The organism is Aestuariivirga sp. (assembly GCF_020252405.1).
In the GTDB taxonomy this organism is placed as follows: domain Bacteria; phylum Pseudomonadota; class Alphaproteobacteria; order Rhizobiales; family Aestuariivirgaceae; genus Aestuariivirga.
The window spans coordinates 1-54,751 of record NZ_JADCDA010000008.1; the positions used below are offsets into that span (position 1 = coordinate 1).

Consider the following 54,751-nt stretch of genomic DNA (forward strand, 5'->3'; position numbering starts at 1 on the left):
CCAGGCGGCACAAAGTCATGAACCGAAGCCGGCAAAAGCCACGCCTGATCTACTTCCCACGATCGAAATGTCTTGCTCATAACCCGAGTGAATCAAATTCTATCCCCGCCGTCTAGGCTGTTTTCCAGACAGGCTCCTAGGCGCCCTCGCCTGCGCCAGCGTGGTGAGCCCGATCCCCAGCGCCACAACGGCGATTCCCGCCCACACAAGCGGCGGATAGCGCTCACCCAGAAACCACACCCCAACGGCGACGCCGACGGCTGCGGCCACATAGCCGATCTGGGAGAGGTAGGTGGGCCCGCCCACCGCCTGCAGCCGGAAGAAGGTGAGATACATGATGGTGGAGGCCGCAAGCTGGGCCGCCACGAGGCCCGGAATGGAGCTCAGCGGGGCGAGGTTCAGCCCGCCCCCGAGGCCGGCCAGCACGAGGAGCGGCAGCACGGCGGAAAGGTTTATGGCAGCGCCCAGCCGCATCGGCCCTGCTCCCTTCGGCCAGGCAACCGTGCGGTAGACGTTGCCCGCTCCCAGAAACACCGGTATCAGCGCCGCCAGCAGCAGCCAACGCGACTCCGTGGCGCCGAACCCTGCATTGCGGGCGATGATGATGGTCACCGCTCCGGCGAGACCCACCGCAATACCGGCAAGGCCCAGCGGACCCGGCGGCCGCACCCGGAAGGCCATGGAGAGAATGGCGGTCGTCGCCGGCGAGGTCGCCACCAGGATCGCCGCCAGCCCGCTGCCGATATGGGGGATGGCCGCGAAAGTGAGGGCCAGCGGGATGACGTTGGAGATGACGGAGGAGATGGCCGCATAGCGGTAGAGACCGGGCGCCGCGCCGCCGGTCGCCTCGAACAGCCACGCCGCAACCCCCACCGCGCAGCCCGCGCCGAGGCAAATCACCGCCGCCCACAGCGCCGGGTTCACCCCCGCCGCCACGGCGAGCTTGCCCAGCGGAAAATTGCAGCCAAAGGCCAGCCCGGTGATGAGCAGCAGGACGAGCGGACGGTTCATAGGAAACCGATCAGGGTCTCGGCGGTGAGCCCGCGCGGTCCGTGGCGCCCCGCTGCCTCTCCATGCAGCCACACCGCCGCGCAGGCCGCCTCGAAGCCCGGCAGGTCCTGCGCCAGCATGGCCGTCACGACCCCCGCCAGCACGTCGCCGGAACCCGCCGTGGCGAGCCAGGGCGGCGCGTTGACATTCACCCGGGCGCGGCCATCGGGTGCGGCGATCACCGTGTCCGCCCCCTTCAGCACCACCACCGCGCCGGACCGCTCCGCCGCTGTCCGGGCCAGTTTGAGCTTCGACTCACCTGTTGCGTCGAGTCCCGCAAAAACACGCCCGAATTCTCCGGCATGCGGCGTCATCACGACGGGCCGCCCAGGGACGATCTCGATGAGGCGGAACAGCCGCCCGGTCTCCTCCGCGAAGGAGGTCAGCGCGTCGGCATCGAGCACCGCCGCCGCCCCGCTGAGCAGCACTGTTTCAACCAGGTCACGGGTGCCGGCCCCCACCCCCGCCGCCGGGCCGATGCACACGGCATTCTTGCGCCTGTCGGCCAGCAGTGCCGACAGATCCATGTCGGACAACATGACAGCCGTGACGTGTGATGCCTGAACCAGCAGCGCCTCGCGCCGGCCGCAGAGGGTCACCAGCCCCGCCCCCGACTTCAGCGCCGCCTCCGCCGCCAGCCGCGAGGCCCCGGTGTTGAGCGGCCCGCCGGACACCACCACGGCATGGCCGCACCCATATTTGTGGCCGCCCAGCGCCGGTTCCGGATGGTGGATTTCGCAATTGATGGCGTTCCCTGGGCGGATGTCCCGCAGAACAGAATCCGGAATGCCGATGTCCGCCAGCACCACCTCGCCGCAGAATTCGCGGCCCGGCAGCAGCACATGGCCGGGCTTCTTGCGGAAGAAGGTGACGGTAACTTCCGCCCTCACGCTGGCGCCGCGCGGCTGGCCCGTCAGCCCGTCGAGGCCCGACGGCACGTCCACCGCTGCCACCGGGCAGCCCGCCCGGTTGATCGCGCCTGCCAGCGCCTCCGGAAAATCCCTGGACAGCCCGGCCCCGAACAGCGCATCGACGATGAGCCCCGCCCCGGCCATCGCGCCCACCGCCTCCACCGGTCCGCCCCAGCGCGCCGCCATCGCCGCGGCGTCGCCCTTCAGCGCCGCCCGATCACCCAGCAGGGCGAGCCGCACCGGCCAGCCCCAGGCCTTGAGGTGGCGCGCCACCACGAAGCCATCGCCCCCATTATTGCCCGGTCCGCACAACACCAGCGTGGCCCGCGCCCCATAGCGCCGCACGATCTCGTCCGCCACCGCCCGCCCGGCGGTCTCCATCAGCGTGAGAGAGGGCACGCCGGCCTGAACGGCCAGCGCATCGGCCCGGTACATCTCTTCCGGGGTCAGCAAATCGTGGGTCATGAGGTGAGGCTATCGCATGTTCCGTTCAGGCGGAATCGCGTGAACAAAAAGAACGTGCGCCAGATCACAAGCTTGAGCATGATCTTGTCGCAAAACCGGTTCCACTTTTGCGGATCATGCTCTCCAAGGGCTTTATCGTCCAGTGTGAGTTGAAATGGCCCCCCGTGAACAATTCCCCAGCCATTGAGTTCAGACCCTGACCGCGTCGTTTGAAGTCTTCGCTTTTGCTGGAAAGCGGGGCGGTGGCTGAGGTTTCCCTGCAATCCCAACTTGCGGTCCACGACGGTCGCGAAGCGCTGCTCACTCTGGAGGGCGAACGGCGGAGGGATTCGGGGATGAAACCGGTTGAGCGGCGCGGGTCGGGCGAGTTGGACCTGTTCCGGTCACGCCCCGGGACCAGATCATCAATATGAACCCTGAGTTCCTGCGGCTGTCGAAGACGGTGTCGCGGGAAGCGGCGGCCACACGCCCGCATTCCCGCCGATGCCGCATATCGCCGCCGCAACGCCCCGCTCTCTTGCAGGATCAGGGTCTCCACCTCCGACCGGAAACGCCGCATGACGCCCGCCACCAACCGCGACATGCGCCGCCATCGAGCCAGTTATCTGCTGCAACGCCCGCCTTCCCCTCACCTGGCGGAGGCTTCTTTGAGCCTGATTGCCAGCGTCATCGTGACGCCATCATCTCGCCCGCACCGGTTCCAGATCGCATGAAAGATGATTGTTCACGGGAGACGGCTTGCAGGCTGGTGGGCGATGAGAGACTCGAACTCCCGACATCTTCGGTGTAAACGAAGCGCTCTACCAACTGAGCTAATCGCCCGCCTTTGGGCTGGCTTAGCGCCGGGGCTCCACACAATCAAGCCAAACGAAATGCCCCGTGCGGGTTCTGAGGGCGCACGGGGCTGATGTGATTTGAGTGGTTCCAGAAACTAGCTCTTGGCTGGTCTGTCTCCTCGCTGCCGTTGCCACACCCGAAACGCTTTACACCCTCCATCTGTGGCTGATTCGTTGCGAATTTCAAGCTTTTGCGGGGCAACGCCACGGCCCCGAATCCGGGTTGAGGGGTGTTTGCGATGATCCGCGCCATGTAGGCTGGGTTTCGCGCGACGATTGTGACCCAGGGCGTGGAGTGAATTCTGGAGGCGAAGCCGTTCACGATGAGCGCCCGGGAAGCGCTGAGGCGAGCGAACGGCTTTCGGTCTTCACCGGAGTTTCCGGCTGGGTCTGGTTGCGACCTCAACCCCAGACCGGAGAACCACCGGTGACCGGCGGCATGATGAACCAGCAAAGCCTTCTGGAAAAGATGGCAGGAGCAGGTTTCGGTTCAGTGGAATCGAAACCTGCTCCATCTCTTTGCTTGGTCGCATTTTCGACGGTCAACCGGTGTCCACTTGAGCTGAAAATGCTGTATCGCATGATCCGCAAAAGTGGAACCGCTTTTGCGATAAGATCATGCTCAAGCTTTTGATCTGGCGCATGTTCTTTTCGTTCAGGCGATTCCGCCTGAACGGAACATGGGCTAGGCAACGAGACTTTCGAGAGCACTGTTGGTCTTTTCGATCTGCAGTTTCAGTTCGTCCTGACGGTTCTTGAGCAGATCGAGGTGCTGCTTGAGGTGGCGAATGGCCTTCTCGCTCGCCAGCACGTCTTCCTCCGGCGTGAGCATGTCCAGGATCTCGCGGATCTGGGCGATCGGCACACCCAGGCGGCGGAGCGTGAGGATATTCTTCAGGCGGCGCACATCGCTTGCCAGATAGGTGCGGAAGCGGCCATGGCGGGGCGGTGAGATGAGTTCGACCCGCTCATAGAAGCGGATCGTCTTGGGATCCGTGCCGGTCAGCTTGGCCAATTCCCCAATGAACAGAAAGCCGTCCTGCGGGAGAACACTGCCTCCTGACGACATAACCGTGCCGTCGTCGATCTGATTGTCCATGGCCTTGCATCTCCTCACAGTTGAGCAATTCACCGGAGTGCAACTTTAAACATTGCGGGAATCTGCCGTCAAGAGTGTATGACAATTCATTTACATCTTTGTCGTGTTCAAACAAGATTGAACGCTTTCCATTTCTTTGCTTCAGTTTGGCAAATACACCTGGTAACATCTTTTACACTTACTGTTATAAAAACAAATACCGTGATGAATAAGCTTGGAAGACTATCTTATTTCCAGTATCAATTTATAATACTACTATATTTTAACTAAATATTAACGGGCTGTTCTTGAAACTGGCGCTGTCAACCGCGTGAGTCCTTTCGCCGGGCTCGCCAACAGGGAAAGCATATTGCCACCATGATCATTCTCGTGGACGACCGCATCGAGGTGACAGACGCCTATCGCAACAGCTTCGGCCGGGAGGGTATTTCCGCCGCGAGCTTCACCCCCACGGATTTCGCCAACTGGTTTCACTCCACCAGCGGCCCCGACCTCGCCGCCGTCGAGGCTTTCATCCTCGGCGATTTCCTGCAGCGCGAGACGGTGACCCGGGCGATCAAGACACGCTCCGAGGCGCCGGCCATTGCGCTCAACGATTCGACGGGCCTCGAATCGACGCTCAAGCTCTTCGCGGCCGGCGCGGACGATGTGGTGCGCAAGCCCGTGCATGCCCGCGAGATCATTGCCCGCATCAGCGCCATCCGCCGCCGCACCACGCCCGCAAGCAAGGCCACCGACCTCGGTGACCTGCGCGTGTTCAACGACGGTCGCGACCCTGAGGTGGCGGGGCGCACCCTGGTGCTGCCGCGGCGCGAGCGGCGCATCCTCGAGTATCTCGCCGCCAACCGGAACCGGCGCGTGAGCCGCAACCAGATTTTCAATGCGGTCTACGGCCTGTTCGACGACGAGGTGGAGGAGAGCGTGGTGGAAAGCCACATCAGCAAGCTGCGCAAGAAACTGCGCAACATGCTGGGCTACGACCCGATCGATACCAAGCGCTACCTTGGCTATCAGCTGCTGAACCGCGAGCAGGCCGCCTCAGAGGCTGCCTGACAGGGCCGCCGCAATCTCGCGGAACGGATCGGCCGACGGCGGGTCCGCGGCCTGCTGGCCCAGCACCCTGTAAAGCTTCGGGATGAGGTCAACAGCACGGTCGAGTTCCGCATCCGCTCCCGGCACATGGCCACCCATGGCGCGCAGGTCGCGTGTATCCTCGAAGCGGGCGGCGAGGCGCTTCAGTTCCTGCACCACCCTGGCCTGGTCGGCGGTCCACACCCGCTGCGCCAGCCGCGACAGCGATGAGAGCAGATTGACCGCCGGATAGCGGCCCTGCTCGGCAATGGCCCGATCCAGCACGATATGGCCGTCGAGCGTGCCGCGCACCGTGTCGGCCACGGGGTCATTGTGATCGTCGCCATCGACGAGCACGGCATAGATGCCGGTGATGGCGCCCTGACCCCCGATGCCGGGGCCGGCGCGCTCCAGAAGCTGCGGGAGGTCGCTGAAGACGGATGGCGGATATCCCCTGGCCACCGGGGGCTCTCCCGCCGCCAGCGCCACCTCGCGGCAGGCATGGGCATAGCGCGTGACAGAGTCCATGATCAGCAGCACATTCTGCCCGAGGTCGCGAAAGTGTTCGGCAAGCGCGGTCGCCAGCTGCGGGGCAAGGCGGCGCATCATGGCGCTCTCGTCACCTGTGGCGAGGATCGTAACCGCCGTCTGCGCCGCAGCACCCAGCGTGTGCTCGACGAATTCTCTCACCTCGCGGCCGCGCTCGCCCACCAGCGACACGATGACGCTGTCGAAGGCGGAGGCCCGCGCGATCATCGACAGCAGGGTGGACTTGCCGACACCCGATCCCGCGAAGACGCCGAGCCGCTGGCCGAGGCAGAGGGGCGTGAAGGCATCGAGCACCCGCACCCCGGTGCTGAATCCCTTCGACACGATCTGGCGCGACATGGCCGCGGGAGGTGCGGACGCCAGCCGCACGGCGCGCCCGCCCCGCACCAGGGCTTCGCCGCCGTCGGCGGGCCGCGCCAGCGCATCGATAATGCGGCCGCGCCAGCTCTGATGCGGATAATAGAGAAGTTCGCCGCGCGGATGCACGGGATCGCCGAGCGCCACGGAGGCGCGCTGGTCATAGGGTTTGCACTGCGCCACGTCATGGTCCAGGCGGATCACCTCCGCCAGCACCGCGCCACGCGCCGTGCCGATCTCGACGAGCGAGGCGAGCTGCAGGCTGCGTGACAGCCCGCCGACTTCGACGACCGAAGGTCCCAGGCTGCGCACCTCTCCCACCGGTCGCGCGAAGGGCAAGTCCTGCGCGGCGGCGCGGATACGCCGGGCAAGCGCCTGCAGGGGAAGCCGGGAGCCTGTGGCCGTCATGCTCACCCGCCGCGGGCGCCGAGGCCCTGGATGGTTTCGCGCAGCGCCTGGTCGCGCTGCTCGAGGCTGGCGCTCATCGCCTCGAAGGCGCGCTGCACGGCGATCAGCCGCGTCATCTCCAGCACCGGATTGACGTTCGACTCTTCCACGAAGCCCTGCACAATGCCGTCGCGGGCAAAATCATCGACGGGCACGGCGGCCGCTGCCGGGATAAAGGCGGAATTCTCATAGCGGCTGTAGCCCCTTGCGAAATCGAGGGTGAACAGCCCAAGCGCGCCAATGGTGCGCCCGTTCTGCCGCATGGTTCCGTCATTGCCGATGTCCAGCGCGCCGCCATCGGGATCGGCGGTGAGCGGCGCGCCGCCGGCGTCGAGCACGGCGTGACCTTCGAGGGTTACGATATCGCCCGTGGGCAGCATCTGCATGCGCCCGTCGCGGGTGTAGGCGGCGCCTTGCGGCGTGGCGATGGCGAGGAAGCCCTGGCCGCGCACCGCCACATCAAGGGGATTGCCGGTCTGCTTGAAACCTCCCCCGGACAGATCCACGTGCGGGCCGCCGCCGAAGGCGAAGCTGGTTTGGAATGGCTGGGTCTTCGACACCACCGTGGCGAAGGTGACCGCCTCGGACTTATAGCCGGCGGTGCCGGCATTGGCGACATTGCTGGCGATGGTCTCAAGCCGCCGGGCAAGGGCGATCTGACCGGAGAGGCCGACGGGCGCGTTGATGTCCATCAGCGGCCATAGCCCCGGAGCGTCTGCATGCTGAGCAGCAGGGAATTGTCGAAGCTGGCCAGCGTGGGGCGGGCAAGCCCCACTTGCGGCACCGTGGCTCCAGGAACCCCGTTGGCCGCCTGCCAGCGCGCGGCAAAGCGCGTGAGGAAATTGTCGAGCTTCACCGGATCCTTGAAATCCTCGACGTTGATCTTGGCGCTTATGAAGGCCGCCTGCTTGTCGATGTCCGTGTTGGAGTAGGCCGCGGGAAGGCCCAGCGCCGTCTGCACCACCTTGTACAGAGCGGGATCGCCCATCAAACCATAGACGCTCTTCGCATCCGGAGCCTTGCGCTGGAAATAGAGAGCCAGCTTCACGCCCTCGTCGCTCCGGCCGGCATCGGCCTCGAGCTGGATGCGCAGAAAGCGATCGACCGTACCCTGCTGGGCGCGCTCGAAGGCCGTGGCTGTGCCGCCATAGCGCGCGAAGTTGAAGGTCTCGGCGAAATCGCGGAAGCGCGGATCGGCAAGCTGCAGGGCGAAGCTTTTCTGGTCATCCACGCCCTCGGTGAGCACCTTGCGCATGAAGGCCTTGCCGTAGATCATGTCCTTCAACCCGAAGGCCGTCATCGCGAAATTGTAGAGACGGTCGTTGCGCAGAAACTCGTCCGCCGACTTCACCCTGCGGATATTGGCGAGGTAGTAATCCGCCTCGCGCTTGACGTCCGGCCGCTGCGAAAGGGCGCCGAGCGTCTTGTCGATATTGCGCGCGATCTGCTGAAATCTGGCGACAGTGCCGAACATGGGCTTTCCTCCACCCGCAGAATGACCGGCGGGCCTTGCCCCGGCCTGAAGAGCGCCGCCGACAGGCCCGCGCAAGCCGCGCACCCTAGCCAAAGGCATGAACACCAGGCGTGAAGGATACCGCGCTCATGAGCTTCGCCATCGGCATGGTCATCGTTTTCGGCTGCCTTCTCGGCGGCTTTGCGGCGATGGGGGGCCACATCAGCGTGCTCTGGCAACCCTTCGAATATGTGATCATCCTGGGTTCCGCCATCGGGACCTTCTTCGTCGCCAATCCGATGAAAGTGGTCAAGGACACCTTCAAGGGCGTCATGGAGGCCATCAAGGAGGCAACGCCGAAACCGCGCGACTATCTCGACACGCTGGCCATCCTCTATGCGCTGATGCGGGAGCTGCGAACCAAGACGCGAACCGAGATGGAGGTGCATGTCGACAACCCAAGCGAATCCGAAATCTTCAAGGCGTTTCCAAAGATTCTGGCCGAGAAGGACCTGACCAACTTCATCTGCGACTACTGCCGGCTCATCATCATCGGCAATGCCCGCACCCATGAAATCGAGGCGCTGATGGACGAGGAGATCCAGACCATCCAGCGCGACAAACTGAAGGTTTACCTTGCCCTGTCGGCGGTTGCCGACGCTCTCCCCGCGCTGGGCATCGTGGCCGCGGTGCTGGGCGTGATCAAGGCCATGGGCGCCCTCGACCAACCGCCCGAAGTGCTGGGCCACCTCATTGGCGCGGCGCTGGTGGGCACATTTGCAGGCATCCTTTTCTCCTATGGAATCTTCGGTCCGCTCGCCTCCAAGGTGAAGACGGTGCGCGAGAAGAAGGTGCGGCTCTATGTCATCATCAAGCAGACGCTGCTCGCCTTCATGAACGGGGCCATGCCTCAGGTGGCGCTGGAGCATGGCCGCAAGACCATCTCCGCCTATGAGCGCCCCTCGATTTCGGAAGTTGAGCAGGAGACGATGAACTCCGGCTCGGCGGATGCCAAGGCCGCCTGAGATGAAGTCCCTCGACGCAAGCCTGTTCAGGAACGCGCCGCGCGCCGCGCTGGCGGAGCTGCCGGGACTGGCGAAACTTACCGCGGGCATCGCCCTCGGCCTGAACAGCGGGCTGACGGCGTGGCGGCCTGCGCCATGGCGCGTTGCGCCGGATGGCGTGAAGGAGGATGCGGCCACGGGCGCCGGCGCCGAAGGCCGCCTGGTGCGCTTCGAATCCGAGCGCGGCTCGCTGACGGCACTGCTGCTGCTGGACCGGCCGGCGACATCCGCAGTTATCGAAGTGGCCATGGGCGGGACGGGTGCGGAGCCGGCCTTCGAGATGTCCGGCCGGCCACTCTCCAAGATCGAGCACGGCGTTCTGCGGCTGGCGCAGGCCACCCTCGCGCGTCAGCTGACGGAGTCGCTGGGCGATGCGCTGATGCGCCCCTTCAGCCTGTTTGACGGCGAGCCGCCGGGAATCGAGGTGGGCACGGGTGTTGCGCAGTTGCGCTTTATGCTGAATGTCTTCGGCTACAGCGGCGAGATATCCCTTTTCTTCAGCCGCGCCGAACTGGAGCGCGAACTCGACATGGCCGGCGCCGGTGCGGCGGCGGCGGGCGCCATGCAGCAAAGGATGCTGCAGCAGGAAGTGGGACGCTCGATGGTGAGCCTGGAGGTGACGCTGGGCCCCGAGATGCTGACGCTCGATGCCATTGCCGGACTGAGGCCCGGAAAACTGATCGCACTCACCGCCACCGCCGGCAGCCCGGTGACGTTGTGGAGCGGCGGTGTCGCGGCCTATGAGGCCACGCTCGGCCGCACGGGCGACAGATATGCCGTCACCATCACCACGGCGCTCGCGTGACCACCTTCCCGCAAGCCGGATTTGCCACACTGCACGGCAGGAAGATGCCTTCCAGGACGACAAAATGATGACCAGCTTCGGCGAGCAATTGCCAGACCTTGCAACTCCGGACCCGCAAACGCCGGATACCGGATCCGCGGTATCCTCGCTGCCGGGCGCGGTGCTGCGCATTCCGGTGTCCGTGCAGGTCGTGATCGGGTCGGCGCGGCTGCCGCTGTCGCAGGTGGCGAAGCTCGCCCCCGGCACGACGCTGACGCTGGACGAAAAACTGGGCGCCCCGGCGCGCATGCTGGTGAACGGGCGCGAGGTGGCGCGCGGCGCCCTCTTCGTCGTCGACGAAACCGAAGGCAGGCTGGGCCTCACCATTACCGAGGTCGCCGGACCCGCCGCCGATCCCTGAGGAAAGCATGGAGATGCCACTGCGTCCGGGCCAGGTCCCGCTCTCCGGCCGTGGCGGCCGCGAGAAGGTGGCCATCCTGCTGCTTGCGCTGGGCGACAAGCTCGGAACCCAGCTGCTGCAGAGGTTCGACTCCTCCGAGGTCAAGGCGATCATGAGTTCGGCGGCCTCCATCAGCCGCGTGGAGAAACAGGACCTCGATCTGCTGGTGGACGATTTCGCCGCCAATTTCGCGCGCGCCCTGGGGCTTGGCACGGATTTTGACGCCGTGAAGGGCATGGTCGAGCGGGCATTTTCGCCCAGCGAGCTCTCCCGCATGCTGGGCGCACAGATCATGCAGGCGGGCGAGCCCGCCTGGCGCCGGTTCGAGAGCGGCATGGAGAACACCCTCGTGCCCTACCTCCTCGACGAGCATCCGCAGACCATTGCCTTCATCCTCTCGAAGCTTGATGGCGACTTCGCCTCGCGCTGCCTGTCGGTGCTGCCGGGCGATTTCCGCATCACGGTGGCGCGCCGCCTGCTGAAGGTGCAGCCGGTCGAGGACGCCGTCACAAAGCTGGTGGAGCAGGTGCTGGAGGAGGACCTCTTGGCGCGCCAGGATGCCGGGCTTGAGGCGGAGGGACGCGGCCGTCTGGCCGCTATGCTGAACAAGCTGGACCGCGAGAAGTCCGGCGAGATTCTGGCGGGCGTGGCCGCCTGGAAGCCGGAAGAGGCCGCCAGACTCAAGCGTTTGATCTTCTCCTTCGAGGATCTGGGCAAGCTCTCCCAGCAGGCGCGGCTGGCGCTGTTCGACAAGCTGCAGACCGACCGGGTGGTGCTGGCCCTGAGGGGCATGGACGCCGCGCTCAAGGAAGTGGCTCTCTCCTCGCTCGGCGCCCGCGCCCGCCGCATGGTCGAGGCCGAACTCGCCAGCGACAAGGGCGTCCGCACCAAGGAAGGCGATGCGGCGCGTGCCGCCATCGTGGCACAGGTGCTGGAGATGGTGCAGCGCGGCGACATCGAACTGCCCAGCGACGAAGCGACTGCCGCCTGACCTCCCATGGCTGAGGAGGAAGACCGCGAGAGCAGGACAGAGGATGCGACCGAGAAACGCATCAGCGACGCGATCGAGAAGGGCAACGTGCCGATGGCGCGCGAAGCGATCCTGTTCGGTTCGATCGCCGCGAGCCTGGGAGCCCTGCTGCTGCTGGGCGGCTGGATGCTGGAGCATCTGACGGAGGCGCTGCAAACCGCCCTCGCGGCTGCCGGCACCATGCGCATCGGCGACCGGGAGGCAGCCGCCTCCTATCTCGTGTCGGTGCTGCGCGACGCAGGCCTTCCGTTGCTGCCGGTGCTCGCCTTCATCGCCGCCGGCAGCATTCTGGCCTCGCTGCTGCAGAACGTGCCCTCCGCCGCGGGCGAGCGGGTGAGACCCAAGCCTTCGCGCATTTCTCCCCTGGCCGGCTGGAACCGGCTGTTCGGCCGCGCCGGCCTTGTCGAATTCCTCAAGGCCGCGCTGAAGCTTGCCGCCGTGTCCGTGATCCTGTGGCTGCTGTTCAGGCGCGATCTGCCGCAGTTCGTCACTGCGCTCGCCATGGACCCGGCGCTGCTGCCGGACCTGCTGCGCGACCTCGCGGCGGGCGCGTTGCGGCCGCTGCTGGGGTTGGCGCTGCTGCTGGCCATCGCCGACGTGGCGTGGTCGCGCTACCGCTGGCGGCGCGACCTGCGCATGACCAAGCAGCAGGTGAAGGAGGAGATGAAGGAAGCCGACGGCGATCCCTTCATCAAGGCCCGCATCCGCGGACTTGCCCGGCAGCGCACATCGCGGCGCATGCTGGAGAAACTGCCGGAGGCGAGTGTGGTGATCACCAATCCCACCCACTATGCCGTGGCGCTTCGCTACCGGCGCGAGGAGGGAGGCGCGCCCGTGGTGGTGGCCAAGGGCGTCGACCACATGGCCCGCACCATCCGCGAGATCGCCACGGCGCACGAGGTTCCGCTCGTCGAAAACCGGCCTCTGGCACGAAGCCTCCATGACCAGGTGGAGGTTGACGCGCAGATCCCGCCCGAGTTCTACCGCGCAGTGGCCGAAATCATCCACTACCTCAACAGCACGGGCCGCCTGCCGCGGCATACGCTGGGCCGCTAGATATGCAACGGGCCTCAAGCACATCCGGATTTGAGGGCGGAAAACTGCGCCAGCTTTTGACTCTGGCGCATCACGCGCGCCGCGGGTTTTTCCGCATGCCCGCACGATGCTCCGGGCGGGCAAGGCCTGGACAAGCTTCTCCGCCTATCACGGAGAGGCTCTATTCACGGAGACACCGCGGTGTATCTCTTCGATCTCGCCTCGCGCCACATGACATGGCTTTCCGAACGGCAGGCCGTCACGGCGGCCAACATCGCCAATGCCGATACGCCGGGCTACCGCGCGCAGGGCGTCGGGTCCTTCTCGGCCTATCTCGACGGACCCCCGGTGCAGATGGCCGCCACGTCTCCGCTCCACATGATGCCGCCGCCGGATGAGGCGCGCCCGGTGGGCCGCGACGCGGGGGGCAGCTGGGCCTCCAGCCACTCCGGCAACAACGTGTCGGTCGAGCAGGAACTCATGACCGCCAGTTCGAACAACCGCATGATGGGCATCGACGCGGGGCTGGCGCGCAGCTTCCACCGCATGCTGCTGGCCAGCGTGAAGGCCTGACCATGCTCGATCCCCTGCTCTCCGTGATGCGCACGGCCTCCTCCGGGCTGCAGAGTCAGTCGATGCGTCTGAAGGTCGTTTCGGAAAATCTCGCGAACATGGATTCGACCGGCACCGCACCGGGAGCCGATCCCTATCGCCGCAAGATGGTGACGTTCACGCAAACCCTCGACGAGGCGACCGGCGCGCAGATGGTGGGCGTTGACCGCATCGTCCGCGACCAGAAGCCGTTCAGGACCGAGTACGACCCGGGCCACCCCGCCGCTGACGCATCAGGTTACGTCAAGCGGCCCAACGTCGAGATGATGGTTGAGATGGCCGACATGCGGGAGGCCTCGCGCTCCTACGAGGCAAACCTGCAGATGATCAAGCAAGCCCGCGAGATGACGGCGCTGATGGTCGATCTGCTGAAGGGACAATAAGCCGATGCTGAGCCTCAACATCGCGTCGGGTCTGCCCGAGATCGGCCTGCGTCCGGCAGGCGCCGGCCTCGCGTCGGCAACGGCACAACCCGCGGGAAGCGACTTTGCCAGCCTGCTCGGACGCCTCGCCAGCGATACCGCCGCGGGCGTCCAGCAGGGCGAAGCGGCGGCGCTTGCCGGCATCCAGGGAAGCCTGCCGCTGCAGACCGTTGTGGAAAGGGTGATGGCGGCCGAGCGCACGCTGCAGGCGGCGCTTGCGGTGCGCGACAAGGCGGTGAGCGCCTACCAAGAAATCAGCCGGATGCAGATCTAGGAGCAGCAAGATGCGCGCACTGTCAATCGCCGCCACGGGCATGTCCGCCCAGCAGCTCAATGTCGAGGTGATCGCCAACAACATCGCCAACATCAACACCACGGGCTATAAGCGGACGCGGGCGGAATTCACCGATCTCCTGTATCAGGTGGAACGCGTTCAGGGCATTCCCGCCCAGACCGGCGACAGCGTGGTGCCAGAAGGCGCGCAGCTGGGCCTTGGAACCAGGCTGTCCGCCATCCGGCTGCTCAACATCCAGGGACCCCTGTCCGAAACCGGCAACCAGCTTGACCTCGCCATCAACGGACCGGGCTGGTTCCAGGTGGCGAGTCCCAATGGCGAGACGCTCTATACCCGTGCCGGCGCCTTCAACATCAGCGCCACGGGCCAGATTGTGACCGGCGACGGCTACCCGCTCGAACCTGCGTTGACCCTTCCCGCCGGCACGACGGGCGTCGAGTTCAACCAGACGGGCGAGGTCTTCGCGCGCATCGAGGGCCAGGCCGACATGGTCCCGGTCGGACAGATCACGCTCGCCAACTTCACCAACCCTGCCGGCCTCAACGCGCTGGGCGGCAACCTCTTCCAGCCGACTGACGCCTCGGGCCCCGCCGTCACCGGTCTTCCGGGCAACCCGTCCTTCGGCAAGGTGCAGCAGGGCTACCTCGAGAACTCCAACGTCGACCCGGTGAAGGAAATCACCGAGCTCATCTCGGCCCAGCGCGCCTATGAGATGAACTCCAAGGTGATCCAGGCGGCCGATGACATGGCCGGCGTGGTGAGCAAGGGCATCCGCTGAGCCATGACGCTGTTGCGCCTTCTGGCCAAGGGGCTGGCCATCTGTGCCGTGGCAGGCAGCGCCTGCGCGGCGGGCGACGGCACGACGGTCCGCGCCCTTCCGGTGCCGCGGGAAACCATGTTTCCAGGCGACGTGATCACTGCCGACCGGCTCACCGATCGCCAGTTCCAGACCACCGAGCAGTCGGTGCGCGGAATCGCCACGAGCAGCAGCGAGGTGATCGGCAAGGAAACGCGGCGGCGCCTGGTGGCCGGAATGCCCATTGCCCTTGGCGGCCTCGGAACGCCGCTGGCGATCAGGCGGGGCGCCGCCGCCGTTGCCGTTTATCGCGACGAAGGATTTTCGATCTCGACGTCCGTCATCGCACTTTCCGACGGAGCGGAAGGGGACGTGATCGACGCCCGCGCCCTCGAGACGGGCGCTGTCATCAAGGTGCAGGTCCTGCCGGACGGCGCGCTGGCGGTGCTGGGCGAATGAGGCGCGCCCTGCTTGCCATTGCACTCCTTTTCTGCCTGGCAAGCGCGGCCGGCGCCATGTCGCGCATCAAGGACATCACGGATGTCGATGGCATCCGTGACAACCAGCTTGTCGGCTATGGGCTGGTGATGGGGCTTGCCGGCACGGGCGATACGATGCGCGGTTCACCCTTCACCGAACAGTCCGCCCGCTCCATGCTGCAGCGTCTCGGCGTGGCCGTTCCGCAGGGATCGATCAAGGCGCGCAACATGGCGGCGGTGATCGTCACCGCACGGTTGCCACCCTTCGTATCCGCCGGCGAACGCGTCGATGTCAGCGTCTCTTCCATGGGAGACGCCACGTCGCTGCGCGGCGGAACGCTGGTGATGACGCCGCTGTCCGCCGCCGACGGCAATGCCTATGCCGTGGCGCAGGGGGCGGTGTCAGTCACCGGCTTTCAGGCCAGCGGCGAAGCCGAGAAGCTTTCGGAGGGAACCCCCACCGGCGGCCGCATTCCCGGCGGCGCGCTGATCGAGCGCGAACTCTCGGCCGATTTCAATGCCGTCGATTCGCTGTCGCTCAAGATCAGGAATCCCGATTTCACCACGGCCTCACGCATAACCGAGGTGATCAACCGGTTCGCTGTGAAGACCTATGGCCAGCGCATTGCCCAGGCGATGGATTTCCGCACCGTGTCGATCGAACGGCCAAAACGGACGACGGCCTCGCGGTTGATGGCGGCGGTGGGCGATCTCATGGTCGAGGCCGATTCGCCGGCGCGCGTGGTGGTCGACGAGAAGACGGGAACCATCGTGATCGGCAGCAAGGTGCGGGTGTCGCCCGTCGCCATCGCCCATGGCGCCATTACCATCCGCGTGACCGAGTCTCCGCAAGTGGTGCAGCCCGCGCCCTTCTCGGACGGCCGCACCGAGATCCAGCAATCCACCAATATCGATGCCGAGCAGAAGGGCGCCAAGGTGGCCATCCTGTCAGGGCCCAGCCTCGAGAAGCTGGTGCATGGACTCAACCGCATCGGCCTCAAGCCCAGTGGCATCATCGCCATTCTCCAGGCCATCAAGACCGCGGGGGCGCTGCAGGCAGAGCTGGTGATCCAATGATGTCGATGCGCCTGGCCTGCACCTGCCTCGTTCTTGCGGAGCTGATCGCGCCGGCAGCGGCCCAGCAGCCAAGCGGCAGCCCGGATAAGACCGAGCTCCGGAAGGTGATCGAGGAGTATTGCACCGCCGTCACCGACCTTGCGGCGGAACGGCGGGCGGCCCGCCAGGCCGCGGCACTGCAGGAACTGCAGGCGAAGGTGGATGCGCGGCTGACACTTCTCGAGGACCGCGCGAGAGAACTGGCGGACCTCATCGCCAAACGCGATGCGCTGCGCAACCTCGCCCGCAAGGAACTCGTCGAAATCTATGCCGGCATGGACCCCGAAGCCGCGGCCGCTCAGATGGAGAAGCTCGACATGCGGCTGGCCTCTTCCGTGCTGCGCCAGCTGAAACCCCGTCAGGCAAGCGCCATCCTCGACGTGATGAAGCCCGAACTCGCGGCGCAGATGGTCCGCCTGATCGCCGTTCCAGCGGCAGACGGAACATCCCCGCCATGACCCTGCATGCCCGCTTCATTGCTTTGGCGCTGGCCCTGCCCATGCTTGGCTGTTCGCCCGATCTTGAGGATTTCAACCGGGCGCCTCCGCTCTCGCCCGTGGGGCAGGGACTTGGTGCGGCGGCGGGGGAGCGCTCGCTGGGCGAGGTGGAAACGCTCTCGGAAGCATCGCGCAGCTGGATCGGCGGCAGCGCCGACTATTTCCGCGACCCGCGCGCAATCCGCACCGGCGACCTGCTCACCGTGCACATCGGAATCGACGACCGGGCCACCCTCAACAGCACATCCAACCGCAGCCGCAAGTCCTCCGCCGACGGCAAGCTGGGCCTCAACCTGAACTGGATGGGCACAACCAAGGCTGAAGGGAGCGGCAAGGCCAATGTCGACTCGAACACCAGCAGTGCGGGACAGGGTACCACCGCACGCTCCGAACGGATCGAGCTGTCCGTGGCGGCCATGGTTACCCGGGTGATGCCCAACGGCTCGCTTCTGATCGAGGGAAGCCAGGAGGTGTCGGTGAATTTCGAGCAGCGCATACTCCATGTTTCCGGGCTTGTGCGGCCGGTCGATATTTCGCCGGACAACTCGATTTCATACGAGAAGATTGCGGAAGCGCGCATCTCCTATGGCGGCCGCGGGCGGATCAGCGAGGTGCAGCAGCCGGGCTGGGGCCAGCAGATCTGGGACCGCGTTTCCCCGTTCTGAGAGGCATGAACACCATGGCGGCAAGCGGGGGAAAGAGCGGGTTGATGACGACGGCCATCGTCGTCCTTCTGCTGAGCCTGATGGGCGCGGGCACGGGCTTTGCCGTCGGGGTCTTGCTGCAGCCTGGCAAGGACAGCGGCAAGGAGACGGCGAAACCGTCGGGCGCCACGCCTGCGGCGGAGACAGAAAAACAGGCCGATGCCGAAGGGACAGCGGAAGGAGAGCCGGAAGCTGCGGCGGAGGCCGAGGGCGCCGGGGACGCCGGGGCCGAGGAAGAAACCGAAGATGCCGATGTCAAGATCATCCCGATCCCGCCCGTGCTCACCACGCTTGCAGATCCGCCGGGAACATGGATTCGCCTCGAAGCTTCGATACTTGTGAAACCCGGTGGCCAGAAGACTCCTGAACTTCTGGCCGAGCAGGCGGGAGAGCAGGTTCTGGCCTATCTGCGCACCGTGCGGCTCAGCCAGCTCGAGGGACCATCCGGACTGCTGGCCTTGCGCGACGACCTGAACGAGACGGTGCGGAGCCTGTCGCAAGGCGATGTCCGCGCAATACTGATCCATGGGCTGCTGGTGGAATGAGACTGCTCATCGCCATCCTCGCACTGGCGCTTCTTGCCAGCCCCGCGGTGGCCCAGGTGCCGGAGCTGGGGAAGCTCATTCCCGCCGGCGATCCCAGCGTTTCCGGGCGCATTCTCCAGTATGTCGTGCTGCTGACGGTGCTGTCGCTCGCGCCGGGCCTGCTGATCATGGTCACCAGTTTTACACGCCTGGTTATCGCCTTTTCGTTCCTGCGCTCGGGGTTGGGGCTGCAGAGCACGCCGGCCAATCTCGTGATGGTGTCGCTGGCCTTGTTCCTGACCTTCTTCGTGATGGCGCCCGTTTTCGACAAGGCGAAGACCGAGGGCCTCGATCCCTATATGGCGGGTCAGATCGGCGAGACGGAAGCCTATCAGCGCATCACCGGCCCATTCCGCGATTTCATGACCAAGAATGTGCGCGACAAGGACCTGGCGCTGTTCGAGGCCATGGCCCGACAGCGCAACATCGCCATATCCCCGGATGGCGAGATCGATCTCCGCATCCTGGTTCCGGCCTTCATGATCTCGGAACTGCGGCGCGGTTTCGAGATCGGCTTCCTGATTGCCCTTCCATTTCTGGTGATCGACCTGATCGTTTCGATGCTCACCATGTCGATGGGCATGATGATGCTTCCTCCCACCGTCATCTCGCTGCCGTTCAAGGTGCTGTTCTTCGTGCTGATCGACGGCTGGCATCTGCTGGCGGGAAGCCTCGTCAATTCCTTCATCACTTCTTAACCGCTTCCCTTAGCCGCGCAGTAGCAAGTTCCCCGTAGGATTGGGTCCGACGGGGAGGGCTGCCCCCTCTGGCATGAAGCGATCCCGTCCCTCCGGTTCCGCCCCGGAATGTTCTCATGTTTGTGAACACGGGTAAGGGGACAATTTCACCTATGACCAGCATCATGACCAACCAGTCCGCCATGACTGCGTTGCAAAGCCTGACCACCACCAACAAGAACCTCAGCCAGACGCAGACCCGCATTTCCACCGGCTACCGCGTCAGCAGCGCCGAGGACAACGCCGCCTACTGGTCGATCGCCACCACCATGAGGTCGGACCGCGGGGCGCTCTCGACCGTGAAGGACGCGCTGGGCCTTGGCGCCGCCACCATCGATGTCGCCTATACAGGCATGAACAGCGCCATCGATGTGACCAAGGAGATCAAGAACAAGCTTGTGGCCGCCCGCCAGCCCGGCATCGACCGCGGCAAGGTTCAGTCGGAAATCAAGGAACTGCAGAATCAGCTCAAGAGTATCGGCGATTCCTCGGTGTTCTCCGGCGAAAACTGGATATCGGTCGATTCCAGCGCGGCCTCGTACAACGGCACCAAGACGATGATCGCATCCTTCTCCCGCAGCGGCGGCAACGTCGCTGTCGGAACCATCTCCATCGACATCAGCAGCGTCAAGCTCTATGACGCCAACGACCAGTCGGGCATCCTTGACAAGGAGGACACCACGGCCAACGGCAACGTGAACTACGCGGTGTCCGATCTCGATATCTCCGGAATCAAGGACACGGACAACGATCTGGAAGATCTTCAGCAGATGATCGGCTATGTCGACAGCGCCATCGGCTCTATGACCACGGCCGCCAGCAACCTCGGCGCGATCAAGCAGCGCACCAAGACGCAGTCGGACTTCGTGTCCGCGCTGATGACGGCGATCGACACGGGCGTCGGCGCCCTGGTCGATGCCGACATGAACGAGGAATCGACCAAGCTTCAGGCCCTGCAGGTGCAGCAGCAGCTCGGCATCCAGGCGCTCAGCATCGCCAACCAGAACAGCCAGACCGTGCTCTCTCTGTTCCGCTAAAGCTTTCACCGACCCGGCAACGCGGCCTGTGCTTCGGCACAGGCCGCGTTTTTTGTTTATGGCTTAAGGGAATGGAAACCGCGGGCGTTTACCTTAACGGGCTGTGACGGAAGCGGCTAAAATCCGCTCAGGCATCATGCCCTTTCCCGTCGTACCGGAACCCAGCTCCGGATGTCCCCAGTCAGTATTGTGTTCCAAGGGACAAGTGCTTCATGGCCAGCATCATGACCAACGCCTCCGCAATGACGGCGTTGCAAAGCCTCAACTCCACCAACAAGCAGCTCTCCGTCACCCAGGCCCGCATTTCCACGGGCTTCCGCGTGGCGGCAGCCGAAAACAACGCCGCCTACTGGTCGATCGCCACCACCATGCGGTCGGACAACGGCGCGCTCTCGACCGTGAAGGATGCGCTGGGCCTCGGCGCCGCGACGATCGACGTCGCCTATACGGGCATCAACAAGGCGATCGACGTGACCAAGGAGATCAAGAACAAGCTGGTTGCCGCGCGCCAGCCCGGCGTCGACCGCGCCAAGGTGCAGTCGGAAATCGCCGAGCTTCAGAACCAGCTCACGAGCATTGCCGAATCCTCGGTATTCTCCGGCGAGAACTGGCTCTCCGTCGACTCAAGTCAGGCGACCTACAATTCCACCAAGACCATCGTGGCATCATTCTCGCGATCGGGCGGCCAGGTCTCTATTGGCACAATTTCGGTGGACATCACGAAAACCGAGCTGATCGACGCCAACGACCAGTCCGGCATTCTTGACACACAGGACACAACGGCAAACGGCAATGTCAACTACTCGATCCTGTCGCTCGACATCTCCGCATTCACCGACACGACCAACGACCTCCAGGACCTCGAGCAGATGATTTCCTTCGTCGATGGCGGTATCGGCAAGATGACCACCGCGGCAAGCAGCCTCGGCGCGGTGAAGCAACGCACAAACATGCAGAAGGACTTCGTGAGCTCGCTTATGGACGCGATCACCAGCGGCATCGGCACGCTGGTCGATGCCGATATGAACGAGGAATCCACCAGACTGCAGGCCCTGCAGGTTCAGCAACAGCTGGGCGTTCAGTCGCTCACCATCGCCAACCAGAACAGCCAGCAGATCCTGTCTCTGTTCAGGGGATAGCGCATGTTCCGGTCAGGCGGAATCAGGTGACCGGTAGGAACATGCGCCAGATTAAAAGCTTAAGCAGGATCTGGTCGCAAAAGCGGTTCCACTTTTGCGGATCATGCTCTGGATCAGGTTTCGATTCCACTGAACCGAGACCTGCTCTGTCTCTTTGCTTGGTCGCATTTTCGACGGTCAACCGGGGTCCACTTGACCTGAAAATGCTTTAAGGGTGCGACGCCGCCCGGACGCCTGACCCGGGCGGCGCACCCCATTAACCAATCGCTAACCATAAGCGGATTATGAAGAGCATGGCGGGGCTGCAGTTCTGTGGCAGCTGGGCATGATGCCACCACCGTCGGCCGGCCTGGCTCCGGAATGTTCTCACTCATCGACTCCGCTTAGGGACATCCGCGATGGCCAGCATCCTGACCAACGGCTCTGCAATGACCGCATTGCAGAATCTGACGGCGACAATCCGCAAACTCGACGAGACGCAGACCCGCATCTCGACCGGCTTGCGCGTCGGCAAGGCGGAAGACAATGCGGCCTACTGGTCGATTGCCACCACCATGCGCTCCGACAATGGCGCGCTTTCGACCGTGAAGGATGCGCTGGGCCTCGGCTCCGCGACGATCGATGTCGCCTATACCGGTGTCAACAGCGCCATCGACGCGGTGAAGGACATCAAGAACAAGCTGGTCGCCGCGCGCCAGCCGGGTGTTGACCGGGCCAAGATCCAGTCGGAAATCACCGAGCTTCAGCGCCAGCTCACGTCAATCGGCAGCACCTCGGTGTTCAGCGGCGAAAACTGGATATCGGTTGACTCCTCATCCCCCGACTATACCGCCACGAAGACCATCGTGGCCTCCTTCTCGCGGGCCACGTCGGGGATCGCCATCGGGACCATTTCGATCGATGTGGCGAACATCAAGCTCTACGACGCCGCCGACCAGTCCGGCATTCTCGACTCCACGGATACGACGGCCAACGGCGGGGTGACTTTTTCCGTCGCAAACCTCGATATCTCCACCCTCTCCAACAGCGACACTGACGTGGAGGACCTTGAGCAGATGATCGCCTGGGTCGATTCCGCCATTACCAAGATGACCAGCTCGGCTGCAAATCTCGGCGCCGTGAAGCAGCGCGTGAACCTTCAGAAGGACTTCGTGGGCTCGCTGATGGATGCCATCACGCGCGGCGTCGGGGCTCTGGTTGACGCCGACATGAACGAGGAGTCGACGAAGCTTCAGGCACTCCAGGTTCAGCAGCAGCTGGGCGTGCAGTCGCTCAGCATCGCCAACCAGAACAGCCAGAACATCCTCTCGCTTTTCAAGGGCTGATCTTTCCCGAAGCGAAACCGGAATGGAGGATGGTGGGTGAGGCGGCGCCGGACGGGGGGCCGCGGCAGCGGAGGTTGGCTTGAACGGCATGTTGGACATTCTCAGGCGGCTGCGGGACAGCCTCGCGGCGCTCGGAGCCCGGCGCCTCGTGGCCCTTGGACTCACGGGACTGACGGTTTTCCTGCTGGTGGGCGTCAGCGGCTATCTCCTCAGCCGCCCGCAGCAGGAAGTGCTTTACTCCGGTCTCGACCCCCAGGACGTGACCCGCATGGGGGCGGCGCTTCAGGACGCGGGAGTTCCCTTCGATGTCAACAGCAATGGCGATTCGGTCCTCGTTGCCTACGGGCATGCAGCAAAGGCGCGCATGCTGCTGGCGGAGAAGGGCCTGCCGCGGAGCGACAGCTCGGGTTACGAGCTCTTCGACAAGCTGGGTTCGCTCGGCCTCACCACATTCATGCAGCAGGTCACCAAGGTGCGGGCGCTGGAGGGCGAACTGACGAAGACCATTCGCCTGACCGACGGCATCAAGGCCGCGCGCGTGCACCTCGCCCTGCGCAATGAGGGCAGTTTCCGGAGCAGCAACGATCAGGCCACGGCATCCGTCATCGTCAGGGCGGAGGGCGACGCCGGAGAAAGGGCTGCGGCGGCCATCCGCCACCTCGTCGCAGCGGCAATTCCCGGACTGTCGCCGAACGACGTCACCATCATGGGCGCCGACGGACGGTTGCTCGCATCCTCCGACGATTCCGTCTCCGCCGCCCCGGAGAAGCTGATCGGCCTGGAGCGCGGTATCTCCAGCGACATCGAGTCGAGGATCGCACGCACCCTCCTGCCCTATGTCGGCGCGGAGAACTTCCGCGTGAGCGTGAATGCAAAACTCAACGCCGACCGGCGGCAGACCAGCGAGACGACATTCGATCCCAATTCCCGCGTCGAACGCTCGGTGCGCACCATCAAGGAAAGCGGCGAGGCGCAAAACGCCCAGGGAGCCGCGGGCGTGACGGTGGAGCAGAACATTCCCGTCGAGCAGGCCACGAACCCGGCCGGCGACAAATCGAGCGAGAAGAAAGACCGCAAGGAAGAGCTCACCAATTACGAGATCAACTCGCGGTCCGTCTCGACCACATCGGACGGATACGGGGTCGACCGGCTTTCGGTTGCAGTCGTCCTGAATCGCGCGATGCTGGTCAAGGACCTCGGCGCCTCGCCGGCACCAGAGGCTGTCACCGCGAGGATAGCCGAGCTTCAGAAGCTCGTCATCTCTGCCGCGGGCATCGTCGAGTCGCGGGGCGACACGGTCACCATTACCGCCACCGACTTCCTGCCTGAAGAGGCCGCAGCGCAGGAACCGCCGGAGGGCGTGCTGTCCTGGCTCGCGAACCACTCCGGCAGTCTCATCAATGCCGGGGTCCTCGTGCTGATCACCCTTCTCGTTCTTTTGCTCGGGTTGAGGCCAGCACTGCGCATCATTGTGGCGGAGCGCCCGGCGCTTGCCGGGATGAACGCCGCCGCGCTTCCCGGCATGGCAGACCCTGCGGGAATGCCGCTGGCCGACATGTCAGCCGGAAGCGCGGCGCTCGACAGTTTCGCCCTGCCGCAACTTGGCGGGTCTGAGACGGATCCGCTGCTCGACAGCCTGGCGCGCGAGGTGGCGAGCAGCCCCAAGGACAGGCTCGCCAAGATCGTCGAGCTTGATCCCGAGCGCGCCGTCGAAGTCCTGAAACAGTGGCTGAACGAGCCCGAGGGACGCGCCGCATGATTCCTCTGGAACGGTGGCTCCGGAACCCGGGCGGCGCCTCGGCTCCCGCGATGGCGGAGGAGGGGGCCTCCAGCAACGGCTCGGACGACGCGATGGCTGAAGGCCTCGCCTGGGTCGAAGCGGCGGACGGCGGCGCCCGGCGCGTGCAGGAACTGGAGGAGGCGCTCGCCGAAGCTCGTGATAAGCTGACAGCGCAGCAGGCCGAGGCCGCGCTGCGGGAAGCGGAACTCGCGGCCCGCCTCGGCGCGGAGCTTGCGGCAGGGATTGGCCACGAAGTCGCGGCCGGCCTGCGGTCGTTGCAGGAGGACATCGAAAGCGCCGTAACCGGCATCCTGCAGCCGTTCCTCGGACGGCACGCCGCCTTGCGGGCAAGCGCCGAACTTGCCGGTCTCGTCGGCAAGTCGCTTGGCGCCTCGCACGAACCGCTACTCGATGTACGGGCGCCCATCGACCTGCATGAGGCGCTGCATGCCGAGCTGCGCGGCCGCGGCCTGGAGGTGCAGATGACCGAGGCGGCGGCGGTGGAGCTTGTCTTCACCCGGAGGCGGGAGCGCTTCGAGCTTCTCGCCGCGCACTGGATCGGCATCATAACGGAGCATGAGGGATGAGCGGCGGTGCGGACGCAGACAAGCCGGAAATCGTCATCGTGCGCCGCCGTGTCGTGGATGATGGCGCCGCAACAAAGGCGGGCGCCTGGAAGATTGCCTATGCCGACTTCGTGACCGCGATGATGGCCTTCTTCCTCGTGATGTGGCTGATCAACGCCTCCAACGAAGAGACGCGCGCGCAGGTGGCCAGCTATTTCAACCCGATCAAGCTGACTGACACCTCGACGGGTTCGCGCAGCCTGAAGGACGTTAAGGACACACGTAATCCGCAAAACCGGAAGTCGGGCGAAACAGGCGAGGGCTCGCCGCCTGCAAAAAAGGATACGCTGGAAGAAGCCGAGATGATGGCCAATCCGCCCAAATCGCTCGACCGCGTTGCGAAGACGGTGTCGAGCTCGGAGTTCCGGAATGCCGGGCTGGAAAGCGACGTTGAGATCGCGCCGTCACTCAAGCCCGACAAGAGCAACCCCGGCGTGGGCGATCCTTTCGATCCGCGGAGCTGGGAGAAGGCAGGGGCAGCCGGCATCACGAAGGGCGATCCGGCAACGCAAGGTGCTGCATCAGATCAGCAACCCGGACAGCCCGGAAAGCAGACAACCGAAGAGGCCGGGAAGGACAAGACGGTTTCCCGAGAGGCTGCCGGGCTGCTGAAGGAGGTCGCAAGCCGCCTCGGACAAGCGCCGCAGCAGCTGTCGAGACAGGTCGAGATCAAGGCCATCAATGGCGGCGTGCTGGTGAGCCTTACCGAGAGCGCCGATTTCGAAATGTTCAAGATGGGTTCCGCCGAGCCAGAACCCCGGATGCTGAAGCTGGTGGAGGCCCTCGCCAGCGCCCTCCAGTCACGCCCGGGCAAAATCATCGTCCGCGGCCATACGGACTCGCGGCCCTATCGCAACAAGTATTACGACAATTGGCAGCTCTCGACAGCGCGCGCCAACCAGGCGCGCTACATGCTGGTGCGCGGCGGCCTTGACGGGAAACGCATCCGTCGCATCGAAGGCGTTGCGGATCTCGAGCCGCGGAACGCGGCGGATCCCCAGGCGCCGGAAAACCGCCGGATCGAAATCTTCATGGGGCAGGAGACCCCATGATGCGCAATGCCTTCGCCTGCCTCGTCTGCTTGGCGGCGTGGCTCGCAGGCGCCCCCGTCATGGCCGGAGAAGAGGCGGGTGGAACGGCCGCCGCCGCTCCGCCGCAAGCATCATCCCAGGCCGAAGATGACATCAAGCGCCTGCTGTCCCTCCAGGACGCTGCCGCTATGGGCAGCATTGCCGCCATCGACGAGCAGAAGCGCCTGCTGCGCAGCATTGACAAGGCTCTCTTAGCCGAAACCGGCCATGCCGCTTCGCCGCCGGCCACAGCAGTCGCCGCCTATGTCCTCAGCGGCGGGGATCCGCAGGTGGCGGAGCGGTTGGCGAAAGCACCGGACACCACCGCGCATGACCGCAGGCTGCTCGAAGCCGCTGCAGTCTTCATGCGCGGAGATCGGGCTGCCGCGGCGGGCCTCATGGCGAAGCTCAATCCGCTGCAGCTGCCGGCGCAGATCGCCGGACGCATGGCCCTGGCCCAGGCCCTGCTGGCGCGGGAGGATGCAAGCCAGGACCATTATGCCTTGGCGCTTTCGGTCATGCCGGGCACCGCCATCGAGGAATCAGCCTTGCGACGATCGGCGCTGGCCTATGCCGATGCACGTAACGAAGCAGCCTTCTGGCGGCGGCTGGAGCGTTATATCCGGCGCTTTCCGGCATCGGTCTACAAAGAAGGCTTCTGGGATGAGGTCACGGCCCAAATCGTCACATGGACAGAGAAGGGGCCAGGACCAGACCTCAAGACCCTCGACCGCGTGCTCGGCATGTTGTCGGCGGAGGAACAGCGCCGGATCTATGTGGCTCTCGTCCGACTGTCCGCCGCAAGGGCAAATGCCCCGCTCACCGGTTTTGCCGCCGCGAGGCTGGAGCGCCTGGCGGAGGACGGGAGCGCGGAGGATCAAATGGCCTCCTTCTACCTGTACCTTTTCAAAATCGTGTCTCCCGAGGGCGATGAGGCATTGCACAAGCTGCGGTCGATCCGCGCCGATCTTCCAGGCCCCCAGGAACGGACGCTGCTGGAAGCGGCTCTCGTGGTGGGAGAACAGATCGACCGGCCGGACACCCCGGCGGGTTCGAGCGTCGCAGCGGACAAAACCGAGCCGGATGCACGCGAGCAACGCGGCTCCAGCCTGCTCGCAGCAACTTCCAAGCTGATCGGGGAACTGGACTGATGCCGCGCATCCTTTGCCATATCATGGACGCACGTTACCTGGCGATGCCCAATCATAGGCACACTCCGGCGCAACAGGGCGGCGTGGTCGACTTCGCGGCGCTTCTCGCGGAGCCGGGCCTGCTGCAGCCCGAAGCCCAGGGTGAAGCGCATGACAGGGAGGCGGTGGAAAGAGAAGACGGTTCGTCACGCGATGGAGACCAGCTCGCTCCGCAGGAACAACCGGCCAACCCGGCGCCTGGCCCGGCATGGAACCCGGTGAATTTTTCCACCGCTCTGCCGCCGGTGACTGTGTGCTCTGTTGCAGCGGGAAGGATCACGCCGGGAAGCGATCAATCCCCTGCCGCTTCGCCGGCCCCGGAGCCGGAAGCCCGGCTCGACGCGGAGGTGAAGAAGCAAGAGAACCCTCAGGCGGTAAACGAACTCGCTCCGAAGCCTGCGCAGGCACATGGCGCTTCAACGCTGAAACTGGACGATCGCCATGCTGACGAGGACTCCCGCTCCGCCGGCGGCGGCGATCGTGACAAGCATTCCCGTCTGCCTGCCGTGGCACAGGACCAGCACGGTGAGCCAACGTCAAAGGCAATTTCGGATGCACGGGCCGAAGAGCCGATGGCCGTGTCCGATACGGCTGCACCACCCATCACGCCTACAGCGCAGAAGGCGGCTGCCCAAACGCCAGCCTCCCCATCGGCGGTTCATGCTCCGCCCGTGCCGGAGACGCCGGTGACCCAGGCGCCTGTCAGGCAGATACTCGCTCTTTTGGACACCCCGGGCGCGGTGCTTCCCATGGTGACGAACACGCTTCTCAACGCCTCGGGTCCCACTGGCGAAATCCGCGTGTTGCGGATGAAGCTCCGTCCGGAAGCGCTGGGCGAGGTGGACATAACACTTCGGCGGCGCGGCGCTGACATGCGCATCGACATCACCGTCACGACCCAGGCCGCCGCAGACGCATTGCGAACCGATCTTGGTCTTCTCAAGGAGCGTGTTGGCAACCTGTTGCGGCCGGAGGGTGCCCAGTCCGTCGTGGTGGTGGTTCAGTCCGCCGACAGTCTGCCCACCCCGCAGGGCGGTGCAACTGGCGATGCGGGCAGTGCCATGGGCGGAAGCTTCGCGGCAGGTGGCGGGGAGAGATCACCTTCACGCAAGCGGGAGACGCCATCTCCTGCGAGGGAAGGTGAGAGCCATGAAGAAATTCGTCTGCAGCCTGCTTCTGCTGATCTCGTTGTGTGAGGCCAGCGCTGCTGCGCCCGCCGGAGCGGGGGGTGTCTGCGAGCGCGAGATGTCCGGAGCGGCGGCGGAGGCAGGGGTGCCGCTCGGCGTGCTCTATGCGGTCGCCATGACGGAGACCGGCCGCAAGGGTTCGCTTCACCCCTATGCCCTCAACATCGAGGGGCTCACAGTCATCACCACCACGAAGCAGGATGCATTGGCCGAATACGACCGCGCCCGGCGCTCCGGCAAGAAGCTCATCGATCTTGGCTGCATGCAGGTGAACCATCACTATCACGGGCGCGCCTTTGCCTCCGTCTCGGCGATGCTCGATCCGGCTCTCAATGTCAGATATGCGGCCCGTTTCCTGAAAGACCTGCGGCAGAAGGAAGGAAGCTGGGCCATGGCCGTGGCCCGCTACCACGCGGGACCGCACAACGATCCTGCCCAGAAGCGCTACATCTGCGCCGTGATCCGCAATCTCGTCGCCACCGGTTTCGGCGCCTGGACGCCTGCCTCACGCCAATTCTGCAGGTGATTGCGTGCATCAGTCCGGCGCAAGCCAAACGCCGCATGCTGCGGAAAGGGTTAGCAAAGGGTTCAGGCAATGAGTCTTTACGGCGTGATGCGCACCGGCGTGTCGGGCATGAATGCCCAGGCAAACCGTCTTTCGGCAGTGGCGGACAATGTCGCCAACGTGAACACCACCGGCTACAAAAGCGCGAGCTGCGAATTTTCCAGCCTGATCCTGTCCAACTCGGATGCCGCCTATGAGTCGGGCGCTGTGCTGACGGACGTCCGCTACAACATCGATGCGCAGGGCGGCCTTGTGGCAACCTCGTCGATCAGCGACCTCGCAATCAGCGGCAACGGCTTTTTCATGGTGGCGAACCCGGCGGGCACGCCATTCCTCACGCGGGCTGGCGCCTTCGTGCCCGATGGCAGTGGAACTCTGGTCAATGCCGCCGGCTTCGCCCTGCTCGGTTACAAACTTAACCCCGGCCAGCCGACCGTGACGCTGAATGGATTCGATAACCTCACGCCGGTCAGCTTCGGCGGACCATCGCTCTCGGTTACGCCATCCTCTCAGGGCGCCATTCGCGCCAATCTGCCGTCAACCGCAAGCAACGTCGCGATGACCAACCTCCCATCGTTGAACAATGCATCTTCGACTTACACGGCAAAATCCTCGCTGATAGTCTATGACAATCTGGGCGCCAAGGTGACGCTGGACGTCTATTTCGCGAAGACTGGAACCGGAAACTGGGAGATGTCGGTCTATGACTCGCGCGACGCTGCCCCCGGCGGCGGCTTTCCCTATGGGACGGGTCCATTGACGACACAGTCTCTCGCGTTTGGCGCCGACGGCAAGTTCGTTACTTCGCAATCGACGGCTTTCACCTTCACCATCCCGGGCGGGGCCGACTTCACGCTCGACGTGGGCGGAACAACGCAATTCGCGACCGGATATACCGTTCTTTCCGCGTCGGTGAACGGTACGCCGGCAGGCGAGCCCAAGAACGTCGAAATCTCGCGCGACGGATTCGTATATGCCATCTACGATGGCGGCACCCGCATTCCGGTGTTCCGTATTCCCCTTGCCAATGTGACGAGCCCCAACCTGCTCACGCCACTCGCGGGGAATGTGTTCCAGGCCTCGTCCGAGACCGGGGGCATTACGATCGGTTTTGCGCAGTCCGGCGGGCTTGGCGATATCATCTCCAAGACGCTTGAGCAGTCCACCGTGGACCTGGCCAGCGAGCTCACCACCATGATCGATGCCCAGCGCGGATACACCGCGAACTCAAAGGTGTTCCAGACCGGTTCGGAGCTCATGGACGTGCTGGTCAATCTGAAGCGCTAGACGGCATGACGGCGGCATGAGGCCCCTGCAATGGCAACTCTTTCTTCGGCACTGAACTACGCGCTGGCGGGTCTCTCCGTCAGTGCGGCGCAGTCGGCTGTCGTGTCCCGGAACGTCAGTTCGGCGGGTGACGAAAACTATTCCCGCCGCACGGCCGAGATCGTCACCTTGCCGAACTCCGGCCCCGTTGTGGCCCAGATCGCGCGCAGTACCGACCGCACGCTGCTCGACAAGCTGCTGACATCCACCAGTGGCGCGGCGGGGCAGCAGGTCACGCTCGAGGCTCTGCAGCGGATGAGCGCCATCACCGGTGACCCGCAAGACGACCAGTCCATCGCGGCGGCTCTCGGAAAGCTGCAGACGGCGTTGCGCGGCTATGAACAGAATCCCGCCAGCTCCAGCCTTGCGCGCGCTGCGCTGGAGGCCGCTCGCGGCGCGGCCCAGAAGCTCAACACAGCTTCGGACCAGGTCTCCTCCATCCGTTCCGAGGCGGATCGGAGCATGGCGGATTCTGCCGAACGCATCACTCATCTTCTGTCGCAGTTCAAAGTGGTGAACGACACCATCGTTCGCGGCCAGGGGACAGCGGGCGATCTGACGGAATCTCTGGACCAGCGCGACGCGATCCTCAAGCTGCTCTCGGATGAAATCGGCATCCGCACCACCGTGCGGCCCAACAACGATGTATCGATCTACGCGGAAGGCGGCGCGGTTCTGTTCGAGGCAAGCCCGCGCAGCGTGAGCTTTGCGGCCTCCGGCCACCTGGCTGCCGGCAGCGCGGGCAATGCGCTGATAATCGATGGCGTGCCGGTGACCGGCGCCGGCGCGACGATGCCTGCTTCCGGCGGCAAGTTGTCGGCCTACGCGGCATTGCGGGACGGACTTGCGCCACAGCTTTCGCTGCTGCTGGATCAGATTGCCGCGGGACTCATCAATGCATTCTCCGAGGCGGATCCGCAATTGCCTGCAAGCCTGCCGACAGTGGAGGGTTTGTTCCAGGGCACGGGTGCGCTCCCCTTGCTCAGCAACCCGAATGCCGGGCTGGCGGGCAGGATCCGGATCAACGCTCTGGCCGATCCGGACCAGGGCGGCACACCGCTGCTGATCCGGGACGGCGGTTTCGGCGGACCTGGCTATCTACGCAACGCTACAGGCCAGGCCGGCTTCCAAACCCGCATCGCCGAGCTTGCAGACGCGCTCGACAGGAAACAATCATTCGGCAACTGGGGTGGCCTCGGTGGTGACGCATCGCTGACAGATTACGGGGCCAGATCCGCCTCCTGGGTCGAAGCGAAGCGGCAGGACGCGCAGGCCTCAGGCGATGCGGCGGCAGCGGGCAAGTCCCGCGCCGCTCAGTCGCTTGCCCGGATCAATGGCGTCAACATCGACCAGGAAATGGCGACACTGCTCGACCTCGAGAAAAGCTATCAGGCGTCATCCAAGGTGCTGACAGCCGTCAATTCCATGTTCGACACCTTGCTTGAGGCCGTAAACTGATGGGGATAGTGGACTCCATTCCCACCCGCCTGCTGCTGCAGCCGCTGCGTCTCGCCACGGCGGAGAGTCAGAAACGGCTGGCGCAGGCGCAGGCCGAGTCCGCCTCCGGCCGCCACGAGGACGTCGGCCTCGCGCTTGGCGCACTCACGGGCGCGGCCATCAGTCTGCGGGTTCAGCTGGCGGGGCTCGACCAGTCAGCCGCCAGCCTCGGCCTTGCCAGCGCCCGGGGCGAATCCGTGCAGGCCTCCCTCTCCTCTCTCAACAAGTTGACGGAGCAGTTTCGCTCCACGCTCACTGGGGCGCGCAATTCCGAAAACGGGCGGGCGCTGAGCGCCGCGCTGGCGCGAACCTCCCTCGACTCCATGCGGGATACGCTCTCCGTCACCCAAAACGGACAATATCTGTTCTCCGGGCTGGCCAGCAACACGCCTCCGCTTGCCGATTATGACGCGGGGCCGCGCCAGGCCATCGCCAGCGCCTTCCAGGCGCAGTTCGGCTTCGCGCCGGACGATCCGGCGGCGGCCTCTCTGAGCGCCACGGACATCGGAGGTTTTCTAGATGGCGCCTTCGCGGCTCTTTTCACCTCGCCCGGCTGGACGTCCACGTGGTCGGCGGCAGCCGACGAGACGCCCAAGCTGCGGCTCCCCTCCGGCGGCGCTGTCGATGTATCCAGCAGCGCCAACGCACCCTTCGCGCCACTTATGGCCCAGGCCTTCTCGATGATGGAGGTGCTGGGCCGCGGCAAACTCAACGCGACGGCCTTCATAGCCGCCACCGACCGGGCGCTCGTCCTGATTTCGCAGGCTCAGGCAAGACTCGGCGAGGAACAGTCACGGATTGGCATCGGCCAGTCGGGAGTCAAGGCGGCGCAGGCGGAGATCGACGGGAAGAAGCCGCGGCTCACGGCTGCGGTCAACGCTCTTGAGGGTGTCGACCCTTATGAGGCGGCCACGCGCGTCAACGTGCTTATGACCCAACTCGAGAGCTCTTATGCGCTGACCGGCCGGATCAGCCGCATGAGTCTTCTTTCCTATATCTGAAGCGGAGCCCGGACCACCATGGGAACAGATGAGCATGTATGAATCGACCTATATGGCGATGCTCGAAGACACCACCGAGCAGATACGCGACAACGAGCGGCGGGCCTTCGACACCGCGATAGCTCTGCTGAAACGCGCCCAGCAGGCCGGCCGCGGCACGCGCGACTCGGTCGAGGCGCTGCTCTTCGTCAACCGCCTCTGGACGATCCTGCTCGAGGATCTCGCGGATGAGGGCAATGGCCTGCCTGAAGCCCTCCGCGCCAGCCTGATCTCCATCGGCATCTGGATGCTGCGGCGTTCCGAGGACATCCGCCAGGGGCATGTCGACGATTTCTCCGCCCTGATCGAAGTGTCGGAGACCATTAGGAACGGACTGGGAAGGAACGCACATGTTCATTCATCTCAAGCGTGGTGAGAAGCTCTACGTCAACGGCGCGGTGCTGCGGGTGGACCGCAGAACCTCCCTCGAGTTTCTCAACGACGTGACTTTTCTGCTCGAGAACCATGTCATGCAGGCGGACGAGGCGACAACTCCGGTAAGGCAGCTCTATTTCGTGGTTCAATCCATGCTCATGGATCCGGCCAACGCGGGCATGACGGCGGAACTCTACAAGCATCTTTCCTTCCGCACGCGCCAGGCGACCGATGACGAGAGCGTACGCCAGCAGATCGACCTCGCCGACCAGAAGGTGGCTGAAGGCCGGTATTTCGACGCCTTGAAGCAACTGCGGCTGTCCTTTGCCGGCGGCCGGAAATCCGAAGCCAGTGAGGAGGCTGCCTGATGACCCCCGTAAACCCCACCGCAGCCGCCCCTGCTACCACTTCGAGGGCCGCGGCCCAACCGTTCAAGACCAATATGGATTATGAAAGCTTCCTGCGGCTGTTCATGGCGCAGATGAAGAACCAGGATCCGACGAAACCCAATGATCCGACAGAAACGCTCTCCCAGCTCGCATCCTTCTCGACGGTCGAGCAGTCGATCAAGCTGAACGGCAAGCTGGATTCGCTGTTGTCCTCGTCCAATGCCACACTGGGCTCGGTGCTGATAGGCCGCAAGCTGAGCAGCCTCGATGGGTCGGTGTCCGGCGTGGCGACGAGCGTGACGATGGGCCAGGACGGCCTCGTCGCAACGCTGAGGGACGGCCGGACGCTGGCCCTGGGCGGTGGCTACACTGTGAGCGCGGCATGAACGAAGCCGACGCGCTGAAGCTGGTGCAAGACGCAATCTGGGCTGTCATCGTCGGGGCGGGTCCTGCGGTGGGCGCGGCCACCCTGATCGGAATTGTCATCGCGCTGATTCAGGCGCTCACCCAGGTCCAGGAGGCCACGCTCACTTTCGTGCCCAAAATTCTTGCGGTGTTTGCGGCCTTGCTTCTGCTCGCCCCGGTCGCGGCAGGCCAGCTGATGAGCTTTACCGAGCAGGTTTACGCCCACATCGAAACCGGCTTCTGACGATGCATGTCGCCCGGCATGACTGACGCATCGCGAATCGCTCCCGCTGGCCCGGCTCCGCGATCGGGCAACCGTGACATCGGCTTCGCGGCGGGCGTTGTCGCGATCCTCATTGTCCTATTCCTGCCAGTACCGCCGTTTCTGCTCGACCTGGGACTTGCCCTCTCGATCTCGCTGTCGGTCGTGATTCTCATGGTTGCGCTGTGGATCGGAAGGCCGCTCGACTTCTCGGCCTTTCCCACCGTTCTGCTCATTGCCACCATGCTGCGTCTGTCGCTGAACGTGGCGACCACGCGGCTCATTCTGTCGCACGGGCATGAGGGGCCCACGGCCGCCGGCCACATGGTCGGCGGCTTCTCCCGCCTGGTGATGGGCGGGGATTTCGTCATCGGCGTCATCGTCTTCGTCATCCTCATCACCATCAATTTCATGGTGATCACCAAGGGCGCGTCCCGCATCGCGGAGGTGGGAGCCCGATTCACGCTTGATGCGATTCCCGGTAAACAGATGGCGATCGACGCCGATCTTTCGGCGGGGCTTATCGACGAGAAGGAAGCGCGCCGGCGGCGCTCCGAACTCGAGCAGGAGAGCGCCTTCTTCGGGTCGATGGACGGCGCCTCGAAGTTCGTGCGCGGCGACGCCATCGCCGGGCTCATCATCACCGGCGTCAATGTCTTCGGCGGCATCATCATCGGGATGATGCGCCATGGCATGAGCTTTTCGGAATCGGCGGACGTCTACACCCAGCTCTCGGTGGGCGACGGCCTCGTCACCCAGATTCCCGCGCTTATCGTGTCGCTGGCCGCCGGTCTCCTCGTGTCGAAGGGCGGGAACCGGGGCGAGGCGCAGGAGGCGATCTTCACCCAGCTCGGCGCCTATCCGCGCGCTCTTCTGGTGGCCGCCATGCTGCTCGGCATACTGTCGCTGGTTCCGGGGCTTCCCTTTCTGCCTTTTGCGCTTCTGGCGGGCATTGTTGCGGGTGGTGCCGTCACCATCGTAAGGCAGGGTGCGCGCGAGCGCCAGGCCGCGGATGACAAGCAGCGCCGGGATGAGGCGACCCGGCAGGAGGAAGAGAAGAGCTCCGTCAAGGAGCTCCTGCGGACGCCCGAGATCGAACTGCGCCTCGGCCGCCAAATCTCGAGCGCGATGCTGGTGTCGCACGGCGAGCTTGCCCACCGCGTGGCCAAGATGCGCCGCCGTTTCGCGCAGGATTATGGCTTCGTCATTCCGGATATCCGTTTGGGGGACGACCTGCTCATTCCGCCACGGAGCTATGCCATCCGCATCCACGGCACCACGGCCGCGAGCTTCGAACTGCGGCTGGGCGAACTCCTGGTCATTCCCGGCGGCAAACCCAAGCCTGACCTTCCCGGGGACGACGTGCGCGAGCCTGCTTTCGGCATGGAAGCTTGCTGGTATCCGGACGTCTTCGCCGCCGAACTGCGCGCCAATGGCCATATTCCCGTCGATCCCATGTCAGTGATGCTCACGCATCTCTCGGAAGTGATCCGCAGCAACCTCGCGAACCTGATGTCCTACAAGGACCTGCGCGCCCTGACGGACCGGCTGGAACCGGAATACAAGCGGCTTCTCGACGAGACCTGTCCGTCGCTTCTCTCCTTTTCGGGTTTCCAGGCCATTCTGAAGCTGCTGCTGGCCGAACGCGTATCGGTGCGCAACCTGCACCTCATTCTCGAAGCCATCGCCGAGATCGCGCCGCATGTGCGAAAGCCCGAGGCCATCGTGGAGCATGTGCGCCACCGTTTGGCCCAGCAGATCTGCGGTGACCTTGCGCAAGACGGACTGCTGAAGGTCGTGCGCCTCGGAAGCCGGTGGGACATTTCGTTCATCCAGAGTCTGAAGCGCGACGGGAAGGGCGATGTTTTCGAGTTCGACCTCGACCCGAGGTTGATCGAGCAGTTCGCGGGCGAACTTTCCACCGCGGTCAAGCCGCTCGTGGACCGGGGCGAACAGTTCGCGCTCGTTACCGCGCCCGAAGCCCGGCCCTATGTCCGCATGATCGTCGACCGGCTGCTTCCTGCCATCGCGGTGCTGTCGCATATCGAAATCGCGCGGAGCGTGAAACTGGACGTGATTGCATCGCTTTCATGACCGAGCCGTTGCAGACCCAATTGCTTGGGCTGGTCCTGCTGTTCTGCCGGATCGGTGGCTGCCTGCTTCTCGCACCGGGGCTTTCGAGCCCGCGCGTGCCGGTGCATGTGCGGCTGTTTGTGGCGCTGGCCATCACCGCCGCCGTTTCACCCATGATCGTGCCGGAGATTGTGAGTCAAACGGGCTCGGCTTCTCCTGATCGCCAGATCTGGCTGATCATGCAGGAGACCGTCATCGGGGCGCTGCTCGGCCTTCTGGCGCGCTGCTTCCTTTTGGCTCTGCAATTCGCCGCCACCGCCATTTCCAACTTTATCGGGCTGGCCGGAATTCCCGGCATTCCGCTCGAGGAGGCTGACACCGGTTCTCCCCTTGCTACGCTCGTCTCCACAGCTGCCGTGACGCTGATCTTTGCAATGGGTCTCCACATCGAACTGCTGAAGGCGGTGATCGACTCCTACGCTGTCATGCCCCCGGGCGCGCCGCCTGGCGCCGATGCCCTGCTGTCGAACCTGCTGCAAACGCTCAATGAGACCTGGCTTCTTGCGCTCAGGCTGTCGGGTCCATTTCTGCTCTATGGCGTGATCGTCAACTTTGCGCTCGGCATGGGTAATCGTTTCGCCCAGCAGATTTCCATGTATCACGCAACCACCGGCGCGGTGATGCTGGGTGGGTTTCTTCTATTTTACCTGGTGTGGGTCGACTGGGCGATGATTTTCGCCGGCGCCTACCGGACCTGGCTGGTGGAGGGCGGTTTTTGAGTGGCGATTCCAAACGCCTGCTGCGCCTGGCTCGGGCGCAGGCCGATCTCACCCGGTTACTCGAAGGCAAGATTGCCGCGGAGCGGCAATGCCAGGAAGAATTTCGGCAAACGCGGCTCGACACACTATCGGCGCTGGAACAGGTGAGCGCCGCCGGCCTCGTCTTCTACCCCGCTGCCCTGCGACGCCTGTGCGACATCGATGCGTCGATTGCCGCCAGCGAGCGGGAGGCACGCGCGCTGGCGGCCAGACTTCTCATGGCGCGGGGCCGGGAAGATGTTCTGCTGCGCAGGGCTGGGGAAGCCGCGGCCCGGCGGCAGCGGCATGTCGCAATGGAAGAGGGCCGTGAGGCCGCTCTGGCCATGGCGGAAAAAGCCCCGGGCAAGCCAGGCGTGGTGAAGTGAGGGTTCACTTGGAAAAAACGCCATGGCCGTAACCCTTCCGTCCGACCTCGTTGCCGACGTGATGCGCGCTGCTGATCCCGCGCGCCGGACCGCCGCTGCTGCCCGGCTCACGTCAATGAGCGGCACTACGGCAAAGTTCGAAACTCTCGTGGATGCGGAGATACCGAAAGCACTCCCCATCGATAACGCTGGGGTCGCTCCGGTGCTGTCCGCACCGCCAGGAACACCGGCACGTGCGGACGATCAGACGCCGGCCTATCAGGGTTTCGAGCGCATGGTGCTGCGCAATCTTTTCGAGACGCTTCTGCCGGAGGAGGACTCCGGGGCTTTCGGCGGAGGTCCTTCCGCCGGCATCTGGCGCTCGATGGCGGCGGACCAGTTGGCCGGGGTCTATGCCGCGAATGGAGGCGTGGGGATCGCCGGAATGCTGGCCTCTTCGGGGTCCGGGCCCGCGCCGCAACGCGACGCGCAGTGGCCTTATTTCTCAATGGACGCCCTCCAAGTGATCGGCAAGCAGGGATGATGGCCTCATGACTCCACCGTCGGTTACCGGCACGGCCGCAGCGCCGGCCCTCCTGAAACTCATCGAAGCAGTGGATGAAGAGAACGCTGCCCTTCGCGACCAGCAGATCTTCACGCACGCCGGTTTCACGGACAGGAAAAACCAGGCGCTGCGTGAACTGATGGCGGCCCAGCGCAAGGAGATCTCCACGGCGGCCGGGCCGACCCTGGGGCCTCTGCTGCGCAGGCTTTCGCATGCACTTCAGGAAAACAGCCGCCTGCTGAAGCTGCACATCGCAGCCGTTGGCGAGATCAGCGACATTATTGTCAGTGGCCTCAGGGATGCGGAATCCGATGGAACCTACTGCCGGAGCGGTGCGCGCGGCTGGTGACCGATCATGCTGAAACTCGCGGCAATCGGGGTGTGGGTGATCCTGGTGACGGCTGGGGCTACTTTCGCATCGGTCTATCTCGGTCAGCCGGCAGGCGAACCTAATTCCACTGAAGACCAGGGTGTGGAGCAACTGACGTCGGAGCTCACCAGCGTTCCGGTGATCCGCGGCGGCGACGTGGTGGGTTACGTCATCCTTCAGCTCTCCTTCGCGGCCGATCGCGCATTGCTGGCCCAGAAGAAACTGGACCCCATGCCCTACATCAAGGACTCCGCTTTCCGGGTGATCTTCACGAGCAGCGACGTCGATTTCCGGCGGTTGAAGCCGGAAGACCTCGATAAACTCACCGGCGCCATTGCCGGGGAGGCGAACAAGCGACTCGGCATGGAGCTTGTGCGGCACGTGCTGTTGCAGCAGCTGAACTATGTGAAGAAGGAGGACATCCGCACCAACTGGATAAATGGTAATGGCAATTCCAATTGATGGGTCGGCGGACACGCCAGGCGAGATGCTGGCCGAGCTTGGCGCAGCGCGCGCTCGGGCTGCGGCAGCCGGGAGCCGGGAGCATGATCTGATGCGGCTTGCAGCCAATCCACTCCTTCTTCAGCGCCATCTGCAGCGTGAGGAGCCTCCGCCGGGATCCCGCCCGGTGGTCGTGGGCTTGCCGTTGCTTGCGGTCGGCGGCAGGGGTGCCCCATTGTCCGCCTCGCGGCACTCCTTTGGGGCTGAAGCTGCGGAACCTCTTTACGCTTCTTCCCTCGAAGCAGAGGCATTCACGCCATCCGCCGATGATATTTCTGGCGCTATGGACTTTCCCCGCAGCGAGCCAACGCGTCATGCCACGTCTTCCGGCCGGTGGCCGGTGGCAGCCTGTGCGGCAGGCGGATTGCTCCTACTGCTCTTTCTGCTTTCGTGAGGTCTGGCATGCTCCTTGCTCGTCCGTCTCGAAACGGGATCGGAACATGGAAGAGCGGGCATTCGAAACAATCAGGCTTCTGCCGCGCCGGGAGCTGGAGGCCTTTGCCGTCAGAGCTGCCGTGCACATACGTGACGCCCGTAGAGAGGCTGAGGCAGGCCGCTTCTTTTCGGCGATTCTGGTCGGATTCCTGCTTGGTGCGCTGGTCACGTCGGCGGCCTTCCTGCTGGGCGCCAGCCTAGGTTGAGGCCGCGCCCCGCGGAATGACGTGGCCGACGAAGGGCAGTTCCCTGAATTGATGCGCCATGTCCATACCATAGCCCACAACGAATTTGTCTGGGCATTCGAAGCCCTTGAAATCCGCTGCGATGTGGGCGGCGAGATGACCGGGCTTGTTCAACAGCACGGCGGTATAGGCGCCCCTGGCGCCGCGCGCGGCGAGCAAGTCCTTGGCGAATGCCAGGGTGCGTCCCGATTCGAGAATGTCGTCGATCAGCAACACGTCACGGTCACGCACGTCTGTCTCGATATCGCGCAGCACCGTCACCTGACCGGAAGACTGCGTCGATTTGCGGTAGCTGGACAAGATCATAAAATCGACTTCGGGCGAAAGCCCCGCATGATGCATGGCGCGGATCAGGTCCGCGGCAAAGACGAAGCTTCCCTTGAGAATGGGAACAACGAGCAGGTTGGCCGGCTGGCGGGCTGCTATTTCTCCCGCAATCGCCCTTACCCGCTCTGCGATTTGCGCCTGGCTGAACAGGATGCCGATGCGGTGGCCGTCGATTGTGAGCTCGCTCATGGCCCGTGATCCGGTCCGATTTCATTAGCCCGGGCAAACCGTACTTCGAGGTTTTGCGCCGCGTCGGGAGGAGAGGCAAGGCGCGTGACGAAGTTGGTGCTCTCACCCGGCCGGAGCGGACGCACTTCAGTGTCAAGCGTCCAGTGATAGACCTCTGCGTTGTCCTTCGAGCGAAGACCGAATCGCAGCATGGGGATACTGCGTTCCATCGAGGAGATATTGGTGAGTTCGCCCTTGATCGCGATGACCTTGCGGCCATCGACGATCAGGTGCTGGAGGTCGACCCGGCGGATTTCGAGGCCATAGATATTCACCTCCCGCCCCATCCAGCCATAGAGGCCGATGCTGCCCGGCGCCGCCGCCACGACCTGTTCGGGAAAGGCGAGCACACCGATGGCCGGCGCAAAGGTGAGAAGCGCGAGCCCCGCCCATGCCGCAAGCCGCACGCGGCGCGCCCGGCGCCGCAGGCGAAATTCGTTCTGGGCGCCTCGGGCAGCCCCGATGAGCGGATGTATGGCGCCGGTTTCCGGAACCGGCTCCGGGCCTGTTTCGTCCTGCGTGAGGAGTTCCGTCACATCGGCGGGTGGTTCCACCCACGTATGTCCGCAGCTTGCGCAGTCGACCAGCGTTCCGCCTCCGTCAAGTCTTGGCGCCGGAATGTCATGGCGCGACGAGCAGATGGGGCATCGGGCAATCATGTGAGGCGCCAATCCAGTGAATCTTCCGCGGAATGAGTACATTTATTCTCCGCCGTGGTTAATGCCTCATTAAAGCTCGGATGGTTTAAGTAGACTTAGTGGGACGAGAGGGAATGGCTCCGTGTTGCGGCTGGAGAATGTAGGTTTGCGATATGGCGATGGACCGGAAATCCTTCGTGACGTGAGCTTTGCCGTGCGCACGGGGGATTTCTATTTCCTCACCGGACCGTCTGGGGCAGGCAAATCATCGTTGCTGAAGCTGCTGTTCCTGGCGCTGCGGCCGACGCGTGGCACACTGAAGATATTCGGCGAGGACGTGACCGGTCTCAGCCACAACAAGCTGCCTCCAATCCGCCGCCGCATTGGCGTTGTGTTCCAGGAGTTCCGGCTGCTCGATCATCTGTCGACATATGACAATGTGGCGCTGCCCCTCCGCGTGGCGGGCAAGTCAGAAGTCTCCTACCGGCGTGACGTGATGGACCTTCTCGACTGGGTCGGGCTGGCGCAGAAATCCGCCGACCTGCCGCCCGTGCTGTCCGGTGGGGAGAAGCAGCGGGCGGCCATCGCCCGTGCCGTCATCGCCAAGCCGCAGCTGCTGCTCGCCGACGAACCGACGGGCAATGTCGATCCGGTTCTGGCAAAGCGCCTGCTGCATCTGTTTCTTGAACTCAACCGCCTTGGCACCACCATGCTGATCGCAACCCACGACAAGGGCCTGGTGCGCCAGGCCGAGCGTCCGGTGCTGCATCTCGAGCAAGGTGTTCTGAACCTGCAATGAAGCCGGGCGCCATTATACCCGCCACTGCGGCCTCCCTCACCTCGCTCACCGTGACCATGGCCGTGATGTGCTATCTCGCGTGCCTCGCCATTGGCGCGTTGATCCTGGTCGACCGCGCCGTGACGAGCTGGACCAGCGGATTGTCACGCGAGATGACGGTGCAGGTGCGGGTCGTCCGTGATGCCGTCATTGCCCGGGAGGTCGAGAAGGCGCGCGCCATAACCGCCGCATTCCCCGGCATCGTTGAGGCGGACGTGCTGGACGAGAGTGCCGGCGCCAAGCTGCTTGAACCCTGGCTCGGCACACGCTCCCTTGCAGGGCTGCCCGTGCCGCGGCTGATCCGGCTTGTCTCGGACGTCAACAACCCTCCCGATGTTGCAGCCTTGGAACAGGCGCTTTCGCGGGTGAAGGGTGCAAGGCTCGATACTCACCAGAAATGGGAAGCGGAGTTGACGCGCATGGCGCGCGCCTTGTCCGCCGTGTCCTATGCAATCCTGCTGCTGATCTCTGTATCGGCCATCGCCATCGTGATCTTCGCCACCCGCGCCGTGCTGCAGGCCAACCGCCATATTGTCGACCTGCTGCATCTCGTCGGCGCCCGCGACAGCTACATCGCGCGCCAGATCGACGGGCGGTTCCTGCGCACCGGGCTGCTTTCCGGTTTCATCGGCGTTGGTCTTGGTCTGTTCACCTTCCTGCTGCTCGGGCTGTTCGGCGGCGGCAGCGAAACCGGCGTCGCGGCCGCCAGCCGCGGGCTCCTGTTCGCCACGCCCAGCATCGCTGTTTGGAGCTATGGGGTGCTGTTCGCCGTGCCGGTGACGGCCACGTTCATCTGCCTTGTGACAGCGCGCATCACGCTGATGCGCCGGCTCGGTGTCGTCACGTGATCTATCTCCGTTCCGCGCTGTTCAACGTCGTCTTCTATATCAACCTCGCGCTGTTTCTCGTGCTCGGCTCGGGCTTCTACGTCACGCCGCGCAAATGGTCGATCCGCGCGCTCCAGCTGTGGGCCCGGGCCTCGCTGTTCTGGCTCCGGACAATTGCCGGCATCCGCCTGGAGGTGCGCGGCAAGGATAATATTCCGCAAGGTGCGTGCCTCGTGGCCGGCAAGCACCAGTCCTTTTGGGAAACCTTCGCTATCCTGCCGCTATTGGACGACCCTGCCATGGTGCTGAAGAGGGAACTGACCTACATCCCGTTCTTTGGCTGGTTCATCCATAAGTTCCGCATGATTCCCGTGGAGCGCTCGGCCGGGACACAGGCCTTGCGCACCATGATCGACTCCGCGGAGAAAGCCATCGCCATGGGACGCCAGGTGGTGATCATGCCTGAGGGAACACGCCGGGGGCCGGATGATCCGCCGGACTACAAGCCCGGCGCCGCGGCACTTTATGGCAAGCTTGGCGTGCCCTGTGTGCCATTTGCCCTGAACTCCGGCCTGTTCTGGCCGCGACGCCAGTTCCTGCGCTGGCCGGGCACCGTGGTGATCTCATTCCTCCCGCCAATTCCGCCCGGACTGACCAGGAAAGCGTTTCAGTCGCGACTGGAAGCTATGATTGAAACGGAAACGGCGCGGCTTGTGGCAGAGGGCCGGTCTGGCGTCCACAGCTGCGTTTCGATTTAGCGCAATCAGAACGCTCTTCTGTCTGTTATCTGTCCGTTTTGTCGCATTTTCTGCGTTCAGCCGGATGCCATTTGGCCGGAAAGTGCGTCAGGTACAAAAAGAGAACAAATACTCGACTCCGCTGCGCTTTCGCGTTACACTCCGCTATAACCGGAGGTTCTGCAATGGATATCCCCGCCCAACCGTCCCTCGCCCCTATCGCACGTGAAATATGGGCGATGAAATACCGTTATAGCCCTGGTGATGGCATGGAGGCCGAAACCGGGATCGAGGACAGCTGGCGGCGCGTGGCGCATGCGGTGTCCGCCGCCGAGGGCTCCGATGGGAGGCTGGTGTGGGCTGACAGTTTCTACCGCATCCTCGAAGACTATCGCTTTCTGCCCGCCGGCCGGATTCTCGCCGGGGCGGGCACTAATCGCCAGGTGACGCTTTTCAACTGCTTCGTCATGGGCCGCATCCCGGATTCGCTCGACGGCATCTTCATCCAGCTCAAGGAAGCTGCCCTCACCATGCAGCAGGGCGGCGGGATCGGGCATGATTTTTCAACCCTTCGGCCGCGCGGTGCGCCGGTGCGCGGCGTTGGGGCCGATGCCTCGGGACCCATCAGCTTCATGGAGGTGTGGGACGCGATGTGCAAGACCATCATGTCGGCGGGTACAAGGCGCGGCGCCATGATGGGCGCCATGCGTTGCGACCACCCCGACATCGAGGATTTTATTGCCGCCAAGCAACAGTCCGGGCGGTTGCGCAATTTCAATCTCTCGGTGCTGGTGACCGACGCCTTCATGGCGGCGGTGAAGGCAAAGGCGGAGTGGCCGCTGGTTTTCGAGGGCCGCACCTTCCGCATCGTTCCGGCTGCGCGGCTTTGGGAGCAGATCATCCGCGCGACATATGAGTATGCGGAGCCTGGCGTAATCTTCATTGACCGCATCAATGCGGAGAACAACCTCTCCTATTGCGAAACGATCGGCGCCACGAACCCCTGCGGCGAGCAGCCGCTTCCACCCTATGGCGCCTGCCTGCTCGGCTCGTTGAACCTCACACGCTTCGTGTTGAACCCTTTCTCCCCGGATGCCTGCATTGATGAGTCCGCGTTGCGCCGCACGGCGGCGACGGCGGTGCGCTTCTTGGACAATGTCATCGATATCTCGCATTACCCCTTGCCGAAGCAGCGCGCCGAGGCATTCGCGAAGCGCCGCATCGGGCTCGGCATCACCGGCCTTGCCGACGCGCTCGTGATGTGCGGCTTGAACTATGGCGCCTGGGAGGCTGCTGAAGTGGCGCGTCAATGGATGGCGGCCATTGAACAGGCGGCCTATCGGGCGAGCATTGCCCTCGCGGAGGAACGCGGTCCATTCCCGCTCTTCGACGCCAGCCGGTTTGGCGCAACGGGCCATGCAGCGAGGCTGAGCGAGGAATTGCGCGGCGGCATTGCGCGCCATGGCCTGCGTAATGGGCTGCTGACCTCGGTGGCGCCGACGGGCACGATCTCCCTCATCGCGGGCAATGTGTCGAGCGGCATTGAGCCGATCTTCAGCCTGCGCTATGAACGGAAGGTGGTGCACCCCGGTGGCAGCACGCGCAGCGAAGCGGTGACGGACTATGCAGCCGCGCTTTACTGGCAGAAATACGGCGCCGATGCTCCATTGCCGCCGGCCTTCGTCACCGCAGACCAGCTGACACCCTCGGCCCATCTCCTGATGCAGGCGGCAGTTCAAAAACATGTCGACAGCGCGATTTCCAAAACCATCAACATTCCGGAGGACTTTCCATTCGAGGGCTTCAAGGACGTCTATGAGGAAGCCTACGACCTTGGCCTCAAGGGCTGCACCACCTATCGCCCCAATGCGGTGACCGGCAGCGTGCTATCCAGCGCCCCGCCCAACCACTTGGCGGGGGCCGGCGATGACAAGCCGCGCCAGCGCGAGGAGGCGCTGCCCGGGATGACCTACAAGCTTCGTTGGCCGGAGTCCGGCCACGCGATCTACATCACCATCAATGACGTTGTGGAAGAGGGCGTGCGCCGGCCGTTCGAAATCTTCATCAACTCGAAAAACATGGAGCACTATGCCTGGACTGTGGCGTTGACGCGCATGATCTCCGCCGTGTTCCGACGCGGCGGCGATGTGTCCTTCGTCGTCGAGGAGCTGAAAGCGGTGTTCGACCCGCGCGGCGGTCAATGGATGGATGGGCGCTATGTGCCGAGCTTGCTTGCCGCCATTGGCGGCATCATCGAGCAGCACATGATCGATTGCGGATTTCTCGATCCAGGCCGTGAGAGCCTGGCTGTTTCCGGCTCAACAGCACGCAGCCACATTGCATGCCCGCGATGCGGCAATGCCATGCTGTTGTTCCAGGAAGGTTGCGCCACCTGCCTCTCTTGCGGCTATTCGAAATGCAGTTGAGGGCTTGACAGCCGGACTGTTTGTTCTATATTTGTTCGCATGATGCAAGGCTTCCCCCTCTCTGCTTCCCTGCCCGAGGATCCCGGCCTCGGCGAACGCTTCTGGTACTGGCGCGGCGCTTCAGGCCGTGCCTACATCCACTCGATTTACCTTCCCGACCATTGCCCGCCAGTTGCCGGGGCAGTCTTCGTCCTCGTCCGTAGCAGCGGCGGCGTGAGAACCGCGGTGTCGGTCGGTCGGTTTGGTGCCGATGGTCTTTGCCCCTCAGGAGCAGCGTCGCCGATGCCGGGCGATGAGATTCACGTGCATCTCCTGACCCGTGACGCCGATGCTGCCGAGGCCGTGCTGCATGACCTTGCCGCAACGCTGGAGGAGGGGGTGACTCCGCCGCGGGCCGAGCCGAAGCTTTGGGGAAAGCCGGTTCAGCTTGAGTTGCTGGCGGCCTGAAGGTCCAGCCGACGGGCGAGCCGCTCCAGCGCGGGGTCTTGGATTCTCATTTCGCGCAGATGAGCAATGGTGTTCTTGACATAGTCGGTGCAGTGGCCTGATGCGCCCTGACCGAGCCGCACATGGTGCTCCAGCGCATCGTCATCAAGCACGCCCGCATATTGCCGATGCGCGCGGTCCACGACATAGGTGGTTGCCTCAACTCTTTGGCCGCTGCCGATCAGCGTTACGGTCTTGCGTCTCTCGAGGTAGACCGACGTCACCTGTTCGCGCGCGCGGAGATAGGCAATGGTGTCTTCCCAGCGTTCCGCTGCAACTTCAAACGCCACGCCGTGGCAGGAGCCACCACGGTCGAGGCCAAGAACCAACCCCGGCTGTTCCGGTGTGCCGCGATGAACGTAGGAGTAGACGCAGAGGCGGCGGTGATAACCGTGGACGCGCGCCGGCTCGCTCCTCAGGAAGGCGAAGCCCGGCCGCCACATCAGCGAGCCATAGCCAAAAATCCAGAACTGCTCCATTCTGCCGATCTGACTAGAGGATGATCCGCAAAAGTGGAACCGCTTTTGCGACAAGATCATGCTCAAGCTTTTGATCTGGCGCAGGTTTAGGTTCAGTGGAACCGAAACCTGCTCTATCTCTATCTTTGGTCGCATTTTCGACGGTCAACCGGTGACCTCTTGACCTGAAAATGCTTTGTCGCGAAAGCCGATCTGGGATCAAATGCCGAATGCCGCCCCTCGCCCGTGGAGGATGTTCCTCCCGCTGGCCATTGTCCTCGCCCTGGCGCTGCTCTGGTCTGTCTGCTGGTTTATCGCCTCCGGCATCGCCAAGCAGCGTTTCGCCGCAACCCGGGCAAATCTCGCTGCGCAGGGCCTGACACTTGCCTGCGGCGAAGAGAGCTGGGGAGGCTACCCCTTCCATTTTGAGTTCACCTGCCCGTCACCCAAACTGAGTTGGAACGGCAGCTTTGAGCTGCACGCGGCGCATCTGCTGATGGTCACGCTGGCATATGCCCCCTGGCAGATCGCAGCTCTGGTCGATGGCCCCACCATGCTGAGGGGTCCCGTCACTGCAACGACGGAGATCAAGCACCAGCGGGCGCTGGCGGCGGTCACCTTCGGAAGGGACGGACAGCCATCCTTTTCGGCCGAGTTGCCCGCCGCTTCCGCCGCCGGAGTGGGTCAAGCCGGCAAGCTGATGCTGTTCACCCGGCCCAGCGTTGCGGGCGCAACAGAGATTGCATTCGATGCCAGCCAGGTCACCTTCCAACCCACCGGCAAACCGCCGGTCACGCTGGACACGGCCACACTGCGCGGAACGCTCAACGCCGACCGGAGCCTCAGGATTGACAAGATCGAACTTCAGCAGGGCCAGCTCCGCTGCTGGGGATCCGGCACGCTGACGCTGGAACCGGAGCACCGCGTCTCGGGCCGGATCGACGCCGAAACCAATGACATCCGCGCGCTCCTCGCCGCTGCAGGCCCGCAGCTCGGCCTCTCGGACAGCCAGCTTGCCAATCTCCGCATGATGCTCGGGCTTCTCGGCAACGACGCCAGGGTGCCCATCATCGCCAGGGACGGCGTGCTGTATCTCGGCCCCTTTGAGGTGACGGAGCTGAAACCGCTATACTGAGCTTCAGGGCGTCTTGGGCGCACCGCGTCCGAAATCCGGTGAGGCCGTATCTTGACCGGCCGCGATAATGCTGCGGCGGACCTGCCGCGAACGGGTGAAGACATCGAACAACATGTCCCCGTCGCCCCAGCGAATGGCGCGCTGGAGTGCGGAGAGATCCTCCGAGAAGCGGCCGAGCATTTCCAGCACGGCATCCTTGTTGTTCAGGAACACATCGCGCCACATGGTGGGATCCGACGCGGCAATGCGGGTGAAATCGCGGAAACCGCCGGCGGAATACTTGATGACCTCGGAGGAGGTCACTTCTTCGAGGTCGGCCGCCGTAGAGACAATGTTATAGGCGATGAGATGCGGGAGATGGCTGGTGATGGCAAGAACCAGATCATGATGCTCCGGCGTCATGGTCTCGACGTTGGAGCCGCAGGCGCGCCAAAAGGCGGCAAGCTTCTCCACCGCGTCAGGATCAGCGTCGGGCACTGGCGTCAGGATGCACCAGCGGTTGATGAAGAGTTCGGCAAAACCCGATTCCGGGCCGGATTGTTCGGTGCCGGCGATGGGGTGGCCCGGTATGAAATGCGCATGCCGCGGAACGTGCGGCGACACGTCCTTCACCACGGCGCCCTTTACCGACCCGACGTCAGTGAGAATGGCGCCAGAGTTCAGCGTGGGGCCGATCTCCTGCGCGAGGGCCCCATAAGTTCCCACCGGTGAGCAGAGGATCACGAGGTCGGCATCCTTCGCGGCCTTGGCCGCAGTCGGACAGACATGGTCCACGAGGCCGAGTTCCAGCGCCTTGGCCCGCGTTGTCTCGCTGCGCGCGTAGCCCGCGATCTCTCCCGCCAGCGCCTGCTTGCGCATTGCGCGGGCCAGTGAAGAGCCAATGAGACCGATACCGATCAGGGAAACGCGATCGAACAATTTCGTCATGACAGAAAATCTCTCAGGCAGACCACGAGGCCGCGGTTCGCCTCCTCGGCGCCGATGGTGACGCGCAGCGCCCACGGAAGACCGTAGGCGTCCATGCGGCGCACCACGAAGCCATGGTCTTGCAGGAACGCATCCGCCGCACGGGCATTGTGCCTGTGATCTGCCGGAAAATGGACGAGCACGAAATTACCCACGCTCGGCGTCACCTCAAGTCCCAGTGAGGATAGTTCCCCGGTGATCCAGGGCAGCCATTGCTCGTTGTGGGACACGGCACGCTCGACGAACTCATGGTCCTCGATGGCGGCGACACCGGCGGCGATCGCCGGGGCGCTGATGTTGAAGGGTCCCCGCACGCGGTTCAGCACATCCGCCACATGGGCGGGGCAATAGGCCCAGCCAAGCCGCAGCGCGGCGAGGCCGAAGATTTTCGAGAAGGTGCGCGTCATCACCACATTGTCCGAGGTGGCAACGAGCTCGCTTCCGGCCTCGTAATCGTTGCGGCGTACATATTCGGCATAGGCTGCATCGAGCACCAGCAGCACATGGAGCGGCAGACCCGCGTGCAGACGCTTCACCTCGCTGAACGGAAGATACCGGCCCGTCGGATTGTTGGGATTGGCAAGGAAGACGATCTTCGTGCGCGGGCTGACACGCCCAAGAATCGCGTCCACATCCGCCAGATAACCCGCCTCCGGCGCCACAACGGCTGTCGCGCCGTTCGACTGGATGGCAATCGGATAGACCAGGAAGCCGTATTGGCTGTAAACCGCCTCGTCGCCCGGGCTCAGATAGGCATGGGCGAGAAGCTGCAGCAACTCATCGGATCCCGCGCCGCAGACGATATTCTCCGCCTTCAGCCCGAAGCGGCCGGCAATGGCGTTGCGCAACAGCGTGGCGGCGCCGTCGGGATAGAGTTCCAGCGTGGCCGCGGCGGCCTTGTAGGCCTCGACCGCCCTCTGGCTCGCGCCGATGGGCGACTCGTTGGAGGACAGCTTGTGCACCTTGGCGCCCTTGGGACCGCTCTTTCCCGGCACATAGGCCGCGATGTCGAGGATGCCGGGCTTGGGCTGGGGGCGGGTAGCTGTCATGGCGAAACCTTGAGCGGACGGGGATAGCGCCCCACAATGCGGGCGCCAGGATGAAGGGGTGGCGCGTGGTCGAGAAACCCGGCAAGGCTGGCAAGCGTCGCGGCGCCGGAATGCGCCTGCCAAAGGGCTCCCGCCACGGTGACCTTCTCGCAGGGCAACAGGAGCAGCGTTTCGTCATCGCCGCTCGGCTGCGGGGCAGCATGGCCGAACACCAGAAGCTGCGGCTGGCCGCCCGTGGCAAACACAGGAAGCGTCGCGGTCACCTGCGCGCTGCCGGCCGCACCGCTGGCAAAACCGGCGGCCCAGTCTGCATCGGGCGCGATCAGCGCCAAATCGCCCTGTGCCCTGCCCACCGCGTCCAGAGCGCGGGAGGGATTGTTGTGGATTTCCACAGCCATGTCGCAGAAGTGCTGGGCAACCATCAGGCGCATCGCAAGATCTTGCCCCAGAACCCAGTCCAAATGCAGCGTCACGGGAGCTTGCGATTGAATGGAGGCTGACAGGATGACACGCCAAAGACGCACCAGAAGTTCGGGGTTAAGGGCGCTGCCGGCCACCTCGATCAGGCGGCGCATCATCGCGGCTTCGCGCGCCGGCCGGAAGGGCGATGAGGCGATGGACCCGTCATGCGCCTTGGTGGCCTTAACCCTCGCGCTCGCGGCAGTGCGCTGCACGAGCAGGCGGAGGATCTGGCCGTCGATCCAGTCGATCTCGCGCCGGATTGCATCGAGTGAGGGTTCAGGGGTTTCGGCGGTCATCGATCGGCGGGCTCGCTGCAAGCCGGCGCGGGACGCCGCCGGGGCGCGTTATTCATAGGCGGCAGCCCCAAAAATGCAATCCTGACCTGGGGCATGATCCGCAAAAGTGGAACCTACTTTTGCGACAAGATCATGCCCAAGCTTTTGATCTGGCTCATGTTCTTTTCGATCAGGTGATCCCACCTGATCGGAAGATGCTACAATCGAAGAGAGAAGTTTTCATGGCTGTCGGACCGCTGGCATCACCTGCAGCACCATGAATCCCTTGTTGGTCGGAAAATAGACCCGACCGCCGAAGCCCGGCGTGATCAGCGCGCCGATTGAGAGCGGCTCGAAGAAGTCCGACTCGGCAATGATGCGGCCGGTTGCCGCGTCGCGCCAGGTTGCCTGTTCCTTGTAGTTGCCAGTGAAAAGCGCAAGCTTGACCGGCTCCCTTTCGACGTTCTTCCTGGCGTTCGACAGCAGCATCACGCGCTTGTCCTTGGGGCCGATCAGGGGCTGGAAGGCATTGGTGGTGTCGTCGACGATCCACACCGTCTTCATCTCTCCCGTGGCCTGGTCGATCTTGATGCCTGCAACCTTGCCCACTCCCATGTCCGCGGAATAGATCATGCTGTTTTCGGGATCGGTTTGCGGCTTGGGCGGCGCCCAGCTCCATTCGCCCTTCTTCAGCTCGCCGAAGGGGAAGATCACCTGCATGCGCGACGCATCCTTCTGATTCACCGCGACGATGCTCGATGCCACCGTCTCGCTGCCCAGGCCATTCGTCTGCAGCACAATCCAGTCGCCGAGGATGCTGGGCGCATCGGAGGTGGTCTGGCCCTCCTTCATTGGTTTGACCGCCCAGCTCATGTCCTGCGACAGTTTTTTCGTCTGCGGGTCCCAGAAGTAACGCAGCGCGCCGCTGTTCACACCGATGTAGATCGCGATCCTGCCTTCGAACATGGTGATGATGTGCGGCACTGTCGCCGGCTCGGGCAGCGCCGCGCTGTCGAGAACTTCAAGTGTATCCGGATTGACGGCGACGAGGTTCGAATTGCCCTGCTTCATGCCAGGTTCGTTGCACTGGATGATGGCCATGGTGCCCTGAAGCTTGCATCCGCTGGGCCGCGTCTGATCCTTCAAGATCAGCGTGCCGTCCGGCGCGATCGTCAAATGCTTGAAACTCGCGTCGATGGCGGGCGTCGGGCCGGTGGGCAGCGTGGTCATCTTCAGGATGAGGCCGGTGTCGCCGTCAAGCAGGGCAACCTTGTTCTGCCATGCGGTGACGATGCGGCCATTGGGCAGGATGTTGAGGTTGGTATTGGCAATCCACGCGCCCGACACATTTCCGTTGTCGAGATAGGTGCGCCAGATCTCGCGGCCCGTGGTCGCGTCGGCCTTGGCGACGAACGGCCCCGGCGGAACCGCACCCTTGGGAGGCGGCGCCTGACCGCCCGATATGTAGAGTTCGCCGGGGAGACGGTTGTTGATATAGGACGCCGTGTCATAGTCGATTGCGCTGCGCCAGGCGAAGACCTGGTTCGGACCCTCGAAGCTGCCGGTGAAGGTGGCGCAGGGGAACATGCCGCTGCGCTGCGCATCGGCGATCTCCGCGCCGTTGATCGATGGGAAATATCCGGGCGTCTGCAAATTCCGCGCGCAGGCCAGTTCCTTCGCATAGAGGCTCACATCGCCAGGCAGCGGACCATTGGCCGCGATTTCATTTGGGCTGAGGCCGATCTCGGCGATGCGGTGCTCGATCTTCGGCGCAACCGCCGTCGCCAGCAACCGGTAGGCCGCAACGGCCAGCAGGATGACCGCGCAGAGCCCCACGAGTTTGACGAGTCCGGATCTGGTCATTCAAGCATCCCCCGTAAGTCTTGCTTCGAAAACATAGCTGCCGGCAATCAGTTCTTCAGTCCATTCGCCTCGAACGCCGCCTTGGTCGTATACTCGCCCTTGGGCAGATAGGGGCCCATGATGGCCTCTTCCATGCCGGGCCTCGTCACCTTGTCGGGGCTCTGCGTCCAGGTGGGATTGTTCGCCATCATGCGCAGCATGAGCATGCCGAAGTCCGGGCGGTTCTTCGGCCCGTCGATCCCTTCGCCGCGCGGGCTCCACTCCATCCAGGCAACACCATTTTCCAGAGTCGCGTTGGCCGGGCGGTCTTCCTTGCGGCTGACCACGATCATGTAGTTGCCATCGGCATCCAGCGGAACCTGCATGTCGGTCAGGCCATCGACGATCTGCCCCGACGGCGCGGCCTCGCAACTGACGAGCGACCAATACTGGGTTTGCGCATCGGGCATCACATCGAGGCCCCTGCCGCCCGCTCCGGCATAGGTATTGGGGAAGGTCGGCATCTTGCCGCGCATCACATAGACCGGTCCGAACTTGCGCGAAAGATAGGTGATGAGATACTGGGTCGAAGGATCGCCGCCGCCCTCCATCGCGCCCGCAAAGGGAATCCTGGCGCGCTCCTCGGGTGACTTGAATGCACCGGCCACGGAGTATTGCAGCGTCCAGAACTTTTCCCACTGGGGGTTCTTGCGCGCCGGCGCAGTCGCCGGGTCGAGCGTGGGATCATTGGTTTTCGCGTTCACCATCTCATCCCACTGCGCGGCGGTGATCGGCTGCTTGGTGGCGCCCGTCATCGGCCGCGCCATCTGCTTGACGATGTCCGCGGCCGACAGCTGCGTGCCATCGGCAAGCGTCGCCGAATAAGTCGGAAATCCGCTGTCCCCAAACGAGGCATCCGCCGGCCCCCACCCGGCGCCATCGCGCCCCTGGTCCGACAGGTAGATGCGGATCACCCCCTCGATCTCGCCACCGCCCTTGCCCGCATAGACGGTGTTCGGCGCACGCCTGTCGGGTTCTGCCGGGGCGTCATCCTTCACGATTCTGAGCTTGAAGCCGCGCTGCTCGGCGAGCCGGTTGGCGCCGGCACGAAAGGGGTTCGTCGACCCTGGCTCCGGCTCGATATCGGGCCCGGCGATCGCGTCGGTGGCGACGAAGGTATTGTTTTCCCAGCGGTAGAGCGCGAACTGGAAGTAGCGGGCCTGAGGGTAGCTGAAGTCCATGGCGAGGGTGCTGCCCGCGGGCAATGCGAGGCGCCCGAGAAAATAGGTCGACTGCGTGTCAGGCCAGAGGTTCGGGTCCTGGATCGGTTTCGGGTACTCGAGACGGTTCCAATAGGCCCAGCCACGCGGCCCCTGGAACACGCCATCGTGACCGTAGCGCTCGTCGGTGCGCACGATGTTTTCAAGCGACTTGTCACCGAAGCGCGCCGCGCCCACCGCATTGAGGTTGCGCACCGGCACGATGCCCGGCGGCTTCCAGGCGCCTTTGCCCAGCGGGTAGACCGAGGGCGGCTCGTCCTTCGGCCAATAGAGCCGCATCACAACGAACATCGGGCCATCAGGTGCGGGCAGCCAGTTGGATTCCCTGTCCTTGCCCGGCGAGTCGCGCTGGATGAACAGCGTGAGCGAGCCATCCGGATTCTTCTTCAGCTCCGGCAGCATCGGCGAATTGATTAGGTAGCGGTTGATCGGGTTGTCGATCAGCAGCTGCGTGCGGCCGTCATACATCGTGATCGACCAGAAGGCATTGACCGGGGGAAGCTGCCCGGGCGCAAAGGTCATCTGGTAGGTGTGCTTGCTGCCGTCGAGGGCGATGCCGTTGACGTCGCTGCGCGTGAAGGGATAGACGGCCTCGGCCTCGCTGTTGCCATAGATGCCGAGCTTTGCGGCAGCCGCGCGCAAGGCCCAGTTGCCGTTGTAGAAGTCGCGGCTGCCGGCGGCGGACCCGACCTGCCAGCCGTTGACCGTGGCGCCCACGCCGTCAGCGGTGGCGGCGATTTTCGCCAGCGCCGCCTTCACGCCCTCGCCAAGTGCCGCCTTCACCTCCGGCGAGATTGTCTTCGGCGGAACGTCCTGGCCCGCGCCAATGCCGATCGCGGCGAACTTTTTGCGCAGCGGTTTTTCGACCGCCGCGGCGCCGACCGGCGGACTGAACTGCAGCAGAAAGCCGAGATATTCGGGGAAGCGGGTGGTGAAGGCCTCCGGCTCAAATTTCGGCCAGTCGACCGTCGGTGCGGCGGGAGGCGCGGGCTTGCCGAGGAAAGCCGACAAGGGCCGCAGCGTATAGCCCGCCTGGACTTTCTTCACATTGTCCATGTCGGCCGGGTTGAAAAGCTGCGTGCGGTAGATGACGAGGCTGAACTGCGTCTCGCTGCGGAAGGTCTTGGCCACGTCCGGCGGCTGCTCACCCTGCCAATCCGGCCCGCTGACGAGGTAGCAGCCCGCACCGTTGCCGGTGGCGCGGCTGCCGATGTAGCCATAATTGTCAGTGTAGAGATCGATGAGCTGCACGTCGTAATAGCGTGCGGTCTCGATCTCGGGCATGCAGAGGACCATCGGCTCGGCGCGCAGGTCCAGGAGCGCCACCGAATAGGGCGTGTCGCTGTTGGGCGTGCTGATC

General features: G+C 64.2%; 60 protein-coding genes, 1 tRNA gene and 1 pseudogene (1 of these 62 cut by a window edge). 46 read left to right on the top strand and 16 right to left on the bottom strand.

All coding sequences use genetic code 11. The annotated features are described in order from the left end of the window. Positions 1-99: 99 nt before the first annotated feature. Both IOC69_RS01415 and IOC69_RS01420 read right to left on the bottom strand, forming a co-directional pair. Complete coding sequence (locus IOC69_RS01415; protein WP_290541736.1) at positions 100-1,011, bottom strand: DMT family transporter; 912 nt, start codon at positions 1,009-1,011, stop codon at positions 100-102. Then, the gene (locus tag IOC69_RS01420; RefSeq protein WP_290541737.1) at positions 1,008-2,426 is read right to left on the bottom strand and encodes an NAD(P)H-hydrate dehydratase; all 1,419 of its coding nucleotides are present in this window, start codon (positions 2,424-2,426) and stop codon (positions 1,008-1,010) included. The genes IOC69_RS01415 and IOC69_RS01420 overlap by 4 nt, the downstream gene beginning before the upstream one ends. A 557-nt stretch (positions 2,427-2,983) precedes the next feature. On the opposite strand from IOC69_RS01420, the gene IOC69_RS01425 reads away from it, so the two are divergent. Beyond that, positions 2,984-3,139, top strand: a complete 156-nt coding sequence (locus IOC69_RS01425) for a hypothetical protein (protein ID WP_290541738.1) — start codon at positions 2,984-2,986, stop codon at positions 3,137-3,139. A 33-nt stretch (positions 3,140-3,172) separates the two neighbouring features. Here the strand turns inward: IOC69_RS01425 and IOC69_RS01430 are convergent. Continuing rightward, positions 3,173-3,248, bottom strand: a tRNA-Val gene (locus tag IOC69_RS01430). Positions 3,249-3,947: 699 nt separating this feature from the next. Beyond that, positions 3,948-4,361 carry a MerR family transcriptional regulator gene (locus IOC69_RS01435; RefSeq protein WP_290541739.1) on the bottom strand — a complete coding sequence of 138 codons (414 nt, stop codon included), beginning with the start codon at positions 4,359-4,361 and terminating at the stop codon, positions 3,948-3,950. Positions 4,362-4,718: 357 nt separating this feature from the next. Here IOC69_RS01435 and IOC69_RS01440 point away from each other — a divergent pair, with 357 nt between their 5' ends. Further along, positions 4,719-5,414 carry a response regulator transcription factor gene (locus IOC69_RS01440; RefSeq protein WP_290541740.1) on the top strand — a complete coding sequence of 232 codons (696 nt, stop codon included), beginning with the start codon at positions 4,719-4,721 and terminating at the stop codon, positions 5,412-5,414. Here the strand turns inward: IOC69_RS01440 and IOC69_RS01445 are convergent. The 3 genes from IOC69_RS01445 to IOC69_RS01455 are packed head-to-tail and all read right to left on the bottom strand — an operon-like array spanning position 5,400 to position 8,259. Next, positions 5,400-6,746 carry a FliI/YscN family ATPase gene (locus IOC69_RS01445; RefSeq protein WP_290541741.1) on the bottom strand — a complete coding sequence of 449 codons (1,347 nt, stop codon included), beginning with the start codon at positions 6,744-6,746 and terminating at the stop codon, positions 5,400-5,402. The two genes, IOC69_RS01440 and IOC69_RS01445, sit on opposite strands and share 15 nt — an antisense overlap. Positions 6,747-6,748: 2 nt before the next feature. Then, a complete protein-coding gene (flgF, locus tag IOC69_RS01450; RefSeq protein WP_290541742.1) occupies positions 6,749-7,477 on the bottom strand; it encodes a flagellar basal-body rod protein FlgF in 729 nt (242 codons plus the stop codon). Next, a complete protein-coding gene (locus IOC69_RS01455; RefSeq protein ID WP_290541743.1) occupies positions 7,477-8,259 on the bottom strand; it encodes a DUF1217 domain-containing protein in 783 nt (260 codons plus the stop codon). The genes flgF and IOC69_RS01455 overlap by 1 nt, the downstream gene beginning before the upstream one ends. A 128-nt stretch (positions 8,260-8,387) precedes the next feature. Here IOC69_RS01455 and motA point away from each other — a divergent pair, with 128 nt between their 5' ends. The 38 genes from motA to IOC69_RS01645 all read left to right on the top strand — a co-directional run bounded on the left by motA (position 8,388) and on the right by IOC69_RS01645 (position 39,378). Continuing rightward, positions 8,388-9,263, top strand: a complete 876-nt coding sequence (gene motA / locus IOC69_RS01460) for a flagellar motor stator protein MotA (RefSeq protein ID WP_290541943.1) — start codon at positions 8,388-8,390, stop codon at positions 9,261-9,263. 1 nt (position 9,264) lies between these two features. Further along, positions 9,265-10,107 (top strand): FliM/FliN family flagellar motor switch protein, encoded by an 843-nt coding sequence (locus IOC69_RS01465; RefSeq protein ID WP_290541744.1) that lies wholly within the window; start codon positions 9,265-9,267, stop codon positions 10,105-10,107. A gap of 64 nt (positions 10,108-10,171) precedes the next feature. Then, positions 10,172-10,507 carry a FliM/FliN family flagellar motor switch protein gene (locus IOC69_RS01470; protein WP_290541745.1) on the top strand — a complete coding sequence of 112 codons (336 nt, stop codon included), beginning with the start codon at positions 10,172-10,174 and terminating at the stop codon, positions 10,505-10,507. Between the two features lie 13 nt (positions 10,508-10,520). Then, positions 10,521-11,537 (top strand): FliG C-terminal domain-containing protein, encoded by a 1,017-nt coding sequence (locus tag IOC69_RS01475; RefSeq protein ID WP_290541746.1) that lies wholly within the window; start codon positions 10,521-10,523, stop codon positions 11,535-11,537. 6 nt (positions 11,538-11,543) lie between these two features. After that, on the top strand, positions 11,544-12,632 hold the full coding sequence (locus tag IOC69_RS01480) for a flagellar type III secretion system protein FlhB (RefSeq protein WP_290541747.1): 1,089 nt from the start codon (positions 11,544-11,546) through the stop codon (positions 12,630-12,632). 180 nt (positions 12,633-12,812) lie between these two features. After that, positions 12,813-13,184: a flagellar basal body protein gene (locus tag IOC69_RS01485; protein ID WP_290541748.1), complete on the top strand. Its 372-nt coding sequence runs from the start codon at positions 12,813-12,815 to the stop codon at positions 13,182-13,184. 2 nt (positions 13,185-13,186) lie between these two features. Then, positions 13,187-13,606, top strand: a complete 420-nt coding sequence (flgC, locus tag IOC69_RS01490) for a flagellar basal body rod protein FlgC (protein ID WP_290541749.1) — start codon at positions 13,187-13,189, stop codon at positions 13,604-13,606. Between the two features lie 4 nt (positions 13,607-13,610). Then, positions 13,611-13,919 carry a flagellar hook-basal body complex protein FliE gene (locus tag IOC69_RS01495; RefSeq protein ID WP_290541750.1) on the top strand — a complete coding sequence of 103 codons (309 nt, stop codon included), beginning with the start codon at positions 13,611-13,613 and terminating at the stop codon, positions 13,917-13,919. A gap of 10 nt (positions 13,920-13,929) precedes the next feature. After that, entirely contained in the window at positions 13,930-14,718 is a 789-nt protein-coding gene (flgG, locus tag IOC69_RS01500) for a flagellar basal-body rod protein FlgG (protein ID WP_290541751.1), read from the top strand. A 3-nt stretch (positions 14,719-14,721) separates the two neighbouring features. After that, entirely contained in the window at positions 14,722-15,195 is a 474-nt protein-coding gene (gene flgA / locus IOC69_RS01505; protein ID WP_290541752.1) for a flagellar basal body P-ring formation chaperone FlgA, read from the top strand. Continuing rightward, complete coding sequence (locus IOC69_RS01510) at positions 15,192-16,292, top strand: flagellar basal body P-ring protein FlgI (protein WP_290541753.1); 1,101 nt, start codon at positions 15,192-15,194, stop codon at positions 16,290-16,292. Before flgA ends, IOC69_RS01510 begins: the two co-directional genes overlap by 4 nt. Beyond that, positions 16,289-16,789 (top strand): hypothetical protein, encoded by a 501-nt coding sequence (locus IOC69_RS01515; protein ID WP_290541754.1) that lies wholly within the window; start codon positions 16,289-16,291, stop codon positions 16,787-16,789. Before IOC69_RS01510 ends, IOC69_RS01515 begins: the two co-directional genes overlap by 4 nt. Continuing rightward, positions 16,786-17,493 carry a flagellar basal body L-ring protein FlgH gene (locus IOC69_RS01520; protein ID WP_290541755.1) on the top strand — a complete coding sequence of 236 codons (708 nt, stop codon included), beginning with the start codon at positions 16,786-16,788 and terminating at the stop codon, positions 17,491-17,493. The genes IOC69_RS01515 and IOC69_RS01520 overlap by 4 nt, the downstream gene beginning before the upstream one ends. 44 nt (positions 17,494-17,537) lie before the next feature. Continuing rightward, a complete protein-coding gene (locus IOC69_RS01525; RefSeq protein ID WP_290541756.1) occupies positions 17,538-18,077 on the top strand; it encodes a flagellar basal body-associated FliL family protein in 540 nt (179 codons plus the stop codon). Beyond that, on the top strand, positions 18,074-18,814 hold the full coding sequence (gene fliP, locus IOC69_RS01530) for a flagellar type III secretion system pore protein FliP (protein ID WP_290541757.1): 741 nt from the start codon (positions 18,074-18,076) through the stop codon (positions 18,812-18,814). Before IOC69_RS01525 ends, fliP begins: the two co-directional genes overlap by 4 nt. 152 nt (positions 18,815-18,966) lie before the next feature. Beyond that, entirely contained in the window at positions 18,967-19,890 is a 924-nt protein-coding gene (locus IOC69_RS01535) for a flagellin (RefSeq protein WP_290541758.1), read from the top strand. A gap of 212 nt (positions 19,891-20,102) precedes the next feature. Beyond that, positions 20,103-21,029 (top strand): flagellin, encoded by a 927-nt coding sequence (locus IOC69_RS01540; protein ID WP_290541759.1) that lies wholly within the window; start codon positions 20,103-20,105, stop codon positions 21,027-21,029. A gap of 398 nt (positions 21,030-21,427) precedes the next feature. Then, positions 21,428-22,354: a flagellin gene (locus IOC69_RS01545; RefSeq protein ID WP_290541760.1), complete on the top strand. Its 927-nt coding sequence runs from the start codon at positions 21,428-21,430 to the stop codon at positions 22,352-22,354. A gap of 88 nt (positions 22,355-22,442) precedes the next feature. Next, positions 22,443-24,113, top strand: a complete 1,671-nt coding sequence (gene fliF, locus IOC69_RS01550) for a flagellar basal-body MS-ring/collar protein FliF (protein ID WP_290541944.1) — start codon at positions 22,443-22,445, stop codon at positions 24,111-24,113. Next, positions 24,110-24,721: a hypothetical protein gene (locus tag IOC69_RS01555; protein ID WP_290541761.1), complete on the top strand. Its 612-nt coding sequence runs from the start codon at positions 24,110-24,112 to the stop codon at positions 24,719-24,721. The genes fliF and IOC69_RS01555 overlap by 4 nt, the downstream gene beginning before the upstream one ends. Next, positions 24,718-25,812 carry a flagellar motor protein MotB gene (locus tag IOC69_RS01560; RefSeq protein WP_290541762.1) on the top strand — a complete coding sequence of 365 codons (1,095 nt, stop codon included), beginning with the start codon at positions 24,718-24,720 and terminating at the stop codon, positions 25,810-25,812. The genes IOC69_RS01555 and IOC69_RS01560 overlap by 4 nt, the downstream gene beginning before the upstream one ends. Further along, a complete protein-coding gene (locus IOC69_RS01565; protein ID WP_290541763.1) occupies positions 25,809-26,981 on the top strand; it encodes a hypothetical protein in 1,173 nt (390 codons plus the stop codon). The genes IOC69_RS01560 and IOC69_RS01565 overlap by 4 nt, the downstream gene beginning before the upstream one ends. Continuing rightward, positions 26,981-28,216: a flagellar hook-length control protein FliK gene (locus tag IOC69_RS01570; protein ID WP_290541764.1), complete on the top strand. Its 1,236-nt coding sequence runs from the start codon at positions 26,981-26,983 to the stop codon at positions 28,214-28,216. The genes IOC69_RS01565 and IOC69_RS01570 overlap by 1 nt, the downstream gene beginning before the upstream one ends. Next, complete coding sequence (locus IOC69_RS01575) at positions 28,170-28,733, top strand: transglycosylase SLT domain-containing protein (RefSeq protein WP_290541765.1); 564 nt, start codon at positions 28,170-28,172, stop codon at positions 28,731-28,733. The genes IOC69_RS01570 and IOC69_RS01575 overlap by 47 nt, the downstream gene beginning before the upstream one ends. A gap of 69 nt (positions 28,734-28,802) precedes the next feature. Further along, on the top strand, positions 28,803-30,059 hold the full coding sequence (locus IOC69_RS01580; protein WP_290541766.1) for a flagellar hook protein FlgE: 1,257 nt from the start codon (positions 28,803-28,805) through the stop codon (positions 30,057-30,059). A gap of 30 nt (positions 30,060-30,089) precedes the next feature. Next, complete coding sequence (gene flgK, locus IOC69_RS01585; protein ID WP_290541767.1) at positions 30,090-31,556, top strand: flagellar hook-associated protein FlgK; 1,467 nt, start codon at positions 30,090-30,092, stop codon at positions 31,554-31,556. Then, positions 31,556-32,596, top strand: coding sequence for a flagellar hook-associated family protein (locus tag IOC69_RS01590; protein WP_290541768.1), 1,041 nt, complete (start codon positions 31,556-31,558; stop codon positions 32,594-32,596). Before flgK ends, IOC69_RS01590 begins: the two co-directional genes overlap by 1 nt. A 28-nt stretch (positions 32,597-32,624) precedes the next feature. Then, positions 32,625-33,011, top strand: a complete 387-nt coding sequence (flaF, locus tag IOC69_RS01595) for a flagellar biosynthesis regulator FlaF (RefSeq protein WP_290541769.1) — start codon at positions 32,625-32,627, stop codon at positions 33,009-33,011. Then, positions 32,986-33,378: a flagellar biosynthesis repressor FlbT gene (gene flbT, locus IOC69_RS01600; RefSeq protein ID WP_290541770.1), complete on the top strand. Its 393-nt coding sequence runs from the start codon at positions 32,986-32,988 to the stop codon at positions 33,376-33,378. Before flaF ends, flbT begins: the two co-directional genes overlap by 26 nt. Beyond that, entirely contained in the window at positions 33,378-33,785 is a 408-nt protein-coding gene (flgD, locus tag IOC69_RS01605) for a flagellar hook assembly protein FlgD (protein ID WP_290541771.1), read from the top strand. Before flbT ends, flgD begins: the two co-directional genes overlap by 1 nt. Next, positions 33,782-34,048: a flagellar biosynthetic protein FliQ gene (locus IOC69_RS01610; RefSeq protein WP_290541772.1), complete on the top strand. Its 267-nt coding sequence runs from the start codon at positions 33,782-33,784 to the stop codon at positions 34,046-34,048. Before flgD ends, IOC69_RS01610 begins: the two co-directional genes overlap by 4 nt. An 18-nt stretch (positions 34,049-34,066) precedes the next feature. Continuing rightward, complete coding sequence (gene flhA, locus IOC69_RS01615) at positions 34,067-36,160, top strand: flagellar biosynthesis protein FlhA (RefSeq protein WP_290541773.1); 2,094 nt, start codon at positions 34,067-34,069, stop codon at positions 36,158-36,160. Beyond that, a complete protein-coding gene (locus IOC69_RS01620; RefSeq protein WP_290541774.1) occupies positions 36,157-36,918 on the top strand; it encodes a flagellar biosynthetic protein FliR in 762 nt (253 codons plus the stop codon). The genes flhA and IOC69_RS01620 overlap by 4 nt, the downstream gene beginning before the upstream one ends. Continuing rightward, entirely contained in the window at positions 36,915-37,322 is a 408-nt protein-coding gene (locus tag IOC69_RS01625; protein WP_290541775.1) for a hypothetical protein, read from the top strand. Before IOC69_RS01620 ends, IOC69_RS01625 begins: the two co-directional genes overlap by 4 nt. A gap of 22 nt (positions 37,323-37,344) precedes the next feature. Continuing rightward, entirely contained in the window at positions 37,345-37,845 is a 501-nt protein-coding gene (locus IOC69_RS01630; RefSeq protein WP_290541776.1) for a rod-binding protein, read from the top strand. Positions 37,846-37,852: 7 nt separating this feature from the next. Beyond that, positions 37,853-38,215 carry a hypothetical protein gene (locus tag IOC69_RS01635; RefSeq protein WP_290541777.1) on the top strand — a complete coding sequence of 121 codons (363 nt, stop codon included), beginning with the start codon at positions 37,853-37,855 and terminating at the stop codon, positions 38,213-38,215. Positions 38,216-38,221: 6 nt separating this feature from the next. Further along, positions 38,222-38,698 (top strand): hypothetical protein, encoded by a 477-nt coding sequence (locus IOC69_RS01640; RefSeq protein ID WP_290541778.1) that lies wholly within the window; start codon positions 38,222-38,224, stop codon positions 38,696-38,698. Between the two features lie 479 nt (positions 38,699-39,177). Then, complete coding sequence (locus tag IOC69_RS01645) at positions 39,178-39,378, top strand: hypothetical protein (RefSeq protein WP_290541779.1); 201 nt, start codon at positions 39,178-39,180, stop codon at positions 39,376-39,378. Here IOC69_RS01645 and hpt read toward each other — a convergent pair. The 3 genes and pseudogenes from hpt to IOC69_RS13675 all read right to left on the bottom strand — a co-directional run. Further along, the gene (hpt, locus tag IOC69_RS01650) at positions 39,370-39,933 is read right to left on the bottom strand and encodes a hypoxanthine phosphoribosyltransferase (RefSeq protein ID WP_290541780.1); all 564 of its coding nucleotides are present in this window, start codon (positions 39,931-39,933) and stop codon (positions 39,370-39,372) included. The two genes, IOC69_RS01645 and hpt, sit on opposite strands and share 9 nt — an antisense overlap. After that, the gene (locus IOC69_RS01655; RefSeq protein WP_290541781.1) at positions 39,930-40,508 is read right to left on the bottom strand and encodes a hypothetical protein; all 579 of its coding nucleotides are present in this window, start codon (positions 40,506-40,508) and stop codon (positions 39,930-39,932) included. The genes hpt and IOC69_RS01655 overlap by 4 nt, the downstream gene beginning before the upstream one ends. Before the next feature lie 27 nt (positions 40,509-40,535). After that, positions 40,536-40,673 (bottom strand): annotated as a pseudogene (locus tag IOC69_RS13675) (hypothetical protein); the annotation flags it as partial. 79 nt (positions 40,674-40,752) lie between these two features. Here IOC69_RS13675 and ftsE point away from each other — a divergent pair. The 5 genes from ftsE to IOC69_RS01680 all read left to right on the top strand — a co-directional run bounded on the left by ftsE (position 40,753) and on the right by IOC69_RS01680 (position 45,885). Then, positions 40,753-41,409, top strand: a complete 657-nt coding sequence (ftsE, locus tag IOC69_RS01660) for a cell division ATP-binding protein FtsE (RefSeq protein WP_290541782.1) — start codon at positions 40,753-40,755, stop codon at positions 41,407-41,409. Continuing rightward, positions 41,406-42,296 (top strand): hypothetical protein, encoded by an 891-nt coding sequence (locus IOC69_RS01665; RefSeq protein WP_290541783.1) that lies wholly within the window; start codon positions 41,406-41,408, stop codon positions 42,294-42,296. The genes ftsE and IOC69_RS01665 overlap by 4 nt, the downstream gene beginning before the upstream one ends. Next, a complete protein-coding gene (locus IOC69_RS01670) occupies positions 42,293-43,033 on the top strand; it encodes a 1-acyl-sn-glycerol-3-phosphate acyltransferase (protein WP_290541784.1) in 741 nt (246 codons plus the stop codon). Before IOC69_RS01665 ends, IOC69_RS01670 begins: the two co-directional genes overlap by 4 nt. Positions 43,034-43,197: 164 nt before the next feature. Then, positions 43,198-45,438, top strand: coding sequence for an adenosylcobalamin-dependent ribonucleoside-diphosphate reductase (locus IOC69_RS01675; RefSeq protein WP_366935494.1), 2,241 nt, complete (start codon positions 43,198-43,200; stop codon positions 45,436-45,438). 39 nt (positions 45,439-45,477) lie between these two features. Then, positions 45,478-45,885, top strand: coding sequence for a hypothetical protein (locus tag IOC69_RS01680; protein WP_290541786.1), 408 nt, complete (start codon positions 45,478-45,480; stop codon positions 45,883-45,885). Here the strand turns inward: IOC69_RS01680 and IOC69_RS01685 are convergent. Then, on the bottom strand, positions 45,861-46,538 hold the full coding sequence (locus tag IOC69_RS01685; RefSeq protein WP_366935495.1) for a gamma-glutamylcyclotransferase: 678 nt from the start codon (positions 46,536-46,538) through the stop codon (positions 45,861-45,863). The genes IOC69_RS01680 and IOC69_RS01685 overlap by 25 nt on opposite strands. A gap of 97 nt (positions 46,539-46,635) precedes the next feature. On the opposite strand from IOC69_RS01685, the gene IOC69_RS01690 reads away from it, so the two are divergent. After that, on the top strand, positions 46,636-47,517 hold the full coding sequence (locus IOC69_RS01690) for a DUF2125 domain-containing protein (RefSeq protein ID WP_290541787.1): 882 nt from the start codon (positions 46,636-46,638) through the stop codon (positions 47,515-47,517). A 3-nt stretch (positions 47,518-47,520) separates the two neighbouring features. Here the strand turns inward: IOC69_RS01690 and IOC69_RS01695 are convergent, their stop codons facing one another. From IOC69_RS01695 to IOC69_RS01715, 5 genes are all read right to left on the bottom strand, one after another. Continuing rightward, positions 47,521-48,444 (bottom strand): prephenate/arogenate dehydrogenase family protein, encoded by a 924-nt coding sequence (locus tag IOC69_RS01695; protein ID WP_290541788.1) that lies wholly within the window; start codon positions 48,442-48,444, stop codon positions 47,521-47,523. Next, positions 48,441-49,532 carry a histidinol-phosphate transaminase gene (gene hisC / locus IOC69_RS01700; RefSeq protein ID WP_290541789.1) on the bottom strand — a complete coding sequence of 364 codons (1,092 nt, stop codon included), beginning with the start codon at positions 49,530-49,532 and terminating at the stop codon, positions 48,441-48,443. The genes IOC69_RS01695 and hisC overlap by 4 nt, the downstream gene beginning before the upstream one ends. Continuing rightward, positions 49,529-50,290: a chorismate mutase gene (locus IOC69_RS01705; RefSeq protein ID WP_290541790.1), complete on the bottom strand. Its 762-nt coding sequence runs from the start codon at positions 50,288-50,290 to the stop codon at positions 49,529-49,531. Before IOC69_RS01705 ends, hisC begins: the two co-directional genes overlap by 4 nt. Before the next feature lie 219 nt (positions 50,291-50,509). After that, positions 50,510-52,132 (bottom strand): hypothetical protein, encoded by a 1,623-nt coding sequence (locus tag IOC69_RS01710; RefSeq protein WP_290541791.1) that lies wholly within the window; start codon positions 52,130-52,132, stop codon positions 50,510-50,512. Positions 52,133-52,179: 47 nt separating this feature from the next. Beyond that, a protein-coding gene (locus IOC69_RS01715; RefSeq protein ID WP_290541792.1) for a DUF1254 domain-containing protein crosses the window boundary here: on the bottom strand, positions 52,180-54,751 show its 3' portion. 296 nt of this gene lie beyond the right edge of the window; the window shows 2,572 of its 2,868 coding nt (coding positions 297-2,868); the start codon falls outside the window, past its right edge; it ends in the stop codon at positions 52,180-52,182.

Bases quoted from the DNA above. Each gene is read 5' to 3' on its own strand.
- IOC69_RS01665 (WP_290541783.1), top strand. From the start codon at position 41,406: ATGAAGCCGGGCGCCATTATACCCGCCACTGCGGCCTCCCTCACCTCG.
- flgD (WP_290541771.1), top strand. From the start codon at position 33,378: ATGACCCCCGTAAACCCCACCGCAGCCGCCCCTGCTACCACTTCGAGG.
- IOC69_RS01470 (WP_290541745.1), top strand. From the start codon at position 10,172: ATGATGACCAGCTTCGGCGAGCAATTGCCAGACCTTGCAACTCCGGAC.
- IOC69_RS01685 (WP_366935495.1), bottom strand. From the start codon at position 46,538: ATGCGACCAAAGATAGAGATAGAGCAGGTTTCGGTTCCACTGAACCTA.
- flgG (WP_290541751.1), top strand. From the start codon at position 13,930: ATGCGCGCACTGTCAATCGCCGCCACGGGCATGTCCGCCCAGCAGCTC.
- IOC69_RS01590 (WP_290541768.1), top strand. From the start codon at position 31,556: ATGGGGATAGTGGACTCCATTCCCACCCGCCTGCTGCTGCAGCCGCTG.
- IOC69_RS01570 (WP_290541764.1), top strand. From the start codon at position 26,981: ATGCCGCGCATCCTTTGCCATATCATGGACGCACGTTACCTGGCGATG.
- IOC69_RS01675 (WP_366935494.1), top strand. From the start codon at position 43,198: ATGGATATCCCCGCCCAACCGTCCCTCGCCCCTATCGCACGTGAAATA.
- flgA (WP_290541752.1), top strand. From the start codon at position 14,722: ATGACGCTGTTGCGCCTTCTGGCCAAGGGGCTGGCCATCTGTGCCGTG.
- IOC69_RS01465 (WP_290541744.1), top strand. From the start codon at position 9,265: ATGAAGTCCCTCGACGCAAGCCTGTTCAGGAACGCGCCGCGCGCCGCG.
- IOC69_RS01620 (WP_290541774.1), top strand. From the start codon at position 36,157: ATGACCGAGCCGTTGCAGACCCAATTGCTTGGGCTGGTCCTGCTGTTC.
- IOC69_RS01565 (WP_290541763.1), top strand. From the start codon at position 25,809: ATGATGCGCAATGCCTTCGCCTGCCTCGTCTGCTTGGCGGCGTGGCTC.
- IOC69_RS01695 (WP_290541788.1), bottom strand. From the start codon at position 48,444: ATGACGAAATTGTTCGATCGCGTTTCCCTGATCGGTATCGGTCTCATT.
- IOC69_RS01435 (WP_290541739.1), bottom strand. From the start codon at position 4,361: ATGGACAATCAGATCGACGACGGCACGGTTATGTCGTCAGGAGGCAGT.
- flaF (WP_290541769.1), top strand. From the start codon at position 32,625: ATGAGCATGTATGAATCGACCTATATGGCGATGCTCGAAGACACCACC.
- IOC69_RS01690 (WP_290541787.1), top strand. From the start codon at position 46,636: ATGTTCCTCCCGCTGGCCATTGTCCTCGCCCTGGCGCTGCTCTGGTCT.
- IOC69_RS01480 (WP_290541747.1), top strand. From the start codon at position 11,544: ATGGCTGAGGAGGAAGACCGCGAGAGCAGGACAGAGGATGCGACCGAG.
- flgK (WP_290541767.1), top strand. From the start codon at position 30,090: ATGGCAACTCTTTCTTCGGCACTGAACTACGCGCTGGCGGGTCTCTCC.
- fliP (WP_290541757.1), top strand. From the start codon at position 18,074: ATGAGACTGCTCATCGCCATCCTCGCACTGGCGCTTCTTGCCAGCCCC.
- IOC69_RS01575 (WP_290541765.1), top strand. From the start codon at position 28,170: ATGAAGAAATTCGTCTGCAGCCTGCTTCTGCTGATCTCGTTGTGTGAG.
- IOC69_RS01535 (WP_290541758.1), top strand. From the start codon at position 18,967: ATGACCAGCATCATGACCAACCAGTCCGCCATGACTGCGTTGCAAAGC.
- flgF (WP_290541742.1), bottom strand. From the start codon at position 7,477: ATGGACATCAACGCGCCCGTCGGCCTCTCCGGTCAGATCGCCCTTGCC.
- IOC69_RS01495 (WP_290541750.1), top strand. From the start codon at position 13,611: ATGCTGAGCCTCAACATCGCGTCGGGTCTGCCCGAGATCGGCCTGCGT.
- IOC69_RS01640 (WP_290541778.1), top strand. From the start codon at position 38,222: ATGCTGAAACTCGCGGCAATCGGGGTGTGGGTGATCCTGGTGACGGCT.
- IOC69_RS01425 (WP_290541738.1), top strand. From the start codon at position 2,984: ATGACGCCCGCCACCAACCGCGACATGCGCCGCCATCGAGCCAGTTAT.
- IOC69_RS01525 (WP_290541756.1), top strand. From the start codon at position 17,538: ATGACGACGGCCATCGTCGTCCTTCTGCTGAGCCTGATGGGCGCGGGC.
- IOC69_RS01705 (WP_290541790.1), bottom strand. From the start codon at position 50,290: ATGACCGCCGAAACCCCTGAACCCTCACTCGATGCAATCCGGCGCGAG.
- IOC69_RS01710 (WP_290541791.1), bottom strand. From the start codon at position 52,132: ATGACCAGATCCGGACTCGTCAAACTCGTGGGGCTCTGCGCGGTCATC.
- flhA (WP_290541773.1), top strand. From the start codon at position 34,067: ATGACTGACGCATCGCGAATCGCTCCCGCTGGCCCGGCTCCGCGATCG.
- hisC (WP_290541789.1), bottom strand. From the start codon at position 49,532: ATGACAGCTACCCGCCCCCAGCCCAAGCCCGGCATCCTCGACATCGCG.
- IOC69_RS01475 (WP_290541746.1), top strand. From the start codon at position 10,521: ATGCCACTGCGTCCGGGCCAGGTCCCGCTCTCCGGCCGTGGCGGCCGC.
- motA (WP_290541943.1), top strand. From the start codon at position 8,388: ATGAGCTTCGCCATCGGCATGGTCATCGTTTTCGGCTGCCTTCTCGGC.
- IOC69_RS01635 (WP_290541777.1), top strand. From the start codon at position 37,853: ATGACTCCACCGTCGGTTACCGGCACGGCCGCAGCGCCGGCCCTCCTG.
- IOC69_RS01420 (WP_290541737.1), bottom strand. From the start codon at position 2,426: ATGACCCACGATTTGCTGACCCCGGAAGAGATGTACCGGGCCGATGCG.
- IOC69_RS01610 (WP_290541772.1), top strand. From the start codon at position 33,782: ATGAACGAAGCCGACGCGCTGAAGCTGGTGCAAGACGCAATCTGGGCT.
- fliF (WP_290541944.1), top strand. From the start codon at position 22,443: ATGTTGGACATTCTCAGGCGGCTGCGGGACAGCCTCGCGGCGCTCGGA.
- IOC69_RS01445 (WP_290541741.1), bottom strand. From the start codon at position 6,746: ATGACGGCCACAGGCTCCCGGCTTCCCCTGCAGGCGCTTGCCCGGCGT.
- IOC69_RS01645 (WP_290541779.1), top strand. From the start codon at position 39,178: ATGGAAGAGCGGGCATTCGAAACAATCAGGCTTCTGCCGCGCCGGGAG.
- IOC69_RS01520 (WP_290541755.1), top strand. From the start codon at position 16,786: ATGACCCTGCATGCCCGCTTCATTGCTTTGGCGCTGGCCCTGCCCATG.
- IOC69_RS01555 (WP_290541761.1), top strand. From the start codon at position 24,110: ATGATTCCTCTGGAACGGTGGCTCCGGAACCCGGGCGGCGCCTCGGCT.
- IOC69_RS01440 (WP_290541740.1), top strand. From the start codon at position 4,719: ATGATCATTCTCGTGGACGACCGCATCGAGGTGACAGACGCCTATCGC.
- hpt (WP_290541780.1), bottom strand. From the start codon at position 39,933: ATGAGCGAGCTCACAATCGACGGCCACCGCATCGGCATCCTGTTCAGC.
- IOC69_RS01510 (WP_290541753.1), top strand. From the start codon at position 15,192: ATGAGGCGCGCCCTGCTTGCCATTGCACTCCTTTTCTGCCTGGCAAGC.
- IOC69_RS01580 (WP_290541766.1), top strand. From the start codon at position 28,803: ATGAGTCTTTACGGCGTGATGCGCACCGGCGTGTCGGGCATGAATGCC.
- IOC69_RS01560 (WP_290541762.1), top strand. From the start codon at position 24,718: ATGAGCGGCGGTGCGGACGCAGACAAGCCGGAAATCGTCATCGTGCGC.
- IOC69_RS01415 (WP_290541736.1), bottom strand. From the start codon at position 1,011: ATGAACCGTCCGCTCGTCCTGCTGCTCATCACCGGGCTGGCCTTTGGC.
- IOC69_RS01680 (WP_290541786.1), top strand. From the start codon at position 45,478: ATGATGCAAGGCTTCCCCCTCTCTGCTTCCCTGCCCGAGGATCCCGGC.
- IOC69_RS01630 (WP_290541776.1), top strand. From the start codon at position 37,345: ATGGCCGTAACCCTTCCGTCCGACCTCGTTGCCGACGTGATGCGCGCT.
- flbT (WP_290541770.1), top strand. From the start codon at position 32,986: ATGTTCATTCATCTCAAGCGTGGTGAGAAGCTCTACGTCAACGGCGCG.
- flgC (WP_290541749.1), top strand. From the start codon at position 13,187: ATGCTCGATCCCCTGCTCTCCGTGATGCGCACGGCCTCCTCCGGGCTG.
- IOC69_RS01515 (WP_290541754.1), top strand. From the start codon at position 16,289: ATGATGTCGATGCGCCTGGCCTGCACCTGCCTCGTTCTTGCGGAGCTG.
- IOC69_RS01545 (WP_290541760.1), top strand. From the start codon at position 21,428: ATGGCCAGCATCCTGACCAACGGCTCTGCAATGACCGCATTGCAGAAT.
- IOC69_RS01540 (WP_290541759.1), top strand. From the start codon at position 20,103: ATGGCCAGCATCATGACCAACGCCTCCGCAATGACGGCGTTGCAAAGC.
- IOC69_RS01455 (WP_290541743.1), bottom strand. From the start codon at position 8,259: ATGTTCGGCACTGTCGCCAGATTTCAGCAGATCGCGCGCAATATCGAC.